Origin of the sequence: Cognatishimia maritima (assembly GCF_900129685.1) — a bacterium.
GTDB classification, from domain to species: Bacteria; Pseudomonadota; Alphaproteobacteria; order Rhodobacterales; family Rhodobacteraceae; genus Cognatishimia; species Cognatishimia maritima.
Genome location: NZ_FQWM01000008.1, coordinates 1 through 56566, shown reverse-complemented (window position 1 = coordinate 56566; position 56566 = coordinate 1). Strand labels below are relative to the sequence as shown.

The 56566-nt window shown below is 56.5% G+C and carries 58 protein-coding genes (1 of these 58 cut by a window edge); 24 read left to right on the top strand and 34 right to left on the bottom strand.

Annotation, left to right across the window (positions count from 1 at the left end; genetic code table 11):
* Positions 1-385, bottom strand: the beginning of a protein-coding gene (locus tag BUA39_RS14650; protein WP_072793965.1) for a SulP family inorganic anion transporter. It extends 1256 nt beyond the left edge of the window; only the first 385 of its 1641 coding nucleotides appear in the window; it begins with the start codon at positions 383-385; its stop codon lies beyond the left edge, outside the window.
* Between the two features lie 193 nt (positions 386-578).
* Here BUA39_RS14650 and BUA39_RS14645 point away from each other — a divergent pair, with 193 nt between their 5' ends.
* Both BUA39_RS14645 and BUA39_RS14640 read left to right on the top strand, forming a co-directional pair.
* Positions 579-1457, top strand: a complete 879-nt coding sequence (locus tag BUA39_RS14645) for an S-methyl-5'-thioadenosine phosphorylase (protein WP_072793964.1) — start codon at positions 579-581, stop codon at positions 1455-1457.
* 28 nt (positions 1458-1485) lie between these two features.
* Positions 1486-2025, top strand: coding sequence for an adenine phosphoribosyltransferase (locus BUA39_RS14640; RefSeq protein WP_072793963.1), 540 nt, complete (start codon positions 1486-1488; stop codon positions 2023-2025).
* Here the strand turns inward: BUA39_RS14640 and BUA39_RS14635 are convergent.
* The 12 genes from BUA39_RS14635 to coxB all read right to left on the bottom strand — a co-directional run bounded on the left by BUA39_RS14635 (position 2022) and on the right by coxB (position 12422).
* Positions 2022-3437 (bottom strand): FAD-binding oxidoreductase, encoded by a 1416-nt coding sequence (locus BUA39_RS14635; RefSeq protein ID WP_072793962.1) that lies wholly within the window; start codon positions 3435-3437, stop codon positions 2022-2024. The two genes, BUA39_RS14640 and BUA39_RS14635, sit on opposite strands and share 4 nt — an antisense overlap.
* Before the next feature lie 18 nt (positions 3438-3455).
* Positions 3456-3992: a DUF1697 domain-containing protein gene (locus BUA39_RS14630; RefSeq protein WP_084605017.1), complete on the bottom strand. Its 537-nt coding sequence runs from the start codon at positions 3990-3992 to the stop codon at positions 3456-3458.
* 39 nt (positions 3993-4031) lie between these two features.
* Positions 4032-4862: an MBL fold metallo-hydrolase gene (locus tag BUA39_RS14625; protein WP_072793961.1), complete on the bottom strand. Its 831-nt coding sequence runs from the start codon at positions 4860-4862 to the stop codon at positions 4032-4034.
* A 47-nt stretch (positions 4863-4909) separates the two neighbouring features.
* Positions 4910-5494: a GNAT family N-acetyltransferase gene (locus BUA39_RS14620; RefSeq protein WP_072793960.1), complete on the bottom strand. Its 585-nt coding sequence runs from the start codon at positions 5492-5494 to the stop codon at positions 4910-4912.
* Entirely contained in the window at positions 5494-6756 is a 1263-nt protein-coding gene (locus tag BUA39_RS14615; RefSeq protein WP_072793959.1) for a M16 family metallopeptidase, read from the bottom strand. Before BUA39_RS14615 ends, BUA39_RS14620 begins: the two co-directional genes overlap by 1 nt.
* Positions 6753-8144 (bottom strand): threonine synthase, encoded by a 1392-nt coding sequence (gene thrC, locus BUA39_RS14610; protein ID WP_072793958.1) that lies wholly within the window; start codon positions 8142-8144, stop codon positions 6753-6755. The genes BUA39_RS14615 and thrC overlap by 4 nt, the downstream gene beginning before the upstream one ends.
* Positions 8145-8149: 5 nt before the next feature.
* Positions 8150-8827, bottom strand: a complete 678-nt coding sequence (locus BUA39_RS14605; protein ID WP_072793957.1) for an SURF1 family protein — start codon at positions 8825-8827, stop codon at positions 8150-8152.
* 98 nt (positions 8828-8925) lie between these two features.
* Positions 8926-9726: a cytochrome c oxidase subunit 3 gene (locus tag BUA39_RS14600; RefSeq protein WP_072793956.1), complete on the bottom strand. Its 801-nt coding sequence runs from the start codon at positions 9724-9726 to the stop codon at positions 8926-8928.
* A 6-nt stretch (positions 9727-9732) separates the two neighbouring features.
* Positions 9733-10329: a cytochrome c oxidase assembly protein gene (locus BUA39_RS14595; protein WP_072793955.1), complete on the bottom strand. Its 597-nt coding sequence runs from the start codon at positions 10327-10329 to the stop codon at positions 9733-9735.
* On the bottom strand, positions 10322-10492 hold the full coding sequence (locus BUA39_RS16850; protein WP_165610533.1) for a hypothetical protein: 171 nt from the start codon (positions 10490-10492) through the stop codon (positions 10322-10324). Before BUA39_RS16850 ends, BUA39_RS14595 begins: the two co-directional genes overlap by 8 nt.
* Before the next feature lie 2 nt (positions 10493-10494).
* Positions 10495-11433, bottom strand: a complete 939-nt coding sequence (gene cyoE, locus BUA39_RS14590) for a heme o synthase (RefSeq protein WP_072794048.1) — start codon at positions 11431-11433, stop codon at positions 10495-10497.
* Positions 11434-11510: 77 nt separating this feature from the next.
* Positions 11511-12422: a cytochrome c oxidase subunit II gene (gene coxB, locus BUA39_RS14585; protein ID WP_072793954.1), complete on the bottom strand. Its 912-nt coding sequence runs from the start codon at positions 12420-12422 to the stop codon at positions 11511-11513.
* Between the two features lie 213 nt (positions 12423-12635).
* Here coxB and tldD point away from each other — a divergent pair, with 213 nt between their 5' ends.
* The 3 genes from tldD to topA all read left to right on the top strand — a co-directional run bounded on the left by tldD (position 12636) and on the right by topA (position 18135).
* The gene (tldD, locus tag BUA39_RS14580) at positions 12636-14054 is read left to right on the top strand and encodes a metalloprotease TldD (RefSeq protein ID WP_072793953.1); all 1419 of its coding nucleotides are present in this window, start codon (positions 12636-12638) and stop codon (positions 14052-14054) included.
* A 63-nt stretch (positions 14055-14117) separates the two neighbouring features.
* Positions 14118-15311, top strand: coding sequence for a DNA-processing protein DprA (gene dprA, locus BUA39_RS14575; protein ID WP_072793952.1), 1194 nt, complete (start codon positions 14118-14120; stop codon positions 15309-15311).
* 154 nt (positions 15312-15465) lie between these two features.
* Positions 15466-18135 carry a type I DNA topoisomerase gene (gene topA / locus BUA39_RS14570; protein ID WP_072793951.1) on the top strand — a complete coding sequence of 890 codons (2670 nt, stop codon included), beginning with the start codon at positions 15466-15468 and terminating at the stop codon, positions 18133-18135.
* A 31-nt stretch (positions 18136-18166) separates the two neighbouring features.
* On the opposite strand, the gene BUA39_RS14565 is transcribed toward topA, so the two are convergent.
* Both BUA39_RS14565 and BUA39_RS14560 read right to left on the bottom strand, forming a co-directional pair.
* Entirely contained in the window at positions 18167-18538 is a 372-nt protein-coding gene (locus tag BUA39_RS14565) for a DUF6768 family protein (RefSeq protein WP_072793950.1), read from the bottom strand.
* Positions 18528-19073, bottom strand: coding sequence for an RNA polymerase sigma factor (locus BUA39_RS14560; RefSeq protein WP_072793949.1), 546 nt, complete (start codon positions 19071-19073; stop codon positions 18528-18530). Before BUA39_RS14560 ends, BUA39_RS14565 begins: the two co-directional genes overlap by 11 nt.
* Before the next feature lie 179 nt (positions 19074-19252).
* Here BUA39_RS14560 and BUA39_RS14555 point away from each other — a divergent pair, with 179 nt between their 5' ends.
* Together BUA39_RS14555 and BUA39_RS14550 are read left to right on the top strand one after the other, a co-directional pair.
* Positions 19253-19957 carry a CoA transferase subunit A gene (locus BUA39_RS14555; protein ID WP_072793948.1) on the top strand — a complete coding sequence of 235 codons (705 nt, stop codon included), beginning with the start codon at positions 19253-19255 and terminating at the stop codon, positions 19955-19957.
* A 2-nt stretch (positions 19958-19959) separates the two neighbouring features.
* Positions 19960-20586 (top strand): CoA transferase subunit B, encoded by a 627-nt coding sequence (locus BUA39_RS14550; RefSeq protein WP_072793947.1) that lies wholly within the window; start codon positions 19960-19962, stop codon positions 20584-20586.
* A 64-nt stretch (positions 20587-20650) separates the two neighbouring features.
* Here the strand turns inward: BUA39_RS14550 and BUA39_RS14545 are convergent, their stop codons facing one another.
* Positions 20651-21256 (bottom strand): M23 family metallopeptidase, encoded by a 606-nt coding sequence (locus BUA39_RS14545; protein WP_072793946.1) that lies wholly within the window; start codon positions 21254-21256, stop codon positions 20651-20653.
* 136 nt (positions 21257-21392) lie between these two features.
* Here BUA39_RS14545 and BUA39_RS14540 point away from each other — a divergent pair, with 136 nt between their 5' ends.
* The 4 genes from BUA39_RS14540 (at position 21393) to aat (ending at position 24588) form a co-directional block, all read left to right on the top strand.
* A complete protein-coding gene (locus BUA39_RS14540) occupies positions 21393-21929 on the top strand; it encodes a LuxR C-terminal-related transcriptional regulator (protein ID WP_072794047.1) in 537 nt (178 codons plus the stop codon).
* A gap of 145 nt (positions 21930-22074) precedes the next feature.
* Positions 22075-22572 carry an acetyl-CoA carboxylase biotin carboxyl carrier protein gene (accB, locus tag BUA39_RS14535; RefSeq protein ID WP_072793945.1) on the top strand — a complete coding sequence of 166 codons (498 nt, stop codon included), beginning with the start codon at positions 22075-22077 and terminating at the stop codon, positions 22570-22572.
* A 9-nt stretch (positions 22573-22581) separates the two neighbouring features.
* Entirely contained in the window at positions 22582-23928 is a 1347-nt protein-coding gene (gene accC, locus BUA39_RS14530; RefSeq protein WP_072793944.1) for an acetyl-CoA carboxylase biotin carboxylase subunit, read from the top strand.
* 42 nt (positions 23929-23970) lie between these two features.
* Positions 23971-24588 carry a leucyl/phenylalanyl-tRNA--protein transferase gene (aat, locus tag BUA39_RS14525; protein ID WP_072793943.1) on the top strand — a complete coding sequence of 206 codons (618 nt, stop codon included), beginning with the start codon at positions 23971-23973 and terminating at the stop codon, positions 24586-24588.
* Here the strand turns inward: aat and BUA39_RS14520 are convergent.
* Genes BUA39_RS14520 through BUA39_RS14510 form a run of 3 tightly spaced genes read right to left on the bottom strand, consistent with a single transcriptional unit; the run spans position 24534 to position 25842 of the window.
* A complete protein-coding gene (locus BUA39_RS14520) occupies positions 24534-24998 on the bottom strand; it encodes a DUF2155 domain-containing protein (protein ID WP_084605015.1) in 465 nt (154 codons plus the stop codon). The genes aat and BUA39_RS14520 overlap by 55 nt on opposite strands.
* Complete coding sequence (gene mlaD, locus BUA39_RS14515) at positions 24995-25441, bottom strand: outer membrane lipid asymmetry maintenance protein MlaD (RefSeq protein ID WP_072793942.1); 447 nt, start codon at positions 25439-25441, stop codon at positions 24995-24997. The genes BUA39_RS14520 and mlaD overlap by 4 nt, the downstream gene beginning before the upstream one ends.
* A 17-nt stretch (positions 25442-25458) precedes the next feature.
* A complete protein-coding gene (locus tag BUA39_RS14510) occupies positions 25459-25842 on the bottom strand; it encodes an NADH:ubiquinone oxidoreductase subunit NDUFA12 (RefSeq protein ID WP_072793941.1) in 384 nt (127 codons plus the stop codon).
* Positions 25843-26025: 183 nt separating this feature from the next.
* On the opposite strand from BUA39_RS14510, the gene BUA39_RS14505 reads away from it, so the two are divergent.
* From BUA39_RS14505 to nadC, 4 genes are all read left to right on the top strand, one after another.
* Positions 26026-27051 (top strand): AbrB family transcriptional regulator, encoded by a 1026-nt coding sequence (locus tag BUA39_RS14505; RefSeq protein WP_072794045.1) that lies wholly within the window; start codon positions 26026-26028, stop codon positions 27049-27051.
* Between the two features lie 188 nt (positions 27052-27239).
* Positions 27240-28289, top strand: coding sequence for a quinolinate synthase NadA (gene nadA, locus BUA39_RS14500; RefSeq protein ID WP_072793940.1), 1050 nt, complete (start codon positions 27240-27242; stop codon positions 28287-28289).
* A 5-nt stretch (positions 28290-28294) separates the two neighbouring features.
* Positions 28295-29857, top strand: coding sequence for an L-aspartate oxidase (locus tag BUA39_RS14495; RefSeq protein WP_072793939.1), 1563 nt, complete (start codon positions 28295-28297; stop codon positions 29855-29857).
* Positions 29854-30702: a carboxylating nicotinate-nucleotide diphosphorylase gene (gene nadC, locus BUA39_RS14490; RefSeq protein WP_072793938.1), complete on the top strand. Its 849-nt coding sequence runs from the start codon at positions 29854-29856 to the stop codon at positions 30700-30702. Before BUA39_RS14495 ends, nadC begins: the two co-directional genes overlap by 4 nt.
* Before the next feature lie 62 nt (positions 30703-30764).
* Here nadC and BUA39_RS14485 read toward each other — a convergent pair whose 3' ends face one another.
* The 5 genes from BUA39_RS14485 to BUA39_RS14465 all read right to left on the bottom strand — a co-directional run bounded on the left by BUA39_RS14485 (position 30765) and on the right by BUA39_RS14465 (position 34405).
* Complete coding sequence (locus tag BUA39_RS14485; RefSeq protein WP_072793937.1) at positions 30765-31412, bottom strand: GDSL-type esterase/lipase family protein; 648 nt, start codon at positions 31410-31412, stop codon at positions 30765-30767.
* 134 nt (positions 31413-31546) lie between these two features.
* Positions 31547-32032, bottom strand: coding sequence for a transcription antitermination factor NusB (gene nusB / locus BUA39_RS14480; protein ID WP_072793936.1), 486 nt, complete (start codon positions 32030-32032; stop codon positions 31547-31549).
* Positions 32029-32580: a 6,7-dimethyl-8-ribityllumazine synthase gene (locus BUA39_RS14475; protein ID WP_072793935.1), complete on the bottom strand. Its 552-nt coding sequence runs from the start codon at positions 32578-32580 to the stop codon at positions 32029-32031. The genes nusB and BUA39_RS14475 overlap by 4 nt, the downstream gene beginning before the upstream one ends.
* A gap of 3 nt (positions 32581-32583) precedes the next feature.
* Entirely contained in the window at positions 32584-33702 is a 1119-nt protein-coding gene (ribB, locus tag BUA39_RS14470) for a 3,4-dihydroxy-2-butanone-4-phosphate synthase (protein ID WP_072793934.1), read from the bottom strand.
* 106 nt (positions 33703-33808) lie between these two features.
* A complete protein-coding gene (locus BUA39_RS14465) occupies positions 33809-34405 on the bottom strand; it encodes a riboflavin synthase (protein ID WP_072793933.1) in 597 nt (198 codons plus the stop codon).
* 160 nt (positions 34406-34565) lie between these two features.
* Between BUA39_RS14465 and BUA39_RS14460 the strand changes: the two genes are divergently transcribed.
* The 3 genes from BUA39_RS14460 (at position 34566) to BUA39_RS14450 (ending at position 39100) form a co-directional block, all read left to right on the top strand.
* Positions 34566-35858, top strand: a complete 1293-nt coding sequence (locus BUA39_RS14460; protein WP_072793932.1) for a capsule biosynthesis protein — start codon at positions 34566-34568, stop codon at positions 35856-35858.
* Between the two features lie 99 nt (positions 35859-35957).
* Complete coding sequence (locus tag BUA39_RS14455; RefSeq protein ID WP_072793931.1) at positions 35958-37094, top strand: polysaccharide biosynthesis/export family protein; 1137 nt, start codon at positions 35958-35960, stop codon at positions 37092-37094.
* Positions 37094-39100, top strand: coding sequence for a capsular polysaccharide biosynthesis protein (locus BUA39_RS14450; RefSeq protein WP_072793930.1), 2007 nt, complete (start codon positions 37094-37096; stop codon positions 39098-39100). The genes BUA39_RS14455 and BUA39_RS14450 overlap by 1 nt, the downstream gene beginning before the upstream one ends.
* Here the strand turns inward: BUA39_RS14450 and ribD are convergent.
* From ribD to BUA39_RS14410, 8 genes are all read right to left on the bottom strand, one after another.
* Positions 39097-40191 (bottom strand): bifunctional diaminohydroxyphosphoribosylaminopyrimidine deaminase/5-amino-6-(5-phosphoribosylamino)uracil reductase RibD, encoded by a 1095-nt coding sequence (gene ribD, locus BUA39_RS14445; protein WP_278246332.1) that lies wholly within the window; start codon positions 40189-40191, stop codon positions 39097-39099. The two genes, BUA39_RS14450 and ribD, sit on opposite strands and share 4 nt — an antisense overlap.
* On the bottom strand, positions 40191-40658 hold the full coding sequence (gene nrdR, locus BUA39_RS14440) for a transcriptional regulator NrdR (protein ID WP_072793929.1): 468 nt from the start codon (positions 40656-40658) through the stop codon (positions 40191-40193). Before nrdR ends, ribD begins: the two co-directional genes overlap by 1 nt.
* 120 nt (positions 40659-40778) lie before the next feature.
* Positions 40779-41201 (bottom strand): secondary thiamine-phosphate synthase enzyme YjbQ, encoded by a 423-nt coding sequence (locus BUA39_RS14435; protein ID WP_072793928.1) that lies wholly within the window; start codon positions 41199-41201, stop codon positions 40779-40781.
* 37 nt (positions 41202-41238) lie between these two features.
* Positions 41239-41505 (bottom strand): HlyU family transcriptional regulator, encoded by a 267-nt coding sequence (locus BUA39_RS14430; RefSeq protein WP_072793927.1) that lies wholly within the window; start codon positions 41503-41505, stop codon positions 41239-41241.
* A gap of 53 nt (positions 41506-41558) precedes the next feature.
* Complete coding sequence (gene rpoD / locus BUA39_RS14425; protein ID WP_072793926.1) at positions 41559-43541, bottom strand: RNA polymerase sigma factor RpoD; 1983 nt, start codon at positions 43539-43541, stop codon at positions 41559-41561.
* A gap of 120 nt (positions 43542-43661) precedes the next feature.
* Entirely contained in the window at positions 43662-45617 is a 1956-nt protein-coding gene (dnaG, locus tag BUA39_RS14420) for a DNA primase (protein WP_072793925.1), read from the bottom strand.
* Positions 45618-45690: 73 nt separating this feature from the next.
* Positions 45691-45996: a hypothetical protein gene (locus BUA39_RS14415; RefSeq protein ID WP_072793924.1), complete on the bottom strand. Its 306-nt coding sequence runs from the start codon at positions 45994-45996 to the stop codon at positions 45691-45693.
* Positions 45997-46097: 101 nt separating this feature from the next.
* The gene (locus BUA39_RS14410; RefSeq protein WP_072793923.1) at positions 46098-47528 is read right to left on the bottom strand and encodes a Glu/Leu/Phe/Val family dehydrogenase; all 1431 of its coding nucleotides are present in this window, start codon (positions 47526-47528) and stop codon (positions 46098-46100) included.
* A gap of 440 nt (positions 47529-47968) precedes the next feature.
* Here BUA39_RS14410 and BUA39_RS14405 point away from each other — a divergent pair, with 440 nt between their 5' ends.
* From BUA39_RS14405 to BUA39_RS14395, 3 genes are read left to right on the top strand one after another with little or no spacing between them, the layout of a single operon-like run.
* Positions 47969-49618, top strand: a complete 1650-nt coding sequence (locus BUA39_RS14405; RefSeq protein WP_084605013.1) for a TadE/TadG family type IV pilus assembly protein — start codon at positions 47969-47971, stop codon at positions 49616-49618.
* Positions 49615-50148 carry a TadE/TadG family type IV pilus assembly protein gene (locus BUA39_RS14400; RefSeq protein WP_072793921.1) on the top strand — a complete coding sequence of 178 codons (534 nt, stop codon included), beginning with the start codon at positions 49615-49617 and terminating at the stop codon, positions 50146-50148. The genes BUA39_RS14405 and BUA39_RS14400 overlap by 4 nt, the downstream gene beginning before the upstream one ends.
* 5 nt (positions 50149-50153) lie before the next feature.
* On the top strand, positions 50154-50738 hold the full coding sequence (locus tag BUA39_RS14395; RefSeq protein WP_072793920.1) for a TadE/TadG family type IV pilus assembly protein: 585 nt from the start codon (positions 50154-50156) through the stop codon (positions 50736-50738).
* On the opposite strand, the gene BUA39_RS14390 is transcribed toward BUA39_RS14395, so the two are convergent.
* On the bottom strand, positions 50735-51208 hold the full coding sequence (locus BUA39_RS14390) for a hypothetical protein (RefSeq protein ID WP_072793919.1): 474 nt from the start codon (positions 51206-51208) through the stop codon (positions 50735-50737). The genes BUA39_RS14395 and BUA39_RS14390 overlap by 4 nt on opposite strands.
* Before the next feature lie 76 nt (positions 51209-51284).
* Positions 51285-52328, bottom strand: a complete 1044-nt coding sequence (locus tag BUA39_RS14385; RefSeq protein WP_072793918.1) for an aldo/keto reductase — start codon at positions 52326-52328, stop codon at positions 51285-51287.
* Between the two features lie 152 nt (positions 52329-52480).
* On the opposite strand from BUA39_RS14385, the gene BUA39_RS14380 reads away from it, so the two are divergent.
* The 3 genes from BUA39_RS14380 (at position 52481) to BUA39_RS14370 (ending at position 56323) form a co-directional block, all read left to right on the top strand.
* Positions 52481-53104 (top strand): ImuA family protein, encoded by a 624-nt coding sequence (locus BUA39_RS14380; protein ID WP_072793917.1) that lies wholly within the window; start codon positions 52481-52483, stop codon positions 53102-53104.
* Positions 53105-53215: 111 nt separating this feature from the next.
* Positions 53216-54928, top strand: coding sequence for a methionine--tRNA ligase (gene metG / locus BUA39_RS14375; protein WP_072793916.1), 1713 nt, complete (start codon positions 53216-53218; stop codon positions 54926-54928).
* A gap of 261 nt (positions 54929-55189) precedes the next feature.
* Positions 55190-56323: a tyrosine-type recombinase/integrase gene (locus BUA39_RS14370; protein ID WP_072793915.1), complete on the top strand. Its 1134-nt coding sequence runs from the start codon at positions 55190-55192 to the stop codon at positions 56321-56323.
* Positions 56324-56566 lie beyond the last annotated feature (243 nt).

Sequence of the window (56566 nt, the reverse complement as noted above, 5' to 3'; positions counted from 1 at the left end):
ATTTGCCCCACTGCATCACTCCAGCGATGACCTGTAGAATGCCCATCAGGACAACGGTGGCAAAAAGGTATTCAACACCGTGTTCTGCCACCAGCGCCACCATCACAACCGCCAAAGCGCCGGTCGCGCCCGAAATCATACCGGGGCGGCCGCCAAAGATGGCCGTGATCAAACCGATCAGAAAGGCCGCATATAGGCCCACCAACGGGTGCACGCCTGCCACAAAGGCAAAAGCCACCGCCTCTGGCACCAACGCAAGCGCAACTGTCAGGCCAGACAGCAACTCGGTGCGTACGCGGTGCACGGACCAGCCTTCATCCTGCATGATTGACAAGTTTGGCGGAGAGATATTCTTGGCGAAATTCGCCAATGCTGCGCGTTTCATCGGACTTCCAATCGGGACATCAATTCGTTGCCCCGCGCCTATCGGAAATCCCCCCTTTCTACAAGGGTACTGCCCGAAGCCTATGCGCTGTCAATCACGTCCGCGTGCCCATCGCACAGATTTGCACCGCATGGGATTGCCATCTGCGCGCACCAAGGACAAGAATGCCGCAAAGTAAATGACAGGAAGTGCAATGACAGAGACAATGATTGCCGTGATTGGCGGGTCGGGCATCTATGACATCGATGGGCTGGAAAACGCTACTTGGACCAAGGTCGACACGCCATGGGGCGATCCATCAGACGAGATCCTGACCGGCATGCTCAACGGGGTGAAAATGGCCTTTCTACCGCGTCATGGACGTGGGCATAAGCATTCGCCAACTACAGTCCCGTACCGCGCGAATATCGACGCCCTAAAGCGGCTTGGCGCGACCGATGTGATCTCTGTATCGGCCTGTGGGTCTTTCCGCGAAGAAATGGCACCGGGTGATTTTGTTGTTGTCGATCAATTCATTGACCGCACCTTTGCACGTGAAAAATCCTTCTTTGGCACGGGGTGCGTGGCCCATGTCAGTGTCGCCCACCCGACCTGCCCGCGCCTTTCGGATGCCTGTGAGACTGCAGGCAAAGCTGCCGGGATCAAGATGCACCGAGGCGGGACTTATCTGGCGATGGAAGGCCCTCAGTTTTCTACATTGGCCGAAAGCAAAATGTACCGCGAAAGCTGGGGCTGTGACGTTATCGGCATGACCAATATGCCCGAAGCGAAACTCGCCCGAGAAGCAGAGCTTTGTTATGCCTCCATCGCCATGATCACCGACTACGACAGCTGGCACCCTGACCACGGCGAAGTGGACGTGACACAGATCATCCAGACCTTGATGGGCAATGCTGACAAAGGACGTGATCTGGTCAAACGCTTGCCTGACCTTTTGGGCGCAGACCGCCAAGATTGCCCACACGGATGCGATAAGGCACTAGAGTATGCAATCCTGACGGCACCGGAGGCACGCGACCCAGCTGTTGTTGCCAAACTAGACGCGGTTGCCGGCCGTGTTCTGAATACCTGACCGATCACTACCGAGATTTGAGGACAAAATGCGCAAATCCGCAGACGTCAAAGACTATATTCGTACCATCGTTGACTTCCCTCACGAGGGCATACTCTTTCGCGATGTGACGACCTTATTCGCGGACCCGCGCGGGTTTCGCATGGCAATCGACCAGATGCTGCATCCCTATGCGGGCGAACGGATCGACAAGGTTGTTGGCCTAGAGGCGCGCGGGTTTATTTTGGGCGGGGCAATTGCTCACCAGCTTAGCGTTGGCTTTGTTCCGATCCGCAAGAAGGGCAAACTGCCCGGCACCACGATCTCGCAAGACTATGAGCTGGAATATGGCGAGGCGATCGTCGAAGTGCACGACGATGCGATCCAACCCGGCGAAAAGATCCTTGTCGTAGATGACCTCTTGGCCACAGGCGGTACGGCAGAGGCCGGGATCAAACTGGTGGAGCGTCTGGGCGGCGAGATCGTGGCCTGCAGCTTTATCATCGATCTGCCAGACCTTGGGGGTCGCAAACGACTTGAGGCCATGGGCATGGACGTGCACGCCCTGTGTGAATTTGAAGGGCTTTAGACCTCAAGCACCGCGCCGGGGTTCATAATCCCATTCGGATCCAACGCCGCCTTGATTGCTTTCATGGCGGCGATTTTGGTTGGGTCCGCGTATTTCAGCAGATCACCAGTCTTAAGCCGACCAACGCCGTGTTCTGCGCTGAACGAGCCACCGAACTGCGCAACAAGGTCGTGCACGGCAGATTTAATTTCCGCGGACAAATGGCTGAATTCGCTTTTGTTTCTTCCTTTTTGGGGAAATGCGTTGAAGTGCAAATTCCCGTCCCCCAGATGCCCAAAGCAGTTCAGGCGCAGCCCGCCAAATCCTTCAACCAGCTTTTGACCCTGTTCAATGAACACCGGCAGGCAGTCGAGTGGCAGAGATACGTCATGGCTGCTGATCGACCCAATTGCGCGGTTCGCCAAGGGAATGGATTCCCGAAGGGTCCAGAAATCTTCTCTCTGCTGACTGGAAGAGGCGATGAACCCATCGCTGACCAGCCCATTTTTCAAAGCAGCCTCAAACAGCGTTTCCATGGCAGCATTACCTGCCTGCGCGCGGCTAAGACCAAAGTCCAGTAGGACAAACCAATCTGGGTGGTTGGTGAAGGGGGAACGAACCTCTGGCATCGTCTCTGCCAGGAAGTCCAATGCTTGACGCGACATCAGTTCAAACGCGCTGACCGCTTCGCCGACCATATCCTGCGCCATCGCCAGCAGGTCCAGCGCGGCCTCTGGTGAGGGCACGACCAAAAGCGCGGTTTCATGCGCGAAAGGCTGGGGAAATAGTTTCAGCGACGCAGCCGTAATCACGCCCAATGTGCCCTCTGCCCCAATCAGAAGGTTGCGCAGGTCATATCCGGTGTTGTCTTTGCGTAACGGCGACAGCCCTTGCCAAATGTCGCCGTTGGGCAGAACAGCTTCTAGCCCCAGACACAGGTCACGCGCATTGCCATAGCGCAGCACATTGACGCCCCCTGCATTGGTCGACAAGTTGCCGCCAATCTGCGCAGAACCTTTGGCTGCTAGCGACAAAGGGAAAAGTCGACCCGCACCCTCTGCTGCAGCGTGGACATCTGCTAGGATGCAGCCCGCATCCACCTCGATCACATTGGATTGCGCATTCACCGACCGGACACGGTTCATCCGTTCGAGTGACATCACCAAAGGTGCAGGCAACGCGTCGCTTAATTGCCCGCCAACCAATCCAGTCCCCCCACCGAATGGGATCAGTGGAACGCCGTGGTCATTGCAGGCTTTCACAATGATGCTGACCTCCTGCACCCTGCGCGGCAAAGCAATCGCGCCAGCCAGCCCTGTTGCACGGCCTCGCGGTTCTTCCAGATAGCGCGGTTCAGGTGCCCTGAGCGTATCCTTTGGAAGGCGCGCAGCCAGCGCCGAGAGGAAATCAGGGTCAGCAGGGTTAAGCGGCATGGGTGTCCTTTGCGGCGCTTAGAAAGACGTGGCCAGCGCCAGTATCTTCTCGCAAGAGTTCAGGTTACGGGCCGTTTTTACGTCTGCAGTCAGATACTTGTCCAGTTTTTCCGCCGCTTTGGAACGGCCAAAGCCATTTGGCGTCGCGAGGTAGAAGACATCACCATCAAGGTGGAAGCTTTCTCCGCTGGTGCAAAACTGTTGCAGCCCATCGCGATCTAGCGTCACGTGACCGTCTAGAAAGACAATGTGCAGAAACTTTTTGTCTGGCACGTCAAACGGCGCCTGCGCGATGGCACTCCCAAGTGCATCAACGGTCAGGGCGATGGCCCCGGGTCGAAAACCAAAATGCGTGTCGATCACATCTTGCACATCGGTTTTGACCGCAACCTTGGCTTTGTCACTTTGCAGCACCACATTGCCTGACTGGATATAGGTTTTTGCCCCTGTATACCCTGCCTCCGCAAGGCGCAGACGCAGGTCGGCCATGGGCAATTTGCCTGCCCCGCCGACATTCACGCCGCGCAGCAAGATGATGTAGGTCTGCACTGTCATGCCCCTGCCCTAGCACGTCTTTGCCACGGGCCGAAGGGCTTATGGCAGGCTCAGGTATTTTGGCTGCAACACAATCACCGTCGGGCGATCCGGCAGCGACGCGATAGACACCTCCAGCGCATGCGCGCCTTCGTCCTGGATGACATAGCTGTCTGACATATCGAATAGGAATTGGTTCAAGGTCCCTGTGCCAAACCAATGCATTGGAATGACGATAGAGGCTTTTAGTCGGGTCAGCACTCGTTTCATCGACGGCAAATCCAAGGTGCGCCCGCCATCGACGGCCGCCATCACCACGTCCAACCGTCCCAGCGCTGCATATTGGGCATCATCGGGTTCGTGATGCAGGTGACCAAGGTGGCCAACACAAAGCCCCGCCGCTTCGAACACAAAGATGGAGTTGCCATTGAGTTCTATCCCAGACCCGCGCCGAATATCGGTGGGCACATTGCGCACCAGAAGGTCTCCGACTGTCAGATGATACTCCGCGCCGGTCACGCCATCCCCCCAGCCTTCCAGTGCATGCGGGATGGCCGGGTCTGGAAAGGGCGTCCAGTGACTTTCGTGGGCGTGGTTCATTGTGACAATGTCGGGCAGAAAGGGTGCCGGACCGATAAACCCGGTAAAGTCGGTCACGGCCGAAACCCCGCCTTCGGTCAGCAGCAGAAAGGCTGCGTGGTTGATATAGCGAATGCGGATACTGTCCTGCGCGACCGGGTCATTGAAAGCCGCTTTGTGGATGAACTGTGCCCCCGGCATTGCGTCTGCAATCGCAATGCAGTGGCTGGGTTGTCGATCTTGGGCCATACTGGGCAAGGCCCAAGTCGCAGCAGAAAGAAAATAGAAGAATAGAACAAGAAACGCGCGCATGGGTGATCCTCCTTGGCGGAGGATAGCACAAAAACCGCGTTTCGGGATCAGCCCGCGTCGGTGCGTCCGCGTCGGTCCTTACGAAGCGAAGCATAAAGAACATGTGTGCGCCAGCGGCCGTTAATTTGAAGATAGCTTTGCGCAACACCTTCGTATTTGAAGCCGGATTTTTCCAGCAATCCCCGGCTGGCCGCGTTTTCAGGCAGGCAGGCGGCCTCAATACGGCTGAGGTCCAGTTGCACAAAGGCATAATGCACCATCGCCTCTATGGCTTCGCGCATATAGCCTTGGCGCGCGTATTTTTCACCGATCCAATAGCCGAGCGTGCCAGACTGCGCGGGGCCACGCCGGATATTGTCCAGCGTGATGGCCCCAAGGAGACAATCCTGCGCGCGATTAACAATGAACAGCGGCACAGCCGTCCCGCTGTTGATCGACCGCTGCGCCCAGTAGACCCGATTGGTGAAATTCTTGCGGCTGAGGTGGTCCTGCGCCCATTTCGGTTCCCACGGGATCAGAAATTCAGCACTGCTGTCGCGCAGCCACGCCCAGTCCCGAAAGTCAGAATGCACCGGCGGCCTGAGGGTCAGGCGCTCTGTCTCGATGCGGACTTTCTTTCGGGTCAGAAGCATTAGGCGGCGCGCCTCTCCTGCAGGCGCTCAAGCGCGGGAGCGGCAGAGACCGGACCATAAAGCGCCAGAGCTGCCGGGGCCGTAACAGCCATATGTTCGGCAAAGGCCCGCACATCGGCATTGGTGACCGCGTCGATCTTGGCAACGGTCTCTTCTAGGCCGGGCACCCTGCCCCAGATCGCAATCATACGAGCCAGACGTTCGGCGCGGCTAGAGGGGCTTTCCAGCCCCATCAGCATACCTGCCTTCATCTGCACACGTGCGCGTTCGATTTCCTTGGCGGACATGTCTTCGGCAGCACGTTTCATCTCATCAATCGTGATCTCGGCCAGATCGGCGATTTGCTCACCAGAGGTGCCCGCATAGATCGTGGTCATACCGCTATCGGCATAGGCCCCGGTAGAGGCGTAGATCGTATAGCAGAGACCCCGCTTTTCGCGCACCTCCTGGAAAAGGCGCGAGGACATACCGCCCCCGAGCGCGACCGAATAGATCTGCGCGGTGTAGATGTCATCGTTGCGATAATCAGGGCTTTCCAAACCAAGCGCGAAATGCGCTTGCTCAAGCGATTTCTCCTGCCGGTATTCCCCGCCCGCAAAATGCGCGGGGCTGTCCACGAAGTCAGCACCGGGTGTCATGTGGCCAAACATCTGCTCGGCCAGTTTCACGATTTGGTCGTGGTCAACGCCACCGGCTGCAGCAAGCACCATACGTTCCGGGCCATAGTGCTGGCCAACGAAAGAACTTAGGTCTTCGCGGCCAAAGGCTTTCACACGTTCTTCCGGGCCAAGGATAGTCCGGCCCATCGGCTGATCCGGGTAAGCGCGTTCTTGCAGCCAGTCAAAGATCACGTCATCGGGTGTATCCAACGCCTGCCCGATCTCTTGCAGGATCACGCCACGCTCAACTTCGATCTCGCGCTGGTCAAAGACCGGGTTCAACAGGATGTCGCCAATCACGTCCATCGCCAGCGGCACGTCGTTCTTCAGAACACGCGCATAATATGCCGTGACCTCGCGGCTTGTGTAGGCGTTGATATAGCCGCCGACATCCTCAATTGCTTCGGCAATCTGCAACGCATTACGCCGCTCGGTACCTTTGAAGGCCATATGCTCCAGAAAGTGGGCAATGCCGTTTTGCTGTGCCAATTCGTGGCGGCCACCGGCGGTGACCCAAATGCCAACAGAAGCGGATTGCAGACCGGGCATATGCTCGGTCACGATGCGGAACCCGTTGGGCAGAGTGTGCAGATTTACAGTCAACGTGCGGCGATCCGGTCTTTGATAATGGTTTCCAAAAGCGCCAGTTGATTTGGCACTTTGCACTGGCGTTCTTCGCGTTCCATCAGGTCGGCCATATGCGGCGGTAGAACAGGGCGCGCGCCCATCGCTTCCTCAACAGCATCCGGGAATTTGGCAGGATGTGCTGTGGCAAGCGTGATCATGGGTGTTTCTGTCGACAGGTTTTCATTCGCAACTTTTACGGCAACGGCGGTATGCGGGCAAAGCACTTCGCCGGTTGTGGCGTATTCCGAAGTGATTGTTGCCTTGGTTTCTTCTTCCGAGGCGCGACCACTGTCAAACTGCTCGCGCAGCCATTCCATCGCTCCTTGGCTGATGGTGAAAGAGCCGTCGGCAAAATCTTCCATCAGCTTCGACACCGCGTCGCCGTCTTTTTCATAGGCAAAGAACAGGGCCCGTTCGAAGTTGGAGCTGACTTGGATGTCCATAGACGGGCTGATCGAGGGTGTAACACCGGCCTTTGTGCAGGCACCGGTTTCCATGGTGCGGTGCAGGATATCGTTCTGGTTGGTTGCGATGACCAGCCGGTCAATCGGCAGGCCCATTTGCTTGGCAATAAAGCCTGCAAAGATGTCACCAAAATTGCCGGTGGGCACTGTAAAGCTGACCTTGCGGTGCGGCGCACCCAGCGAGACGGCGGAGGAGAAATAATAAACCACCTGCGCCAATACGCGCGCCCAGTTGATCGAGTTCACACCCGCCAGCTTCACGCCATCACGGAAGTCAAAATCGTTGAACATATCCTTCAGGCGCGCCTGACAATCGTCAAAATCCCCTTCGAGAGCCAAAGCATGCACGTTGGCGTCATCCGGCGTGGTCATCTGCTTGCGCTGAATGTCAGACACGCGGCCATGTGGGAACAGGATAAAGACATCGACGTTCTCTAGCCCGCGGAAAGCTTCAATCGCGGCAGACCCGGTATCACCCGAAGTTGCCCCAACAATGGTCACGCGCTCTTTGCGGCGTTCCAGTTCAAACTGGAACAGCTGGCCAATCAGCTGCATCGCGAAATCTTTGAAGGCCAGTGTTGGGCCGTGGAACAGTTCCAGCAGGTAGTGGTTTGGCCCCATCTGCACCAAAGGTGCACGTGCCGTGTGGCGGAACCCTTCATAGGCGCGCGCAATGATGCCTTTGAATTCTTCATCCGTGAAACAGTCGCCAATGAAGGGCTTCATCACGTGAAAGGCGATATCTTCGTAAGACTGGCCAGCCAATGCAGCGATGTCATCTTGTGACATTGTCGGGATTTTTTTCGGTACATATAGGCCCCCGTCACGGGCAAGACCGGTCAGCATCGCTTCGGCAAAGCTCAGTTCTGGGGCGTTCCCTCGGGTAGAGATGTATTTCACGGCGTTTAAACCTTTTCTCGTGTGCGCATGCGGCGCAGGTAATACAGCGTCATGCCGATCCAGACCAGAGCCAGTCCGAACCAAGTCACGGCGTATTGCAGGTGATCATTTGGGATGCCGGTCGAGGTGACTGGCATAGGGGTTATTTCAGGGGCAACGTCGATCTTGTCGCGTTGCACGATCAGGATCGGTTCTGTGTTCAGAATGGCAGACATGTCTGCGATGTCGCGGGCGAACCACGTGTTCCCAGATACATCATTTTCCGGCGTGTATTTGTTGCGTTCATTAGGCCACAATAGATTGCCGACAATGGTCGCCGTCACAGGGCTGCGCTCGGCATTCTTGGCTTCGGGTTTTACCCAGCCACGGTCCAACAACAGGCGTCGGCCTTCTGCGGTCTCAAAGGCAGTTACGATCCGGTAGATCGCGCCGGTCTGTTTACTGGAGGCAAGAACGTGTAGTTCCGGTGTTTCGGTCCGCCCTGTTGTCACTACGGGTAAGTATTCGTCACCCTCTTCGGTTGGGGCAGTCGGCACAGCGACAGGCGCGTCCACAATTTTTGCATCGATCCGGGCGAGTTCCGCCTCTTTCCACGCCAGTCGATCCACCTGCCAAAAGCCCAGCTTCAGCAGAATAGCTGTGCCGACAATGCCAAAGAACAGAGGAAGAAAAAGACGACGCACGATGCGGGAGGCCCTTCAAAGACGAAATCGCGGCGAAGGCTTCGCCGCGACTTGCAATATGCTTATCTGGTCAAAAGGTACAAGCCCAAGGCTTGGTCTTACTGACCCCAGATGTAGACAGCCGCAAAGAGGAACAGCCAGACCACGTCAACAAAGTGCCAGTACCAAGCCGCCGCTTCAAAACCCACGTGCTGAGTTGGTGTGAAATGGCCGCGCATCAGGCGCATCAAGCAGACGAAGAGGAAGATCGTACCGATCACAACGTGCGCACCGTGGAAGCCGGTCGCCATAAAGAAGTTCGCAGCATAGATGGACCCAGAGAACCCAAAGGCCGCGTGGCTGTATTCGTAAGCCTGCAGAATGGTGAAGAACACGCCGAGGACGATCGCAATGATCAGGCCCCATTTCATGTCTTTACGGTTGTTTTCATGCGCCAAAGCATGGTGCGCCCAAGTTGCGGCACAGCCAGAGCACAGCAGGATCAGCGTGTTGATCAGCGGCAGGTGCCAAGGGTCAAAGGTTTCGATACCTGCTGGCGGGAACACACCATCAACCATTGGGCTGTCTGGGCCCATTGGGTAGATCGCATGTTTGAAGAAGCTCCAGAACCACGCCGCGAAGAACATGACTTCGGACATCACGAACAGGATAAAGCCGTAGCGCAGACCGATTTGAACCACTTTGGTGTGGTCGCCTGTTTGGCCTTCTTTGGTCACTTCGGACCACCAAGCGAACATGACGTACAGAACGCCAGCCAGGCCAGCCAGGAACATCCAGGACCCCATGTCCTTGAACATAAGAACTGCGCCAAACAGCATAAAGAAGCCGAAAACCGCGCCCAATAAAGGCAGGATCGACGGCGGCAGAATGTGATAATCGTGATTTTTAGCGTGCGCCATGTGGAATTATCCCTCGTTGGAGGTTTCTTTAGTTTCTGTTTCTACAGCCAGTCCCTGTTGGGTCAAGGCCGCTGTGTCTTCGGGGAGATCGATTTCATAGAACGTATAGCTCAAGGTGATTTCCTTGACGAATTTCGCGTCTCGGTCCTCAACGATCTCGGGATCAACAAAGAAGGTGACAGGCATATCAACCCGCTCACCCGGCATCAGCACCTGCTCTGTAAAACAGAAGCAGTCAATTTTCGAAAAGAACCCACCAGCCTCATAGGGGGCGACGTTATAGCTCGCCTGCCCGGCAATTGGACGGTTGGTTGGGTTATAGGCCTCGTAGAACGCCAGACCGGTTTCGCCGATCTTGACTTCCATTTCCAATTGATGCGGTTTGAATTCCCACATCATGTCTTTGTCCTTAGAAGCGTCAAACTTGACCTTGATGGTCTTGTCCAAAATGACGTCCGATCCGGCGTCCGCTTCTTGCGTCACACCGCCAAACCCGGTGACGCGGCAGAACCAGTCGTAAAACGGCACAGAGGCATAGGCCAAGCCGCCCATCACGACGACGACACTTGCCAATTGCAGAACGGTTTTTGCGTTCTTATCCATTCGTCGCCCCCTGCTGAACCGACGCCGGTTCAAAATCACCGCGGGTGACTTTGACGACCGTCAAACCCAAGAGCAAAACAACAAATGCGGCCAGGGCGAGCGCAACCCCAAGGTTGCGGCCAAAACGACGTTTGTGCAGTTCGTGCTGTTCAGGAAAGTTCATCTTTACCAGCCTCCCAGTCCGTAGGGGGCAAGCGCAACTTCGGCGAGGATCGCGCCGAAATGCAGGAAGAGATACAGCAGTGAGAATCCGAAGAAGCTTTTCTCGCGCTTATGGTTGTCCGCTTCGCATTGCGCGTCAGAGCGACGCCAGATTGAAACCGCGCCTGCCACAAAGATCGCGTTCATCACCACGGCCACGGTCAGGTAGATCCAACCACCAATAGAGGTGAAAGCCATGCTGACAGCAATCGCAGCCAAAAGCAGCGTGTAGACAAGAATGTGGTTGCGCGTCACGGCGCGGCCGTGGGTCACGTGCAGCATAGGCACGCCCGCATCCTTGTAGTCAGATTTCATAAACAGGCACAGCGCCCAGAAATGCGGGGGTGTCCACATGAAGATCAGCGTGAACATCAAAACGCTTTCGACAGACACGCCGCCCGTGACAGCCGCCCAGCCCACCATCGGAGGGAAAGCCCCTGCTGCGCCACCGATCACGATGTTCTGCGGTGTCCAGCGCTTTAGCCACATGGTGTAGATCACCACATAGAAGAAAATCGTAAAGGCCAGCAGCCCTGCCGCGAACCAGTTGGTCGCAAGGCCCAGCATCACGACAGACATCACTGAAAGCGTCATTCCAATCGCAAAAGCTTCTTCGCGGGTCACCTTACCGGAGGGGATCGGGCGGGACTTGGTGCGGGACATGACCTGATCAATGTCAGAGTCATACCACATGTTCAGCGCACCAGAGGCGCCGCCGCCGATGGCAATGAACAGGATCGCGCAAAACGCGATGAACGGGTGCACGCCGCCCGGGGCAGCCAAAAGGCCCACCATGGCAGTGAACACCACCAAAGACATCACACGCGGCTTCAAAAGAGCGAAGTAATCCCCAAAAGAGGCCTCGTTCTCTGGCACTTGTGAATGAATGCTGGCGTCGCTCATCATGTGTCCTGTTCAGGTGGAAGGGAGGCCCTTCCGCGCGGGTCAGATCGGGCGCGGCTGACGCGCCCGGTCACTATTTAGTTGGCAGATGCCACTTGGAAAGTTGCTGCAACCGTGCCGTTTACAGCCAGTTCGTCCTGTGCGGACTGAACCCAGGCTGCAAAGGCTTCTTTGCTCACAACTTCAACAGTGATCGGCATATAGGCGTGATCTTTGCCGCAAAGTTCAGAACATTGACCGAAGTACACGCCTTCTTTTTCAGCTTTGAACCACAGCTGTGCCAGACGGCCAGGAACCGCGTCCTGTTTCACGCCAAAGGCTGGGATCGTCCAAGAGTGGATCACGTCATCTGCGGTGACGCCCATAACAACCACAGTATCGATTGGAACAATCACGCGGGTGTCGGTTGCCAGCAGGAATTCGTCTTCCTCATAGCCCGCTTCAACCAGCTTTGCGCGCATCGCATCGTTCAGCTTGAACGCTTCGATATCGTCATCGCCTTCGCCCAAGGTCGCAGGGTGGCCCAGCATATAGCTGTCAAATTCCAGTTCCTGTTCTGGGTATTCGTATGTCCAATACCACTGGTGGCCGGTCACTTTGATGTAAAGCTCGCCCTCTGGGATTTCCTGTTGTTTGAACAGAACAGGCAGAGAGAAGGCACCGATGAACACCAGAACAAGGATCGGACCAACGGTCCAGATGATCTCGATCGGGGTGTGGTGTGTGAATTTTGCAGGGGTCGGGTTTGCGCGCTGGTTAAAGCGCACCATGCAGATCACCAGCAAAATCGCCACAAATGCAACGATGGCAAAGATGATGACGTTGATCATGCTGTCCAGTGATTGAATATCACGAGACAATTCGGTGACTGCCGGCTGAAAGCCCAGTCCTTTGTCGGTTGGCTTGCCGAGATGCTCAGCATCCTGAGCGATGGCGGGTAGAGCGGAGAAAGCTGCCCAGAGGCCCATGAGGGTCGAAAGAATTCGCATGTGTCACCCTGATCGGTTGCGTATTTGGTCGTATCTGCGGGGAGATTCCGCAATGAAAACGGAATCCCGTTGTTTTGTCGGTGCTATGAACCATATTCTGAGGCGCAGATAAAGGAATATGCTTGCGTCAAACAGACGCTTTTTTGATTTATATCAAAATTCCTCCCGATTTTTGTCGGGCCCAGATTGAGAATTCCAAGGCAGGAGCGCCCCATGCAGAGCAAATTCGACCCATTTGAAACAACTCTGGATGAGGGGACAGCCCTTAAATTGCTGCGTGAAGCCACCGCAGGTGCTGAGGACGGCGAAATCTTTTTGGAACGACGCCGCTCTGAGGGGTTGGTGTTTGACGATGGCCGCATCAAGACAGCCAGCTACGACGCCTCCGAAGGATTCGGCCTTCGCGCGGTCAACGGCGAAGTCGCAGGCTATGCCCATTCCAGCGAAATCTCCGAGGCCGCATTGAAACGCGCCGTGGCAACAGCGCGGCTGGCGGTCGGCGATGGCGGCGGTTTATATGCCGACAGCCCGCAGCGCACCAATCGCAAGCTTTACACCGACGAAGACCCGATTGCAGGCGCGCCCTTCCCTGTCAAAATCGAAACCCTACGCGAAATCGATGCTTTTGTGCGCGATTTGGATTCGCGGGTTGTGCAAGTCAGTGCCTCGATGGCGGCTTCGATCCAAGAGCTGGTGATCCTGCGTCCGGATGGCACTCGGATTATGGACACACGTCCGATGACACGCCTGAACGTGTCGGTGATTGTCGAAAAAGACGGTCGCCGTGAAAGTGGCAGCGCTGGCGGTGGCGGGCGTCTAGGCCTTGACGGTTTGATTGACCCGAAAGACTGGCAAGCCAAAGCGCGCGAAGCGCTGCGGGTTGCGACCGTCAACCTCGACGCCATCCCTGCCCCCGCCGGTCAGATGGAAGTGGTGCTTGGCCCCGGCTGGCCCGGCATTTTGCTGCATGAGGCCGTCGGTCATGGCTTGGAAGGCGATTTCAATCGCAAAGGCAGTTCGAATTTCTCTGGCCGCGTCGGCGAGCAGGTCGCCTCAAAAGGGGTGACGGTGGTCGATGATGGCACCATCCCCGACCGTCGCGGGTCTTTGACGGTGGATGATGAAGGCACGCCGTCTGGCAAAAACGTCCTGATCGAGGACGGAATTTTGAAAGGCTATATGCAAGACCGCCAGAACGCCCGCCTGATGGGTGTCACGCCGACAGGAAACGGACGGCGTCAAAGCTATGCCCACGCCCCTATGCCGCGCATGACCAATACCTATATGGCGGGTGGCGACAGTGATCCGGCCGATCTGGTCGCGTCTTTGAAAGATGGCATCTATGCGGTCGGCTTTGGCGGCGGTCAGGTCGACATCACCAACGGTAAATTCGTCTTTTCCTGCACCGAGGCCTATCACGTGAAAAACGGCAAGGTTGGCGCGCCGGTCAAAGGCGCGACTCTGATCGGAGACGGTGCCACTGCGATGATGCAGATCAAAGCCTTGGGCAATGACATGGCGCTTGATCCGGGCATGGGCAACTGCGGCAAAGCAGGACAATGGGTGCCAGTGGGCGTGGGGCAACCTACTGTTTTGATGGGTGGTCTGACCGTGGGTGGGTCGGCAACCTAACGTCCTTTACGGCCCATTAACCAACGCGACCCATAGTGGCTCTGCACTCTGGCGGAGCCACCTATGACGGACATTCCTTTTTCGACGGACCACCCCCAACTTGCGCCCAAGTCGGACGAGGACAAGCTGTTGTGGCTCCGCCTATTGCGGTCGCGTCGGGTGGGGCCAACGACGTTCTTTCGGCTGCTAAGCGAACACGGGTCAATCGCTGCGGCCTTTGCTGCTTTGCCCCAGATCGCGGCAGAGGCAGGCGTGAAGGACTATCAGCCTTGCACTGCAAGTGACGCGCAAACAGAAATGACCAATGCGCTGCGAGCTGGGGCAAAGCCCCTGTTCTATGGCGCACCCAACTTTCCCAAACCGCTTTATGATCTTGCAGACCCGCCGCCCCTGCTTTGGGCAAAAGGAAACCTTAAACTTTTGTCCAAACCTCAGATAGCGCTTGTTGGCGCGCGCAATGCGTCATCACTCGGCATGCGGATGTCACGCGACTTGGCGGTTGGCTTAGGCAGCGCAGGACATGTGGTGGTCAGCGGGTTGGCACGCGGCGTGGACACGGCAGCGCATCAAGCAGCCCTAAAAACCGGGACAATTGCCGTCTTTGCGGGCGGCGTCGATGTCACCTACCCGGCTGAAAACAACGCGCTGGCCGCGCAAATCGCCGACTGCGGCGTGATCTTGTCAGAACAACCGATGGGCATGCCCCCACGATCCCGCCATTTCCCGGCCCGTAACCGGATCATATCAGGCCTTGCGCGTGCTGTGGTAGTTGTTGAAGCGGCAGTGAAGTCAGGCTCTATGCTGACTGCGCGCGACGCATTGGATCAGGGACGAGAGGTCTTTGCCGTGCCCGGTCACCCAATTGATGCCCGTGCCTCTGGCTGCAATCTTTTGATCCGCGACGGGGCCACCCTAGTGCGCTGTGCGAAGGATATCTTGGATGCACTTGCACCCCTTTCAGACAGCGACGCGGCCCAGACACAACAATCATTCAATCTGCAACCCACCGGCCCTGTCTCAGAAGCCGCAATGGAGCCGCCGCCTGTCAAACCAATCCGCAAAAAAGCCGCTGCTGGGCAGGATACATCAAACACACAAACCCTGATCTTAGAGCGGATCGCCGACGCCCCAACTGACGAAGACCGTTTGATTCGCGATTTGCGCATCCCAGCGCATCAAATGACCGCTGCCTTGGTCGATCTGGAACTGGCGGGGCAAATTTCTCGGTCGGCGGGCGGAATGCTAAGCCGTCGATAACAGCCCTACGGGCTCTCGCAATAACTTTGATGAAGAATGCAGCCGCGCCACCCCGTATCGCAGTGCAGTTTTTCCTAATCATTGACATTCCCCTCTTTCGCCCCACATCTTTGCCCGCCATAAGGCCGACCGAATTGAGTCGAGAGGAAATTGTATGCCAGTTGTTGTTGTAGAGTCCCCGGCGAAGGCCAAAACCATCAATAAATACTTGGGACCTGACTACACTGTGCTGGCCTCTTACGGCCATATCCGAGACCTACCGTCCAAAGATGGATCAGTGGATACGGAAAACGATTTTGCCATGACGTGGGAGGTCGACACAAAATCTCGACCCCACGTCAAAGCCATCGCCGACGCTTTGAAAGACGACAACGCATTGATCCTCGCGACCGACCCTGATCGCGAAGGAGAAGCCATTTCTTGGCACCTCGAAGAAGCGCTGCGCAAACGTCGTGCCATTAAAAAAGACACGCCTGTGTCTCGCGTTGTTTTCAATGCGATCACCAAGTCCGCCGTGACCGAAGCCATGAAAAATCCGCGTCAGGTGGATGAGCCGCTGGTCGAGGCATATCTGGCCCGCCGCGCTTTGGACTATTTGGTGGGGTTCAAACTTTCCCCGGTTCTGTGGCGCAAGCTGCCCGGCGCACGTTCTGCGGGACGTGTGCAATCTGTCTGTCTGCGCCTGATCGTTGAACGCGAGATGGAGATCGAAGCCTTCAACGCGCAGGAATATTGGTCCGTGAAAGCCCTGCTGCAGACTCCGCGCGGCAAGGATTTTGAGGCCCGCCTGACGGTTCTGGGCGGCGACAAGCTTGATAAGATGTCGCTGAAAGACAGCACCGCCGCGGAACTTGCAGTTCAGGCGGTAACCTCTCGTAATCTTTCAGTGAAATCGGTTGAGGCAAAGCCCGCCAACCGCAATCCTTCTGCACCCTTTATGACATCCACTTTGCAGCAGGAAGCCAGCCGGAAATTCGGCATGGGCGCGCGGCAATGTATGAACGCGGCGCAGCGCCTCTATGAGGCGGGGTATATCACCTACATGCGGACCGACGGCATCGACATGGCACCCGAGGCTGTAACTGCGGCGCGCGACGCGATCAAAGACCGCTATGGCGCGGAATACGTGCCGGCCCAGCCGCGCATCTACAAAAACAAAGCCAAGAACGCACAAGAGGCACACGAGTGTATCCGCCCGACGGAAATGACCCGTGATGCCAGCCAGTTGAAGGTGTCCGAAGACGATCAGCGCAAACTTTATGATCTGATCTGGAAACGGACCCTCGCCTGCCAAATGGAAGGCGCACGGTTGGAACGCACAACGGTTGATATCGCCAGCCAGGACGGCCAAGTCGTGCTGCGTGCAAACGGTCAAGTGGTGCTGTTTGACGGCTTCATGCGCGTCTACGAAGAAGGCCGCGATGATGTTGCCCGCGACGATGATGACGAAGATGGCAACCGCCTGCCCCAGATCATGCAAGGAGAGGCGATCAGCTTTGCCGCGACGGGCCTCATGGATCAATTCGCCAAGGCGACAGGCCAAGAGAACGTAATTGATCAAGGTATGCTGCGCGACGCGAAGGCGATCCTATCTGAGAACGCAGGCGTTTTGGCCCTGCAGCACCACACCCAGCCACCTCCACGCTACACCGAGGCGACGCTGGTCAAACGGATGGAAGAACTGGGCATCGGTCGCCCGTCGACCTACGCGTCGGTGATCACCACGATCCAAGATCGCGAATATGTCCGCAAGGAACAGAACCGCCTGTTCCCCGAAGAGAAAGGTCGGATTGTTACGATCTTTTTGATGAATTTCTTCCGCAAATATGTGGGCTATGAATTCACAGCAGAGTTGGAAAACAGCCTTGATGACGTGTCTGCTGGCGACCTTGACTACAAGCAGGTGCTGAATGATTTCTGGCGCGACTTCTCTGCCGCGATTGCGGAAACCAGCGATCTGCGCGTGGCCGAAGTTTTGACAATTCTGGACACTGCGCTTGCGCCACAGCTTTACCCGCCCCGCGAAGATGGCACAGACCCGCGTATCTGCCCAAAATGCGGCACCGGGCAGTTGCACTTGAAAACTTCGCGTACCGGCGGATTTGTCGGTTGCGGCAACTACCCCGAATGTAACTACACCCGCACCATCGCTGGCTCTGAAGGTGATGACAAATTGTTGGGCAGCGACGAAGGCGATGAAATCTGGCTGAAAGACGGGCGCTATGGCGCTTATGTTCAGCGCGGTGAGGTCACGCCGGAAAACAAAAAACCGAAACGCTCGTCCCTCCCGCTGCCCCGTCATGGTGGCTGGCCCAAGGATCAGACAACCCTGGAACAGGCGGTGCAACTGCTCTCGCTGCCGCGCAATATCGGCGATCACCCAGAGGGGGGCCGGATCAGCGCGAACCTTGGCCGCTTTGGGCCCTACATCATGCATAAGCTGCCGGGTGACGAGAAACCCGTTTACGTCAGCCTCAAGAACTACATGGAAATGTTTGAAGTCGGCATGAACCACGCGGTGGAGTTGCTGGCGGAAAAACGCGCCAATCCAGGTCGCGGACGCGGCGCAGCCGCTAAGGCCCTGCGCGAGATGGGAGACCACCCCGATGGGGGCGCGATGAGCATCATGGAAGGCCGCTATGGGCCTTATGTGAAATGGGAAAAGGTCAACGCGACACTGCCGAAAGAGATCGATCCCAAAGATCTGACCGTCGAAAAGGCCATTGAATTGGTGAACGAAAAGGCGGCGGCGAAAGGTGTGAAGAAAAAGAAGGCACCGGCCAAAAAGAAAACTGCAGCGAAAAAGAAGACCGCTGCGAAGTAATGAAAAGGCCGGGCTGACCCGGCCTTTTCTTTTAGGTCCCGTGACTTGCGATCAAAAGCTGCAATCGCTTCACCTCTCGGATCACGCGATCTGCCTGCATTTGTGGCATCAGGCTCATTTTGATCTGGGTCGCCATAAGCAAGAGTACAGCTGATCCAATTCCGTTTTTCACAGCTGGCAAAAGCTCTGATGCATTCAGGAACTTGATCCCGAAATAGGCGCCAGCGATGAACATGGTGGTTTGCACTACCATCAACACCCAAGTGACCCAACCGAGCTTTCCTGAGAACTGTTTGAGCCCCAAGGCAAACCAGCCAAGCTCTTCTGTTCCCTCAAGAATCTCCCTGTCCTGACCTGTGAGGGCTGCTTTGATCATCTTTTCCAAGTCGTCATTATTGGTCATCAAACGCTCCTTTCAAATGCGCTTTCAACCGCTCTCGCGCGAGCGAAAGCCTTGATTTTACCGTGCCAACCGGCACGTCCAGCGCCACTGCCACTTCGGCAAGGCTCATGTCTTCGAGGTAAAAGAGCGCGACCGTCGCAGCTTGCTGGGGTGGCAGGCTGGCAATCGCCTCTTGAACAAGTTGCACGTCATCGGAGTTTTCCGTCGCTGCTGTTTCGGTCAGGGGGGCCAGTTCCCGCGCGATGGCGCGGGTGCGTTGATTGCCCGCGATGATCCGCGCGCAACGGCGGGTCACGATGCGAGTCGCCCATGCTGCGAAGGCGGCATCACTGCGCAACTGCCTGAGCGCACGGAATATTTCGATCCAAGCGTCCTGAACAGCATCCTGCGCTTCGTCGCGATTTCCCAGCAGCCGCGTCGCATGCACCAACAGCCGCGGCCCGCGCAGTTGTACCAAAGCGGCCATCGCCTCTGCGTCATTCAAACGCGCGCTGGCGACCAGAAACTCCTCATATGCGCGCTCTTTGTTGACCATGCCTCGTTCACCTGTGTTTGCACAGTATAGTGCAGGTGGCAGGCGAAAAGGTTCACGTCGTAGCGCAATTTTCTACGCCGCACCACTGACCGTAGAACTACAGGGCGCACACGCGCTGAGTTGACTTAGCACACCCCTGCCCCCTACCTAGCGTCAGAGAATTTCTTAGGGAGAGGACGATGCAAAAAGTCTATGCAAATGCAAACGAAGCGCTAGACGGCCTTCTGCATGACGGCATGCTGATCGCGTCTGGTGGTTTTGGTCTCTGCGGTATTCCAGAGCTTTTGCTGCAGGCCATTAAAGACGCGGGCACAAAAGATTTGACCTTCGCGTCCAACAACGCGGGTGTGGATGACTTCGGGATCGGCATTCTGTTGCAGACCAAACAGGTCAAAAAGATGATGTCGTCTTACGTGGGCGAAAACGCGGAATTCATGCGTCAGTACCTGTCAGGTGAGCTGGAGCTGGAATTTAACCCACAGGGCACATTGGCAGAGCGTATGCGCGCAGGTGGTGCGGGTATTCCTGGCTTCTACACCCAGACCGGCGTTGGTACCGTGATCGCCGAAGGTAAGGACGTGAAATCCTGGAACGGCAAGGACTATATTCTCGAAGAAGGCATCTTTGCAGACCTCGCCATTGTGAAAGCTTGGAAAGCAGACGAAACCGGTAACGCGATCTTCCGTAAGACTGCGCGCAATTTCAACGTGCCAGCTGCGACCTGTGGCAAAGTCTGTGTCCTTGAGGTCGAGGAAATCGTGCCAGCAGGCTCTCTGGACCCCGACGCAATTCACCTGCCGGGCATCTACGTTCACCGCATCGTTCAGGGTGAGCACGAAAAGCGCATCGAACAGCGCACCACCCGCAAGCGCGAGGAGGCATAATCATGGCTTGGGATCGTAACCAAATGGCTGAACGTGCCGCTCAGGAACTTGAGGACGGCATGTATGTAAACCTCGGCATCGGTATTCCGACGCTGGTGGCGAACTATGTGGGTGACAAAGACATCACGCTGCAATCTGAAAACGGCATGCTGGGCATGGGCCCCTTCCCGTTTGAAGGCGATGAAGACCCTGATCTGATCAACGCAGGCAAACAGACCATCACCGAACTGCGTCGCACCGCATATTTTGACAGCGCGACGTCCTTTGCGATGATCCGTGGCGGTAAGATCGCTGCGGCGATTCTGGGCGCGATGGAAGTGGCCGAAAACGGCGACCTTGCAAACTGGATGATCCCCGGCAAGCTGGTCAAAGGCATGGGCGGCGCGATGGATCTGGTGGCCGGTGTGGGCCGCGTGATCGTTGTGATGGACCACGCCAACAAGCACGGCGAATCCAAACTGCTGAAAGAATGCACTCTGCCTCTGACTGGTAAGGGCGTTGTCGATCGCATCATCACCAATCTTGGCGTGATGGATGTGGTCGAAGGTGGTTTGAAGATCGTCGAAGTGGCCGAAGGTGTCACCGAAGAGGAACTGCGCGCCGCGACTGAGGCGACCATCGTCAATTGATGGCAACGACATTCAAACGAAGAACCCGGCCCTTGTGCCGGGTTTTTTCTTTTTTGTCAGATATTTATTGGCAGCGCACCGGATAGGTCAGCAAGAACGTCTCTGTCTCAAGCTGATCATATTTCGGATCATAGCAAGTGATCTTTCCTTTGCCGTCGGCCCAGTACAGGTTCGCATCGCTTGCGCTGTGAATAATGCTGGTGCCCCGATAAAGCGTTTCAAAATGCAGATGTGGAAAGCCGCTGGACAGAAATCCTGTCACGCCCAGAGTCGCAATCTGTTCGCCGCGCGCGACCTGTGTGCCGACATCAACCATACGCGTCTGCAGGTGTACATACCGCGTGCGCGACGTTTTCCCGGATGAGTCCGCCGGATGCAGGATTTCGATCTGATTGCCATAGGCCGGTCCGAAGAAAGATTTGATGACTTCACCGCCCGCAGCCGCCAAAACAGGCGTGCCGATGGGGGCGTGAATATCGATCCCATAATGCTCATTATCTTCAATCCGACGGAACTGCTGCGTGATCGAGGGCGCGTTTGTCGGCATCTCAAGAACGACAGATTCCGGGTAAGACCGGCCATACCCCGCCGCCTGTCCAGTGGCTTTTTCTTCGGAAAGGCAACCACCTAACGTCAGCGCTGCCAGACAAATCAATAGGGTTCGACGCATTTCTATCCCCGGTTTATGTCGGGCAAGACCCTCACGTCATTTTTTGTGCTGGTCAATGGTCAATCACGAAGCTGCCAAAATCTGCATAGCTAGGCTTGGCATTTGCCGCGTTGCCGGGCATTCATGGACTATGTCGATATCCGATCTCGCCTTTCAGCATGCACCGATTGGCATTTGCCTTTTGGAAAACCGCATCGTTCGGTCGCCGAATGACGCGTTTGCAGCCATGTTCGGGAAAACTATCGACGAATGCCGTGGCGCAAGCATCGCTGATTTTTACGCCTCGCTCGAAGATTACGAATCCATTGGTGCAAAGGTCCGCGAAGCACTTGAGGCGCAAGGAACATATACCGATGAACGTATCATGCGCCGCAAGGATGGCACGCTGTTCTGGTGTCGCGTGCGGGGCAAATCCCTGACGCCAGAGAACCCATTTCATTGCGGAGTCTGGACCTTTGCCGATCTTTCCGATGAGCGCCCCGTCGTCAGCCTGACCCAAAGAGAGCGCGAAATCGCGATCCTAACCTGCCGTGGTATGACATCCAAAGAGATCGGGCTGGACCTGAAAATCAGCTATCGCACGGTTGAAGAGTACCGCGCGCGGCTGCTTAAGAAATTCGGCGCACGAAAGCTTGCAGAATTGGTCGCAAAACTCTCTGGCATGCCTCTTTGACAAGACCTTCCGAGATGGGTGCGCGGTGGTCTCATTTCCTTTCCAAAGGCAGCGATGGGCTGCTTTTCCTCGCACAAAATATAGCCTATAAGCAGCCAATAGGGGAAACACACACAGCGCGCAAAATGCGCGGCAGAGGACAAACATGAGCAAAAAACCCACCGACTCTGATGTCGCCTTCATTCAGGCCTTGGCAGAACTGTTGCAAACCAACGAATTGACTGAAATCGAAGTCATGCGCGAATATGGCGAAGACGACAGTATCAACGTGCGTGTCAGCCGCCAAAAAGAGGTGGTTGCTGCGATGCAGGCACCGATGGCCGCCCCCGTTCCAGCCGCGCCTGCAACACCGGCAACACCTGCTGCGCCAGCGGCACCAGCCGCAGCAAACGAAGATCCTGCGAGCCATCCGGGCGCGGTGACCTCTCCGATGGTGGGCACGGTATATATGCAGGCAGAACCTGGCGCGCCGGCGTTTATCTCTGTTGGTGCATCCGTGGCTGAAGGCGATACGCTGATGATCGTCGAAGCCATGAAAACCATGAACCACATCCCGGCACCTCGCGCTGGCACAGTGAAACGTATCCTGGTCGAAGATGGGGCCACGATTGAATATGGCGCACCTTTGGTCATCATCGAGTAAGGTGCTGACATGTTTGATAAAATCCTAATTGCCAACCGTGGGGAGATCGCGCTTCGCGTGATCCGCGCCTGCCGTGAAATGGGCATCAAATCCGTTGCTGTCCATTCCACCGCTGACTCCGACGCGATGCACGTGCGGATGGCTGACGAAGCCATCTGTATCGGCCCGGCACCGGGCACGGACAGTTACCTGAACATGGCGTCGATCATCGCCGCCTGCGAAGTCACAGGCGCACAGGCAATTCATCCGGGCTACGGTTTTCTGTCGGAAAACGCCAAATTCGTTCAGATCGTCGAAGACCACGATCTGACGTTCATTGGCCCGACGGCGGAACACATCCGTGTCATGGGCGATAAGATCACCGCCAAGGACACAATGAAAGACCTTGGTGTGCCCTGCGTTCCCGGCTCTGACGGCGGCGTGCCCGATCTTGAAACCGCCAAGAAGATTGGCGAAGAGATCGGCTATCCGGTGATTATCAAGGCGACTGCCGGTGGCGGTGGCCGTGGCATGAAGGTTGCCAAGACCGCCAAGGATATGGAATCCGCTTTCCGCACCGCACGTGCAGAAGGCAAAGCCGCCTTTGGCAACGACGAAGTCTATATCGAGAAATACCTGACCACACCGCGTCACATCGAGATTCAGGTCTTTGGTGATGGCAAGGGCAAGGCGGTGCACCTCGGGGAACGTGATTGTTCTCTCCAGCGCCGCCACCAGAAGGTTTTCGAAGAGGCCCCCGGCCCCTGCATTACGCCGGAAGAGCGCGCCAAGATCGGTAAGATCTGTGCGGATGCGGTTGCCAAGATCAACTATATTGGCGCGGGCACCATCGAATTCCTTTATGAAAATGGTGAGTTCTATTTCATCGAGATGAACACGCGTCTGCAGGTGGAACACCCGGTGACGGAATCCATTTTCGGCGTTGATCTGGTGCGCGAACAGATTCGTGTGGCCGAAGGTCTGGACATGTCCTTCACACAGGACGATCTGCAAATCAACGGCCACTCCATTGAGGTACGCCTGAATGCAGAGCGTCTGCCGAACTTCTCCCCTTGCCCCGGCAAAATCACGCAGTTCCATGCGCCGGGTGGGCTGGGCGTACGGATGGATTCGGCGTTGTATGATGGCTATTCCATCCCGCCTTACTACGACAGCTTGATTGGCAAGCTGATCGTGCACGGACGCGACCGGCCAGAGGCCTTGGCGCGCCTGAACCGCGCCTTGGGTGAGTTGATCATTGACGGCATCGACACCACCGTGCCGCTGTTCCATCAGCTGTTGGCAGAAGAAGCCATCCAGACAGGTGAATACAATATTCACTGGCTGGAAAAATGGCTTGAGGCCACCTACGCGTGATGCCTAACGGCGCGCAATAACGTGGGGCAGATCACGCCTCAAATGTTGATGCGCGCCTACGCAATGGGTGTTTTTCCCATGTCAGAACATCGGGACGATCCAGAGATTTTCTGGGTCGACCCAAAACGCCGCGGCATCCTGCCGCTTGATGCTTTCCACATCTCTCGCAGCCTTGCGCGCCGTATCTCTCGCGGCGGCTTCGCCGTGACATTGGACAATGATTTTGCTGGTGTCTTGGATGGTTGTGCCGACAGAGAAGACACCTGGATCAACGACGAAATACATCGCCTTTACAACGCATTGCATCGCAATGCTCAGGCGCATTCTCTAGAAGTCTGGACCCCAGACGGTGACTTGATCGGCGGCGTTTACGGTGTCGTTCTGGGAAGTGCGTTTTTTGGGGAAAGCATGTTCTCGCGTCAGACAGACGCCAGCAAGATCGCGCTCGCATACCTGACGACGCATCTTGATCAATGCGGGTTCACTCTTTTTGATACGCAGTTCCTAACACCGCATTTGAAATCACTCGGCGGTGTGGAAATTTCGCGCCAAGCCTACCACGCGTTGCTTGAGACCGCCTTGGGGCAAAGCGCTGACATCTACGCTTATTCGCTGCCTTCTTCCGGCGCGGTTGTGCAACGCAGAACCCAAATATCATAGCGCGCATGATCCATCGCGTTCAGCGCCGGAGATGAGGCAATCATCCACCCCTGAAACGCGGGCTCACCCACCGCAGGGCCATCAAAAATCGTCAAGAAGGCATAGGCCTCACCCGTTGCATTATCATCCGGGTGACGACATTCGGCGAGATCAATCCGAAGCTGGCCAAAGCCCACACTAAAGCCGTTTTGCAGTTCAAAGTCTTCGACATGGCCGCTGAGTTTATCCAGCCCGCGCAAAACCGCACCGGTGCCCGGTACTGCTGTGACTTCTTCAACCACATCTTCAAAGATCGGGCTTTGGGACAGGGAAATCCCATCTTCCAAACCATTCAACTCTTCAATGATGATCTCTTGCGCGCTGACATTCGCACAGCAAAAGCAAAGTGCAATGCCCGCAAGCCACTTCATTCGCCACTACCAGAGACAAATTTAAGCAAGAGAGAGATCAGGCTAACCGCGCCTTGTGTGTCGATGATCTCTCCGCCATCTTCCAAATTGAAGGGCGAGCCACCGGGCAGAATTTCAACAAAATTACCACCCAAGAGACCCTCGGAGGAAATCACAACCGCCGTGTCATCCGGCAGCAAGACTTCGTCCTGCACCGTGAACCGCGCGTCGGCGCGGAAGGTTTCTGGGTTCAACGCGATATCTGTGACAGTGCCAATCTTAACCCCGGCCAGTCGCACGTCGGTGCCAACGGTCACGCCCTCGATAGAGCGGAAAGAAGCTGTCAGATCATAGCCCGAAGACCGGTCAGCAAACCCGGCAACTTGGCCCATATAGATGCCAAAGCCCAAAGCGGCCGCAAGGACAAGACCACCAACTGCCACTTCTGTGTTCTGCGCTGCCATGATGAAAACCTATGCTGTTATTCTGGCTGCCAAGCTTCGTAGTCAGACCGCTCGACCGGCGCGCCAGCCCGGATCGACCCAGCGGGCGCATAGGCCAAAGCGGTGCCAGTCAGGTTTTCTTGGTGCGGTTTTTCCCACGCTTTGTGCTTCAACGGCTTTTCCGAAGGGACTTCATCGTAGGTACGATGCAACCAGCCGTGCCAATCAGGCCCAACGCGGCTTGCCTCAGCTTCGCCGTTGTAAATCACCCAGCGCTTGCTGTCGTCCGCATTGCGGTAATAGCTGTTGCCCTGATCATCCTCGCCGACTTTTTCGCCCTTCCGCCAGGTGAAGAACTGCGTGTTCAAAGTCTGCCCGTTCCACCAAGTGACTGCGCGCAAAAGAGAGTTGAGAATGCCCATGTGTGCCTCCGCGAATTCCGTTTCTCTATGCCCCATTCATTTGCAAAGGTCCAGCCTCGGTACGAATGTGAAGCGGCGAAGCATCGCGTATCGCAGGGCATTCTGCGACCGGCAAAAAGCAAAGACGATTTGCGCTTTCTTTTTGCGGCGTTTTCAGACAGTCAGAAGACAGAAAGAACACACATGCAAACCCAATGGATTCAGCTGAAAACCTATTCGCTCGGCGCTATCGGCGCCGTGCTGTGGTGGTTGATTGGGTTGCCGCTCCCGTTCTTGATGGGCCCGCTTGCGATCTGTCTTGCAGTGGCCTTGTTGGGCGTCGACCTTCGAATGAACAAGCCGTTGAACTTTGGCTTCCGCACTGTGCTTGGTGTCGCGATTGGTGCTTCCATTACTCCAGATGTCCTGACAGAGGCACCACGCATGGCACTGTCACTGGTCATGGTGCCGCTTTTTATAGCCCTTGTCGCCGTCACATCGTACCCGCTTTTGCGATGGGCATTTAAGCTCGACAAAGTGACAGCTTACTACGGTGCAATGCCCGGCGGACTACAGGATCTGCTGATCTTTGGCGAAGCCGCGGGCGGCAATCTGCGGGCGCTCAGCCTGATCCATGCAACGCGTGTGTTGCTGATCATTGGCCTCGCGCCGATTGTGATCTCATTGTTTTGGGATGTCGATCTATTGGCGCGCCCAGGTATTGCAGCAAGGGAGACGCCAGCGCTGCAGATGGCATGGATGGTGTTTGCTGGGCTGGGCGGCTGGTGGCTCGGCGTGAAATTGAAACTGCTTGGAGCGACCATCATCGGACCCTTGATTCTAGCGACGGTCCTGAGTCTATGCGGCGTCATTACTCAGCGACCGCCTGCAGAATTGATTTGGGCCAGCCAATTCTTCATCGCGATTGGTGTCGGCGTAAAATATGTCGGCCTGACGCTGAAAGAATTCCGTCGCTATGTTCTGGCGGGACTGGTCAATGGGTTGCAGTTGGCCGCACTGTCCGCGCTTTTTATCGAAGTCATCATTCATTTGGGTCTCGCACCCGGCTTGGATGCCTTTCTCGCTTTTTTGCCAGGCGGGCAGTCCGAGATGGTTGTACTCGCGATTATTGCAGGCGGAGACCTCACTTACGTCGTGCTGCACCATATTCTGAGAATCGTAATTATTGTCAGCTTCGCCCCCGTGCTGTTCCGCATCTTTAGGCGCTAACATATTCCATCGGCACAACAATCTTGTCCGTGCAGTCAAAAAACTACGGATTTACGCACCGAATCCTGCGCGATTCTGCTGTTTTCGGGAAAATCACCGCCGCTTAGTGCCTTTTTCCCCTATTTCCCTAGCCTATATTGTAACAGGCGTGTAAATCCGCCTTAACGAAGCTGACAGGGAACTGACCGTTGCTCGATCTAACCAACGTGCGCTCCACACTTTCCGACCATTATGACCTTGCTCCGAACCCCGATTTGGCGGCGTCGATGCAGGATGTTTACAGCAAGATGGACCGGGTGATCTCTCCGGCGGATTGGGCGATCTATGCGCCTTATGTCAAAGCCATCCAAGAGATGAAGGCCAAGCGCAATGCCGTGATCCTAGGCCACAACTACATGACGCCGGAAATCTTCCATGGCGTCAGCGATTTTGTCGGCGACAGCCTGCAACTGGCGATGGAAGCCACCGAGGTCGAGGCCGATGTGATCGTACAGGCCGGTGTGCATTTCATGGCCGAAACGTCTAAAATTCTTAGCCCAGACAAAATTGTCTTGATGCCAGACATGGGCGCGGGCTGCTCTTTGGCAGAATCCATCACCGCTGAGGGTATCGAAGATATGCGCGCCAAATATCCCGGCGCGCCGGTGGTGTCGTATGTCAACACCACGGCAGAAGTCAAAGCCGCGTCAGATATCTGTTGTACGTCGTCAAATGCGGTTCAAATCGTGGACGCGATGGAAAGCGACACCGTGATTATGACGCCGGATCAGTTCCTTGCGCAAAACGTGGCGAACCAGTCCAAGAAGAAAGTTGTCTTCTGGGAAGGGTCCTGCATCGTGCACGAACTTTACACAGCGGACGACCTGCGCGCCTATCGCGAGTTGGACCCAGAAGTTAAAATCATCGCACACCCGGAATGCACCCCGGACGTTGTGGCGGAATCCGATTTCACCGGCTCGACCAGCGGCATCATCAAGTGGGTGCACGACAACAAACCCGCCAAAGCGATGCTGGTCACGGAATGTTCGATGGCGTCGAACATCGCTGACGAACTGCCCGAAGTTGAATTCGCCAAGCCCTGCAACATGTGCCCCTATATGAAGAAAATCTCCTTGGAAAAGATCCTTTATGTGCTGCACACTATGGAAAATCAGGTCGAGGTGGATGCGGCGATCGCCGAAAAAGCGCGCCAGTCTGTTCAGGCGATGATCGACTTGTCTAAAAAGCTCGGCCTTTAAGCCCGATGCAAGAGATCGCCACCGACCGGATCGTCATCGTCGGCGCAGGGATGGGCGCGCTTTATGCCGCGCTGAAACTTGCGCCGCGCCCGGTTGTTGTGATCTCCCCTGAACCGCTTGGCAAGGGCGCGAGTTCGGCTTGGGCACAGGGCGGCGTCGCTGCCGCGATGGACGAAAGCGATAGTCCCGAAAGCCATGCGCATGACACGTTGAACGCTGGTGCGGGCACCGTGGACGCCGATGTGGCCAGCATGGTCACACAGGAAGCAAGAGAGCATATTCTTGATCTGACCAAACTCGGAACGCCCTTTGACCGGACCGAAGATGGCAAGTACGTCCTCAGCCGCGAGGCAGCGCATAGTTTTGCCCGTGTCGTGCGCGTCAAAGGCGATCAGGCCGGGGCGCAGATCATGGCCGCCTTGATCGAAGAAGCGCGCCAGACACCTTCGATCCAAGTGCTGGAAGGCACCATGGCGGTGGAGTTGGACGTCCAAGACGGCAAGGTCACCGGCGTCGCCATCCAAGAAAGCGATGAAACGCGGTCCGAGCCGGTCATGTTACGCGGATCCGCCTATTTGCTGGCTGGCGGTGGCTCTGGCGGGCTTTACGCGATCACCACCAACCCGCCGCGTATTCGCGGTCAGGTGATCGGTATGGCCGCGCGCGCCGGCGCGCAGATTGCGGATGCGGAATTCGTCCAATTCCACCCGACAGCCATGGACGTCGGCGAAGACCCTGCCCCGCTGGCCACCGAAGCCCTGCGGGGTGAAGGTGCCATTCTGATAAACAAACACGGTGAGCGGTTTATGCAAGCCGTACACCCAGACGCCGAACTCGCCCCACGCGATGTTGTTGCGCGGGCCATTTTTGCACAGCATCAGGCGGGCAATCGCCCAATGTTGGACACCCGCGCGGCGCTTGGTGCGTCGATCACAACCAACTTCCCTTCGGTCGCAGAATACTGCGCGCGCAATGGCATCGACCCTGTGAAAGAGCCGATCCCCGTGGCCCCGGCGGCCCATTACCACATGGGCGGCATTGCTACGGATCGAGCAGGCCGCGCCTCGCTGAAAAACCTATGGGTTTGCGGAGAGGCCTCTTCGACGGGACTGCACGGCGCGAACCGCTTGGCCTCCAACGGTTTGCTCGAAGCGCTGGTCTATGCCCGCATTTGCGCCGACGGAATTGCTTCACAGACCAATATCAGCGACGCCGCTCCTGTTGAAATCACCTTTGATGGCATTGGCTTTCCACCAGACCGGCAGGGTATTGCAGCGCTCCGGCGCACGATGACGGATCTGGTCGGCGTTGTGCGCAGTGGCGAAGGCCTGAAACAAGCGTTGTTTAACATCGCATCGCTTGAAGCCCGCGACCCCTCGCCCAGCTTTCAGAATATGTGTGCGACGGCCACGTTGATTGCCGCTGCAGCGCTTTTGCGCGAGGAAAGCCGCGGGGCGCACGAACGATCCGATTTCCCGAACACCTTGCCCGGCGCTGGCACGCGCTCCAAGATGACCTTTGCAGAGGCCAAGGCCCTGCGCGATCAACTTTCAGAGGAACCCGCATGAGTTTTGCCGCTGTCCCCGATTTGATCCTAGAGCCGATGGTGCGCAATGCCCTGATGGAAGACCTCGGCAGCTATGGCGATGTGACAACGCGTGCTGTGATCCCGGCGGAGACGACCTATGACGCCCGCATCAATGCGCGCGAGGATGCCGTTGTGTCCGGCATGCAGGTGGCCGCGCTGGCGTTTCGGTTGGTGGACCCAGAGCTGGAGGTGAAAACTCTGATCGCCGATGGGCAGCCCTGTAAAAAGGGCGACACGCTGATGGAGATCAGCGGTAAGGCTGCCTCGATCCTGTCTGGCGAACGTGTGGCCCTAAACTATGCCGGTCGCCTGACCGGCATCGCCACCATGACAGCCAGTTTCGTGGCCGAGACCAAAGGCACCAAAACCCGCGTGACTTGTACGCGCAAAACAACTCCGAACATGCGGTTGGTTGAAAAGTTGGCCGTGCTGCATGGCGGTGGGCACAATCACCGCTACTCGCTGTCAGATGCGATCCTGATCAAAGACAACCACATCGCCGCCGCCGGTGGTGTGCGGCAGGTGCTGCAGGCCACAAAGGCCCATGCAAGCCACATGATGACAGTTGAGATCGAAGTCGACACTTTGGCGCAACTCAAAGAAGTGCTCGACGTTGGCGGTGCGTCCGTCGTGCTTTTGGACAATATGGACAATGACACGCTGCGCGAAGCCGTGCAGATGGTCGATGGCCGAATGGTCACCGAAGCATCCGGTAACGTCCGCCTTGACCGGATTGCGTCGATTTCGGCGACCGGGGTGGATTACATTTCCTCCGGCGCGCTGACCCATTCGGCACGGACAGTGGATTTGGGGTTGGATTTCTGAAAGTCACATATTGCCGGGCTGCACCCGCCCGCGGTCAGGCGATGCCCTCAGCCCGCCAAAAATCAATTCTTCAACTGCGACGCAACTAACTCAGCAAACGCAATGTGGGTTTCTGCATCCCAGTGAATCGCATCCACCTCGCTCGCCTGCAGCGTGGCATTTGGATCGAGGAATGCACATCCCTTTTCCTCAGCAAGCAGCGCGAGTCGGCTTGGTAAACGTTCTGAAATGCCGACGGCATCACTGAACTCGAGGCGGCGACGATCACGTTGATCTGGATCTAGCGCACCATCAAGGCGAATAGACAATGGCGCGACCAGAATAAGCCGTGATGCGTCATCTCCAACCACTTCGTCAGATTTCAGAACCAGATCAATCAGATGGGCCAAACCCGCAGCGATGTCGAACTCTGACAATCCAAACCTGCGTTTGAAATCGTTGGTGCCCAGCATCAAGACAACATGATCAATCGGCTTATGCGACCGCAGTGCAACTGAAAGGTCGTCATACGCACTGTTGAGCCGCATAACTGGATCAAGCCCAGTGGCGGTGCGGCCACTTAGCCCCTCTGAAACGACGTCCCACTCTTCGCCAAGAACTTGCCCCAGGCGGCTGACCCATCGTACGCCGCGCGGATGCCTTTTTCCCGTCGCTGGGATTGATCCCCAAGTATTGGAATCCCCAAAACACAGAACGCGCTTTTCAGTCATTTTCGGTTGCTCCTCTGCCAGACTTGGCTTGGCAAAACAGAACTTAGTTAGGAATGGGCACGATGGCCAGCGCCTTGGACCGGGATCAACACGTTTGAAATAAAACAAAAAAGCCGGGCTAAAGCCCGGCCTACTTAGAATTCTTCTGGTTTGGCTTCGCGGGCCATGTGATCGAGCACCGCGTTCACGAATTTGCCTTCCTTCCCTTCCGGGAAAAAGGCCTGCGCGACCTGAACAAATTCGACAATCACAACCTTCGCCGGCGTATCGCCTTGCGTCAGTTCCGCCCCCGCTGCGCGGAACAAGGCGCGTAGGGTGCTGTCGATCCGGCCTAGTGGCCATTTCGCCACCAAGGCGCGGTTGGTCATCTGGTCGATCAACGCCTGATGGTTCACCGCCTCTTTCAGCAACATCGAGAACAACTCGACATCGCCTTCCAGCATGTCGTAGCCATCGAACGCTTCACCAAAGCGGTGATCCAGAAACTCGACCCGCACCTGGTCAAAGGACAGGCTGGAATGTTCCATCTGATAAAGCGCCTGCACCGCAAAAAAGCGGGCGGCGGATTTCATCTTGCGTTTCTGGTTGCCGGACAGGCCGGCTTTGGCCTCGGAAGTCATGCGGTTGGGCTACCCTTGCTGTCGCCCGCGATTTTCAATTCATCCGATGACGGAAGGAATCCGACACCTTTACGCGGGCCGCCCCATTTGCGCGAAAGCGCGACGAGATGCAAGGCCGCAGCCGCTGCCCCACCGCCTTTATTTTGATCTTTCGGATCAGCGCGCACTTCGGCCTGCTTGCGATTTTCAACCGTCAGGATGCCATTGCCGATGCACAGCCCCTGCAGGCCCAGCAACTGAATGGCGCGACTGCTGTCGTTGCAGACGGTATCGTAGTGCGTTGTCTCGCCCCGGATCACGCAGCCGAGCGCAACATAGCCATCAAAGTTCGACATCCGCTCCGCAATGCCAATCGCGGTTGGAATCTCCAAGGCGCCCGGCATTTCGACAATCTCATGCGTCGCACCGCAGGCCTCGATTTCAGCAATCGCACCGGCGACCAAATTGTCTGCGATATCTTTGTAATAAGGCGAAACAACGATCAGAATTTTGACTGGTTTGTCGAACTCTGGACGGGGCAGAATGTAATGCTGTTCAGCTGTGGCCATGGTTCACTCCACTTCGATAGGACGCGTGCCGACGATTTCGAGGCCATAGGCCTGCAGGCCCAGATAAACCGCCTGCGGAGAGTTCGTCAGCAAGATCAGGCGGCTCAGGCCAAGTTTGCTGAGGATTTGCGCCCCGATGCCGATCTGTTTGACCGTCCGGGGGCCAGCATCATCCTCTTGAAACAGCCGGTTCTTTGGTGAGCGGAACAGACACACCACACCGCGGCCTTCGCGGTCGACCGCCTCCATCGCAGAGCGCATTTCATCGGCGCGTTTTGCGCCCAGTCCCAGCATGTCTTTTTCGACTTTCAAGGCATGGGTCCGCACCAGCACAGGCTCATCCGTGGTAATGTCACCTTTGATCAACGCCACATGTTCCACGCCATGGGTCTGGTCCGTGAAGATGCGCATGTCCCAGCGGCCACCAAATTCAGAATCCACCATGCGCTGCGCGGTTTGCACCACCAGATTGTCGTTGCGAGAGCGGTAGCTGATCAGATCGCTGATCGTCCCGATCTTAAGGTCATGGGTCTTGGCAAAGTCCACCAGATCCGGCAGGCGCGCCATGGTGCCGTCTTCGTTCATAATCTCACAAATCACGGATGACGGATAATGCCCCGCCAAGCGGCTGACGTCACAGCCCGCTTCGGTATGGCCCGCGCGCACCAGCACACCACCCTTGCGCGCCCGCAGCGGGAAGACATGCCCCGGCGTCGCAATATCGGCTGCTGTGCATTTCGGGTTGATAGCCGTCGCAACCGTTAGCGCGCGATCGGCGGCGGAAATCCCTGTCGACACTCCTTCTCGCGCTTCGATCGAGACGGTGAAGGCCGTTTCGTGACGCGAGCTATTGTGCATCGCCATCATCGGCAGGCCCAGATCATCGATGCGCTCTGCTGGCAGCGTCAGGCAGATCAGGCCACGACCATGCGTGGCCATGAAATTGATCGCTTTGGCGTCTGCAAACGCCGCCGGAATCACCAGATCACCTTCGTTTTCGCGGTCTTCGTGATCGACAAGGATATACATGCGCCCCTGACGCGCGTCTTCGATGATCTCCTCAATCGGGCTGATCGCGTCGCGGAGGGCCTTTTCGACAGGACCCGGAGTTTCAAAGCTCATGGTGTGCCTTTCACAGCGGAATTTGCCAGTGCAATATCCGATCCCACCCGAGAAGACTAGTGGATCAATCTGCAAAACGCCGCTGCGTTTCTTAACATATCGAATGTCAGCGCTGCGCTGTCATCTCGGCCAAACGGGCGACATAACGGGCCATTGTGTCGATCTCTAGGTTGACCATATCTCCGACCTTGGCATTACCCCAAGTGGTAACCTGCTGCGTATGCGGGATCACGTTGATGCCAAACTCATTGCCCTCAACGTCATTCACCGTCAGAGACGTTCCGTTCAAAGTGACAGACCCTTTTTCGGCGATGAATTTCGCGAGGTCCTGCGGCGCACGGAAGGAAATCCGGGTGCTGTCGCCCTCATCTTCCATCTTGATGATCTCGGCGATGCCATCCACATGACCAGACACAATATGCCCACCCAGTTCATCGCCCACCTTCAACGCGCGTTCAAGGTTGACTTTCTTGCCCACGGACCAAGTATCAAGGTTTGTTTTGGATACGGTTTCCGCAGAGATTTCAACGTCATACCAATCGTCCCCCAGGGAAATCACCGTCAGGCATACGCCGTCCGACGCGATTGACGCGCCAAGATCGATCCCATCCGTGTCATAGGCCGTCTTGATCCGCGCCCGCAGATCGCCGCGCTGTTCCAACTCAATGATTTCGCCAATATCCGTGATGATCCCTGTGAACATGGTCGGCTCCGTCTGACACCTGTCTGCATTTCGTGTTCCACAGGTAACGCCCCGCCCCAAATTAGACAAGCCGCCTTACTTTGGCCCCGCGACTGGATTAACGTCGTTGAAAAGGCAGCATGATAAGCTGCCATATCGAGCAAAAACGACAGGCATACAAATGGCGCAGGTCAACAGCGACAACCGCGTGTTTCTTTTCTTGCAAGGTCCGCATGGCCCCTTCTTTCAGCGCCTTGCGGATATGCTGTGTCAATCCGGCGCGACCTGCTGGCGGGTGGGGTTTAATGCGGGTGATGCCTTCTTTTGGAAAGACCCAGCTTGCTTTATCCCATTTCAGGACGCGCCAGAGGAGTGGGAGCAAACCTACGAAGCGCTGCTGACAGAGAGAAACGTCACAGACATTGTGCTTTATGGCGACACCCGTGCGCACCACCGGGTCGCGGTCAAAATCGCCAAGGCGCGTGGGCTGACGGTGCATATCTTTGAAGAAGGCTACCTGCGTCCCTTCTGGGTGACCTATGAACGCGATGGCTCAAACGGCAATTCGCGTCTGATGGATATGACGATCCCGCAGATGACACTTGCCCTAGAAGGGTCAGACCTTGATCCACCGATGCCGCCTGCACATTGGGGCGACATGCGGCATCACGTTTTTTATGGCGCGCTTTACCATTGGTTTGTGATGTTCCGAAACCAAGGCTTTCGCAATTTCCGCCCGCATCGCGCCTTATCGGTCCAACAGGAATTTCGCCTCTATCTCCGCCGCCTGCTGCGTATGCCGTTCCATGCAATTGAACGCTGGCTGGCCACGCGACGCGTGACGCATGGGGGCTTCCCCTATCACGTTGCGCTCTTGCAGCTTGAACATGACAGTAGTTTTCAAGACCATTCCCCGTTTAGCTCCATGTCCGAATTCATTGAATTGGTGACAGAAAACTTTGCTGCCGGTGCACCAAAGCATCATCACCTAGTGTTCAAAGCCCACCCGCTGGAAGACGGCCGTGTGCCCGTCCGACAAACCATCGCGACTTGCGCCAAAAACCACGGCATTGCCGACCGCGTGCACTTTGTGCGCGGCGGAAAACTGGCGAAGCTTTTGAAAGAAGTGCGCAGCGCGGTGACCGTGAATTCAACCGCAGCACAGCAGGTGCTGTGGCGCGGTATTCCGCTGAAGATATTTGGCAAGGCTGTTTATGATCAGCCAGAGTTCATCTCTGACCAATCCCTGCGCGAATTTTTTGGCGGGGCGTTGCGCCCGGATATGGCGGCCTATCGCGACTACCGCCGCTATTTGCTGGAAACCAGCCAAGTTGCTGGAGGGTTCTATTCGCACAGAGGGCGCCAGCAACTTTTGCGCCAAGTGGTCGACATGATGCTTGCGCCAGAGGACCCGTATGATGCGTTGACATCCGGGACAGCGGCCCCACGGCAACAGTTGCGGGCCGTCAACTAGCGCGCGCCGCGCGTAAAGCTGGATTTTACCTCGCCTTTCAGGTAAGTTAGCAGCAAAATAAACCGAGGCAGAATAATAACAGGTCGAGGAGACCGAGCAGTGAAACCCCAAACTTCCCGCTGGGCGAAGGGTGTTGCCCTTATCGCGGCTTTGGCCGTTGTTGCATCTTGCGGCTTGCCACGACCCGGCCCCAACAAACGCGAAATCTATGCAGGCTCTGTCCAACAGAAAGGCGACGCCTTTGTTGTTTCCGTGAATGACCGCGTCACGCGCGCAACCGCTGTGGCCCCTGCACTTGGCTTTTCCGAATCTTTCAAAAGCGCTGGCACCCTTGGGTCTGATACCATCCGGCCGGGCGATGTGCTGTCGCTGACGATCTGGGAAAACGTCGACAAGCCCCTGCTTGGTCCGGAAGGTCAGGTCGCTGCCATTCTTGAAGAGGTCCAAGTGGATGGCGCAGGCTACATTTTTGTTCCCTACGCGGGCCGTATTCGCGCAGCGGGCAATACACCCGAAGCAATCCGCCGCGTGATCAAAGGCAAACTCGAAGATCAAACGCCTGATCCGCAGGTTGAAGTCCGCCGTGCTGCGGGCGACGGAGCAACGGTTTCCGTCGTTGGTGCAGTCGGCGCGCAAGGCGTTTACCCGATTGAACGCCCCACCCGCACGCTGGCGGCGATGCTGGCGAAATCTGGCGGCGTCACGATTGAACCTGAAATTGCGCAGGTCACAGTGCTGCGTCAGGGCTCGACCGGCAAAGTCTGGTTCCAAGACCTCTATGACAATCCACGGCTAGACATCGCATTGCGCGGTGGCGACCGCATTCTGGTCGAGGCCGACACCCGTGCCTTCACCGCCTTGGGCGCGACCGGCACCCAGAGCCGCGTGACTTTTGAATCGCAAAACCTCTCTGCCATCGAAGCGATCGCGCAGGTGGGCGGATTGAACTCTGCGGCTGCTGATCCCAAGGGCGTTTTTGTCTTCCGCAATGAGCCGGGCGAGATCGCCAACCAAGTGCTGGGGCGTGACGATCTGATCGGCGCACAGCGCATGGTTTATGTGCTTGATTTGACCGAACCCAACGGCATGTTCCACGCCCGCGACTTTGTGGTGCGCGATGGCGACACGCTTTACGTGACCGAAGCACCGTTCACAACTTGGGATAAGACCATTTCGTCCATCACCGGGTCGGCAACCTCTGTCAGCTCCTTGCAGACGCTTGGCACAGGCGGGTAATGCACCCCGCGACTGATGACATCACGATTGCCGCCGGAACCGATGGGTCCCGGCGGCTTTTTGTCTACAACGGCGGCTTTCTGACCCAAAAACGCGTGCGGCGTATTTTGGCGCTGTCTGGCTATCAAGTCAGCCTCGGCCTGCCCGGCCCCGATGATCTGATTGGCATCTGGGGCAAAAGCCCAACAGCCCATCGCGGCGAAAAGATCGCTGAACAACGCAATGTGGATATCCTAAGGGTCGAAGATGCCCCCCTGCGCAGCCTCTTTCCCGGCAAAATGGGCGAACCACCTGTTGGCCTGTTTCTGGATCGCAAGGGCGTGCATTTTGACCCAAGCCAACCGTCAGACCTTGAAACACTGCTGGCGACGCACCCTTTGGATGATACCGCGCTTTTGGACCGCGCGCGGGAATGCATCGCGCGGATACAAGACGCCCACCTCACCAAATACGCTGCCGTGCCCTTGGACACGTCTCTACCAGAACCGGGCTATGTGCTGGTCATCGATCAAACCCGTGGCGATGCTGCGGTTGCAGCCAGTAAAGCAGGCGACGCACATTTCCAAGAAATGCTTGTCATGGCGCAAGAGGAAAACCCCGGCGCGCCCATCCTGATCAAGACCCACCCGGAAACCCAGCAGGGCTTGCGCAGCGGCTATTTCTCGGAAAAAGACTGCAACGAGCGAATTTCCCTTTGGGACAGCCCCGTCAGCCCTTGGAAGCTGTTTGAAGGGGCAGTTGGTGTTTATACCCTCTCCTCGCAAATGGGATTCGAGGCGATTTTTGCCGGTCATAAGCCACGTGTTTTTGGCCAGCCTTTTTACGCAGGTTGGGGTCTGACAAACGATGAACGCCCGCCACCCCGCCGCCACCGGCACCTCACCCGCGCGCAGCTCTTTGCAGGCGCCATGTTGCTATATGCGAAATGGTACGACCCCTATCGCGATCAACTTTGCCCGCTTGAAACCGTGATCGGCCAGCTAGAGGCGCAGGCCCGCGCCTGGCGTGAAGATCACCAAGGTTGGAATGGGCACGGCATTCGCCTGTGGAAGCGCAAGCATTTCCAACGCTTTTTTGGCCAGCACAAACGTATGACCTTTCAGAAGCTTGAAAGCGACGAGGTGCGCTCAATGACATGGGGCACGCAAGACGGCCCAACGGGTAGCGCCCGCGTCGAGGACGGCTTTTTAAGGTCAAGAGGTCTGGGCGCTGAACTTGTGCCGCCGCTGTCGTTGATTGTGGATCACAGCGGTATTTACTACGACCCAGCGCGCCCCAGCGATCTGGAAAACCTGATTGCTGCGCGCGCCGACATGCGGCCGGATCAAAGACTGCGCGCTGTCAAATTGATCGAAAAGCTGAATGCGCTTGGGGTGAGCAAATATAACCTCGGAGGAACACAGCCAAAGCTGCCACAAGGCCGATTGATCTTTGTGCCCGGACAAGTCGAGGACGACGCGTCAATCCTGCGTGGCACGGATGAGATTTCAACCAACCGCGCGCTTCTGCTGGCCACGCGCGCCGCTCATCCAGAGGCGACGATCGTTTATAAGCCGCACCCCGATGTTGCGGCTGGCCTGCGCGAAGGCCATGTTGCCGATGCTGATCTGATCGCCGATCAGGTGCTTGAAGATGTCGATATGGGGTGGCTTTTGCAGCAAGTCGATGAGGTCTCAACCATGACCTCTTTGGCTGGCTTTGAGGCCCTGATCCGTGGTTGTCAGGTCACCACCTACGGCGCGCCTTTCTATGCAGGATGGGGGCTGACCCAAGACATGGGTAAAACACCGCTGCGCCGCCAAGCCCGCGTGGAACTGCCCGGTCTGGTCCATGCTGTCCTGATTGATGCGCCGCGCTACCTTGATCCTGTCACGCGCCTGCCTTGCCCTGTGGAAGTCGCTGTAGAGCGGTTGGCAGCGGGAGACATTCCGCACCCCGGATTGGTCAATCGCCTGCTGTCAAAAACGCAGGGAGTGTTTGCCAGTCGATCAGGGTTGTGGCGTTAGGTCGGACGCCGCCAAGTGCTCAGGACGTCCGCGCCAACCCTGCGCAGGTCTGCCAGTTCAAATCCCGGTGCATCTGCTAAACGTTCTACGCCCATCGCGCCAACACCGGGATAGCCCTCGGCCCCGATGACACGCCCGGCACCGAACACAAGCAATTCGTCCACCAGATCTGCCGCCAAAAGCGACGCAGCCAAAGCGCCCCCGCCTTCACAGAACACACGTGTCAAACCAGCAGCCCCCAAAGCCTGCAAGACCGAGGATGGCGCAAGATGCACGCCCTCAAGGTCACAGGGCAAAAGTCGCGCGCCAACCCCTTCCCATGCTCGGACCAGCTCGGCATCGGCATCTGCCCCATGGGCCAGCCACACAGGAACGTCTTTTGCAGTGCGTGCCAGATTGCCCATCAAGGGCAGGTCCAGCCGACGCGATACCACGACCCGCGCGGGCTGGCGTTCAATCCCAAGCCCACGAACAGTCAATGAAGGATCGTCGGCCCGCGCTGTGCCTCCCCCAACCATCACCGCATCATGGCGCGCGCGCATCATATGCACCGCACGGCGTGCTTCCGGTCCGGTGATCCACTGGCTTTCGCCCGTGGCCGTGGCAATGCGGCCATCCAAAGTTGTCGCCAGTTTCAGCGTCACAAAAGGGCGGCCTTGTTCGGTTTTCAGGAAGAACCCCTGCAAATCACGTGCGGCTTCTGCGGCAAGCACGCCTTGCGAAACCTCGATCCCCGCATCACGCAGCATCTGAAACCCTTTGCCCGACACACGCCCGTCACTGTCTTTGACGGCAACCACGACCCGCGCGACCTGCGCGTCGATCAAAGCCTGCGCACAGGGGGGAGTTTTTCCATGATGGGCACAGGGTTCAAGCGTGACATAGGCGGTTGCGCCTTTGGCTGCGGCCCCCGCCTGTGCGAGCGCTTCGGTCTCGGCATGAGGTCGCCCGCTAGGCTGGGTCCATCCGCGGCCAACAATGCGACCGTTGTTGACGATCACACAGCCGACTGCTGGATTGGGCCATGTCCGCCCCTGACCCCGCCGCCCCAATTCAAGGGCAAGCGCCATGTAGCGTTCGTCTGTCTGGATCACTCTTCCGTCTTCACGTTCGGTCGCAGTTCGGACACGAATTTATCAAAGTCATCTGCGGCTTGGAAGTTCTTGTAAACACTGGCAAATCGCACATAGGCCACGGTGTCGATCCGGGCCAAGGCCTCCATCACGATCTCACCGATTTGCTTTGACTGTATATCCGTCTCGCCCATGCTTTCCAGACGTCTGACGATACCTGAAATCATCTGATCAATGCGTTCTGGCTCAACCGGGCGTTTCTGCATGGAAATGCGGATCGACCGCTCCAACTTGTCGCGATCAAAGTCCTCTCGACGGCCATTTGATTTCACGACGACCAGATCGCGCAGCTGCACGCGTTCGTAGGTGGTGAAACGTCCACCGCAGGCCGGGCAGAAACGCCGCCGCCGGATCGAAACGTGATCCTCCGCAGGGCGCGAGTCTTTTACCTGAGTATCGATATTTCCGCAAAACGGGCAGCGCATGACGGTCCCCCACAGTTCTAAAGCCGCGTGCCTTTGGGCTGATGCCAAAGTTATCCACAGCCACTATAGGGGGATCGCTAGGGTTTGGGTAGTGGGGAAATGCAGCCCCTAAATCATGCGTTAACTGGGCGTCAGATGTGCCACAACCTGCCGATGGTGTGGCGCATTGCGATGTTCAAACAGGTAAATCCCCTGCCAGGTGCCCAGCACAGGCCGGCCATCGGCAACCGGGATCGACAAACTGACGGGCATCATCGCCGCCTTGATATGGGCGGGCATATCGTCCGGGCCTTCATACGTATGCGTCAGATAGGACATCGACAGGTCCGTCGTTGGCGGCACCAAACGATGAAAGAAATTGCGCAGGTCCGTCTGCACCTCTGGATCGGCGTTTTCCTGTATGAGCAAAGAACAGGACGTGTGGCGCACAAAGAGCGTCAGCAGCCCCTGTTCCACACCCTGATCGGCGACCCAACGCACAACATCACGCGTGAATTCATAGAGACCTTGACCGGAGGTTGAGAGGTCAAACCGAGTCTGCATCACTGCTCTCTCCTCTCAGCGTCTTGCCAGTCGGCCCTCAGAACAGCCGCTCGCCCATCTGATCGATCAGCGTCTTTGCCTTGCGCACGGCAGCTTCGTTGGCGGCGTCGACCGTTTGGAAGGTATCTGCACGGATCATGTGGTGTGTCTTAAGCGCGCCGCCGATTTCTTTCTCGATCCGCGCGCCAAGGCGGTAGTTGCTGCCTTCGGCCTGTGAATCCGGGAAAATCAGGAACCCCTTGTGCGTTTCCGGTTCGGGCGCTTTGGGGGCGGAACTGCCGAAGAGTTTTTTCAACAGGGACATCGTTTTCTCCTCAAAAGCAAACCGCCCCCGATGAGATCGGAGGCGGCAAGGTCTTATTGATCCAAGAAACTGCGCAGTTTGCGGCTGCGGCTTGGGTGTTTCAGCTTCCGCAAGGCTTTCGCTTCGATTTGGCGGATACGTTCGCGGGTCACGCTGAACTGCTGACCAACCTCTTCCAATGTGTGGTCGGTGTTCATCCCGATGCCAAAACGCATCCGCAGAACGCGTTCCTCGCGTGGTGTCAGAGAGGCCAGAACGCGGGTCGTGGTTTCCTTCAGGTTTTCCTGAATGGCAGAATCCAGTGGCAGAACCGCGTTTTTGTCTTCGATGAAATCACCGAGTTGACTGTCTTCCTCATCCCCGATTGGGGTCTCCAAGGAAATCGGCTCTTTGGCGATTTTCATCACCTTGCGCACTTTCTCAAGCGGCATCTGCAGCTTTTCGGCCAATTCTTCTGGCGTCGGTTCGCGACCGATTTCATGCAACATCTGACGGCCTGTCCGAACCAGTTTGTTGATCGTTTCGATCATGTGAACCGGGATACGGATGGTGCGCGCTTGGTCCGCAATCGACCGGGTGATTGCCTGACGGATCCACCATGTTGCATAGGTCGAGAATTTATAGCCACGGCGGTATTCGAACTTATCGACCGCCTTCATCAGGCCAATGTTACCTTCCTGAATAAGATCAAGGAATTGCAGGCCACGGTTCGTGTACTTTTTGGCGATGGAAATCACGAGACGCAGGTTCGCCTCAACCATTTCTTTTTTGGCCTGACGGGCTTCTTTCTCACCCTTCTGAACCTGCTGTACGATGCGGCGGAATTCAGAGATATCAAGGCCAACGTATGTACCGACCTGCGCCATGTCAGCACGCAGTTCTTCGACCTTGTCGACAGAGCGTTCCATGAACATCTGCCAGCCACGCCCCGGTTTCTGAGACATGTCTTCAAGCCAATTCGGATCAAGCTCACGACCGCGATAGGCTTCGATAAACTCACGGCGGTTGATCCGGGCTTGGTCGGCCAGCTTTACCATCGCGCTGTCAATCGACATGACGCGGCGGTTGATGCCGTAAAGCTGGTCGATCAGCGCTTCGATCCGGTTGTTGTGCAGGTGCAGTTCGTTCACCAGCAACACGATTTCGGAGCGCAGTTTTTGATAGCTATCTTCCTGCGAGGTCGAAAAGCTATTGTCTTCGTTCAGGGTTGCCGAGATCCGGCTATCCTGCATTTCCGACAATTTTTCATAATCGTCTGCAATGCGATCCAAAGTTTCTAGCACACGTGGCTTCAGGGCCGCTTCCATCGCGGCCAGCGACATATTCGCCTGATCGTCATCATCGTCGTCGTCATCATTGGCAATCGGATTGCCATCAGCGTCGAGTTCCTGCGCCTTTTCTTTCTTCTCGGTCTTCGTGTCGCCTGCTGCATCCACGACGGTCTCTTCGTCATCTTCGTCTCCCATCTGGTCACCAAAGGTGGTTTCCAGATCGATGACGTCGCGCAGCAGAATGTCTTCGGTCAGAAGTTCGTCACGCCAGATGGTGATCGCTTGGAAGGTCAGCGGGCTTTCACAAAGCCCCGCAATCATCGTATTGCGGCCAGCCTCGATGCGCTTTGCAATCGCGATTTCGCCTTCACGAGAAAGCAGCTCAACAGAGCCCATCTCGCGCAGGTACATGCGTACCGGATCGTCGGTACGATCCAGTTTTTCCTGATTACCAGAGCCCAGCGCCACTTCACGGCTTGCTGATGAGGTATCGACCAGCGCGGTGGATTTCTGCTCTTCTTCCTCGACTTCCTCGTCTTCGATAATGTTGATGCCCATTTCAGACAGCATCGACATCACGTCTTCGATTTGTTCGGAATTGACTTGATCAGGCGGCAGAACGGCATTCAGACGGTCGTAGGTGATATACCCCTTCTCCCGAGCCTCAGCGATCATCTTTTTGACGGCCGTCTGGCTCATGTCCATGGAAACGTCGTCGTCCTGATCATCATCGGGCTTGCGGTCGTCGTTGTCTTTTGCGGCCATTCGCTGCTCCTGCAAAGTAGGGCGTAAGTGATTCGGTTTGCCGAATCATGTAGCGCGATTCACTGATTCGCAAACTGTTTACCCTGATTCTCTTCTGAATTCCTCACCAAAGCGCATTGTTTAGCCATCGCGCTTGGTAAATCCGATTCTCTCCATCAGCGCGTCCAATGCCGCGCGTTCTTCTTTGTCGATGGTCGCACCGTTGTCGCCCACCTCATATTCTGTCGAATCTTCCTGTAGGCTGCGCAACGCCCTGTTACGCGCTTCGGCGGCTTGGCTCAGCCGCCAAGTCACAGCCTCATCAGAAGCGGTTCGAATGTCTTCCTCGGCTTCGGCAAGTTCCGCCTGCCATCCGGCATCAGCGGCCAGTTTGTGCAATTCTTCGGCGACGGTCTGACGAGCCAATTCTATATCCCCCGGCCGGCGCACCGGCGGGGCAATACGCACATGTGGATGCGCCATCAGGAAATCAAGGGCTTCTGGCCCCATCGCGTCTTCGATCACGCCACGCAGATCAAACACCCCGCGATGCACCTGGCGCAGAAGCAGATCACGCAAAAAGCGATGATCACTATCCTCGCAGCTCAGCCGCTCCAACCCTTCTTCGAATTCATCCAAAATGGCAGGCGTCACAATAATCGCAGCGAGGATCACCGCTTCGCGCAGATGCCGGCGACGCGCTTCGTCAGCCGACACGACGAGCGAGGCCTTTGTTGTGCCCTTTGCACCGCTTGGGGCCCATTTGCCTTTGCCTTGCCGCGCGCCACGACGCCCTGAGAATCCGCCGCCACCCTGTGTGCGGAACAGCTGCCAGCGCAGGTCTTTGATGGCTTGCCCATAGTGCGCGCGGATGGACGGGTCTTTGATCAGTTTGATCTTATCGCGCAACGTGCGGTCCAGTGCCGCTTTGCGTTCGGGGCTGTCAAAGACCTTGCCTTCGATCTCCCGCTCCCAAAGCAGATCAACCATGGGCCGCGCCTGATCCAGCACAGCCTGTACGGCCTTTGGACCTTTTGCTTTGATCAAATCATCGGGGTCTTTGCCGTCGGGCATCAGGGCAAAGCGCAGTCCCTGCCCCGCCTCCATCAGCGGCAGCGCCAGATCAATCAGCCGCAGCGCCGCACGGATACCTGCCTTGTCGCCATCCAATGCAATGATCGGTTCAGGTGAAATGCGCCACAGCAATTGCAATTGGTTTTCGGTGATCGCCGTGCCCAGCGGTGCAACTGCGCCGCCAAAGCCTGCCTCTACCAACGCAATCACATCCATATAACCTTCGGCCACGATCAAGGACTGCCCCTTGCCGACGGCTTCCCGAGCGGGGCCGTGGTTGTAAAGGCTGCGTCCCTTGTCAAACAGCGTGGTCTCCGGGCCGTTCAGATATTTGGCGCGTGCATTGGGATCAAGCGCTCGCCCACCCATCGAGATACAGCGTCCGCGGGCATCGCGGATCGGAAAGGTGATGCGCCCCCGAAACCGATCATAGGGCGCGCGGCCATCATCGGGCACCGCAGCCAGCCCCGAGTCGATCACCAACTTGGGATCAATCCCCTTGCCGGTCAGATGTTTGAAAAGCTGATTGCCCTCTGGCGCATAGCCGATGTCAAAGCGGTCTTGGGTGGCTTGGCTCATGCCACGCCGCTCCAGATAACCCCGCGCTTCGGCCCCTGCGCCCGTTTTCAACGACATGCGGAAAAACTGAACGGCCTGCTCCATCACCTCGGTCAGGGTGGCGCGCTTGTCCGCTTTGGCCTGCGCGCGCGGATCACGATCTGGCAACGCAAGCCCAGCTTCGTCGGCGAGGATTTTCACAGCCTCAATGAAGCTGACGTTTTCGCTTTCCTGCACAAAGTTGATGGCATCGCCTTTGGCGTGGCAACCGAAGCAGTAGTAAAAGCCTTTTTGGTCATCCACATGAAAAGACGCGGTTTTTTCGTGATGGAAGGGGCATGGCGCCCACATATCGCCCTTGCCTTGATTGGATTTTCTATTGTCCCACATGACCTTGCGACCAATCACCTGCACAAGGCTGGTGCGGCTGCGCAATTCATCGAGAAAGGCGGGAGTCAGGCTCATGGGCTACTATATGGATGGGACTGGCGACATGTCCAGCGCGGGTCTTGGTTAATGGAGCAGATCGACGCGGCGGCTACTGCGCAAGGCAGGCTTCGGTGTATTTCGGGCCCGGCTCATAGGTCAGTTCTTCGTCTGTCAGGGAATAGATCCACCCCGAAAGGAATTGCACCACCGGCTGATACTGTTCGTCCACAGCCGATTTGCCTTTGGTCAGGGTGCGGATGGCACGGGCCTCGCGTTTGCCGTCCTGCCGCAGCGCGACCAGTTGCGTGACAATTGCCCCAAGGTCCGCGCATTGCTGCGCCTTCTTATCGGCCACTTCATCGGCAGTTGCTCCGCCAGCAGAGAAGAACAGAACCAAAGTCAGAATGTAACGCATGCACACCTCCTGTTGCCGATCCAAGATGCCTTTGCACGCCAACGGCTGCAACTGAAAAAGCCCGCCGAAGCGGGCTTTGACATAGATATTTGAGGCCGAGCCTAAAGCCCTTTGGCGCGGTAGCTGGCGGCAACTTTTTCAATGGAAACCAGATAGGCCGCTGTCCGAAGGTCAGTGACTTTATCATCCCCATGCCAGCGCTCTCGCATAGACTGATATGCCGTGCGCATGGTGTCATCCAGACCGGACCGCACCAATTCCAACTCGCCAGCACCCTGCAGGTACTTTTGTTTGAAGTTCGGCGACATCGACCAAGCATCCCCGAGGTAGTCATCTAAGCGCTGAAGTTCATCAATGACCAACTGGTGGCGTGCCTCTTCTTGACGGCGTTGCATGCGGCCAAAGCGAATGTGACTTAGGTTTTTGACCCATTCAAAATAGGACACGGTCACACCACCCGCGTTGGCATACATATCCGGAATGATCACGGTGCCCTTATCACGCAAGATTTCATCCGCGCCAGCCGTCACCGGACCATTCGCGGCCTCGATGATCAGCGGTGCCTTGATCCGGTCTGCATTCGAAAGGTTAATAACCCCCTCAAGCGCCGCAGGAATGAGGATATCACAGTCTTCCTCAAGCACGCTGACGCCGTTTTCGACGTAAGTCGCACCGGGGAATCCTTTGACGCCGCCGTGTTTCACGATCCAGTCACGCACCGCATCGACATCAATGCTTTTCTCGCTAACCAGCGCGCCATCCCGTTCGATAATACCGACGATCTGAGAGCCATCTTCTTCAGATAAGAACTTGGCCGCGTGGTAGCCCACGTTACCAAGACCCTGCACGATCACACGTTTACCATCGAGTGTGCCGCTCATCCCGGCCTTGTCGATGTCACGTTTGTCGCGGAAGAATTCCTGCAGCGCGTATTGCACGCCGCGACCGGTCGCTTCGACGCGTCCAGAGATACCACCGGCATTTAGCGGCTTACCTGTGACGCAGGCCTTCGCGTTGATGTCCGTTGTATTCATGCGCGAATATTGATCGGCAATCCACGCCATCTCGCGCTCTCCGGTGCCCATGTCGGGCGCAGGCACGTTCTGAGACGGGTGGATCAAGTCGCGCTTGGCAAGCTCATAAGCAAAACGACGTGTGATCAATTCCAGTTCATGTTCTTCATATTCACGTGGATCAATGCGCAAGCCACCTTTTGACCCCCCAAAAGGTGCTTCAACCAGGGCGCACTTATAGGTCATCAGCGCAGCAAGCGCTTCGACCTCGTCCTGATTGACCCCCATGGAGTAGCGGATACCGCCCTTCACAGGTTCCATATGTTCCGAATGCACGGATCGATATCCGGTGAATGTATGAATGCTTCCCCGCAGCCGCACCCCAAAACGGACTGTGTAGGTTGCATTACAGACCCGGATCTTTTCCTCTAGTCCCGGCGGCAAGTCCATCAGGGCAACTGCCCGGTTGAACATGAGGTCGACACTTTCGCGGAAACTGGGCTCGTTCTTAACGCTCATCTTTTTCCTCCCGACAAGCTTGTTGGCGACTCGAGGTCGCATGACCAAAGGTAACCGGGTTTTAAGGAGAGAAGCGAGGGGCGGCTGCCTATTTTTTAGTCAATTTGAAAACTTTTTCGATCACGTCTGCGGGAATTATTTGCGGAAATTGAAAGACGAGACGCTTGCCTTTGGCCGCAAAGCAACCTTCCAAAACGCGTTTTGAATTGTGTCAATGTTACGCCGCCCGGGCCAAAATGTCCTGAAAACCCCTCATTTCGCCAAATTTCAGCCCGAATCCTTTGCAACACATAATTCCGAGAGAGAGTGCCCAGAGTCTGCGCAAGCAGGCTTTGCGGTGAAATTATTGAGGGATCGTGATGGATAGAACGTCACTACAAAGCCGAGGGGCTATATGCACCCGACGCCTTCGCCGCTTTCAGTGCGAAGAGTCGGGGAGCATGGTCTATCTGAGCATCGTGATCTTCCTGATCATCCTTATGGTCGCGGGTATTGGCGTCGACGCCATGATGGCCGAAATGCGCCGCACCAAGATGCAGGATACGCTTGACCATGCGGTGATCGCTGCCGCTGCACTTGAACAAGACCTCGACCCGGCATCCGTTGTAAGCGACTATTTCGACAAGGCCGATCTGGAGGACCACCTCCGGGATATCCAAGTGACTGAAGGTACCGGCTATCGCACTGTATTTGCAGAGGCTGACACCACTTTTGCCACGCAATTCATGCACTTGTCAGGTGTGGATGAACTGACAGTCAACGCCAAGGCCGGTGCCGAAGAGCGCATTGGCGGTGTCGAGATTTCAATGATCCTGGATGTGTCCGGGTCCATGAATTCAAACAATCGCCTTCCAAACCTCAAGGTTGCGGCTAAAGACTTTGTCGATACGCTGACCAGCACGACCGAAGATGGTAAACTTTCCATTTCCATAGTGCCTTATGCAACGCAGGTGTCGGCACCAGAGTCCTTTATCAGTCATTTCAACCTGTCTCAGGAACACAGTTATTCCAACTGCGTGAACTTCGCGGCAACGGATTACGCGACCACGTCGCTTGATCTTGGCACGCCTCTGACACGCACCATGCATTTCGATCCTTGGTCCACCAGCGATGCACGCGATGACAGCCCGATGGGCTTGGTGCCTCGCCCAGTTTGCGTGGACGCAAGCGACAATAGCCGCGAAATGGTAATCCTTGAAAATGACGCAACGCGCCTGAAGTCCTTCATCGACGCAATGTGGGGTGGTGGGAACACCTCGATTGATGTCGGCATGAAATGGGGCACTGCCCTGCTGGACGCCAGCATTCAGCCTGCGATCAACCAAATGATTGCGGATGGTGAGGTCAATCCAGCCTTTTTGGGCCGCCCCTACGCATACACAGAGGCGCAAACCCTGAAGGTCATTGTTCTGATGACCGATGGGCAAAACACCTCGCAATATTTCATCAATGACGCCTACCGTTCTGGAAACTCAAACATCTGGTGGAACCCGACTTCGGAAGTTTATTCTATCTACACCGGACAAGACACAGCTGACGCTGATGGCGACGGGATCACGGACGAGGCCATGTTCTACTGGCCGCATGCCAATCTGTGGCGTGACCACGCCTATGGCAATGGCGTTTATGCTCAAACGCAGGATAGCTATGGCTGCCAGTCTTTTGACGTCGATGGCTCCTGCAGCGCCTACCGGACGATTGCAGGAACCGCTGCTGGCGATGAGCCGGGACAGGCCGTCAATCTGACCTATGCGGACCTTTGGGCGCAGACGTCTCTGCGTCAGAACCGCAATGCCAACTATTACCCCTGGATGGACGACAACCAAGCCAACCGCGACTGGTACAACCGCGTTCGCAATTTTGTCGGCCACTCCACCAAGAATGCACGGACACAAGCGATTTGTGACTCTGCAAAAGCCGAAGGCATAATTGTCTTCACCATCGGATTTGAAGCGCCCGAGGCAGGACAGGCCGTCCTGCAAAACTGCGCGAGCTCTGCCAACCATTACTTTGATGTTCAAGGTCTGGAAATCGCAGATGCTTTCGCCGCCATCGCCGCTTCGATCCGCCAGCTGAGGTTGACTCAATGAAACAGCGCATCACACAAAAACTACGAAACTTTCGCCTAAAAGAAGACGGGAACGCTGCGGTCGAATTCGTCATTATGGCGCCCCTCTTGCTGATCTTGATGCTTGCAAGCGTCGAAATCGGCATGATGACAATCCGCAATTCGCTCTTGGAGCGCGCCATGGACGACACAGTCCGCTGGGTGCGCCTCAACACAGGTGCCGCCCCCACGCATGCGGAACTGAAGACCATGATCTGCGAATATAATGTCGTGCCCGATTGCGAGACAAACCTGCAATTGGAAATGCTGGTGCGCGATCTGCGCAGCTGGGAGGTCCTGCCGGCCAGCTATACATGCACCGACCGCGCCGAGGAAATTCTGCCAATGTCAGAGTTCAGCCTCGGAGAAGACAACGAACTGGTGGTACTGCGCGCCTGCGCGAAGTTTGAACCGCTGTTCCCAAATGCCCTTTTCGCTTCTGTCCTAAGCAAGGATGGCGCGGGTGACGCGGCATTGACTTACACAACCGCCTTTGTACAGGAGCCTCGGTAATCGCCATGCGTAAATTGCTGACACATATCAAAAATTTCGCACGCAACACCAATGGGACCGTTGCAATCGAAGTTGTCGTAATCCTGCCGATCCTGCTTTGGGCGATCGCGGCCATGGCCATCTTCTTTGATGTCTTCCGCACCAAGTCCACAGCGGAAAAAGCGGCCTTTACCATCAGCGACCTGCTGAGCCGCGAGACAAACGCGATCACCCCGACGTTTGTGACCAACACGCGGGTGCTGTTTGACGATATCGTTGGATTGACCACACCTGCGGACGGTGAAGTCGAGATGTCTGATGACTCCTCGATGCGCATTTCAGTGATCAAATGGGACGAGGATACCTTGGCCTATGAATTGCAATGGTCCGAAGTCCGTGGCGCTGCCTTCCTAGGCTATGAAGAAGCGGACATGACCGATCTGGCGGACTCACTGCCCACGATGGCCGATCAAGACACGGTTATTCTGGTTGAGACGCACTTTACCTACAGCCCGAACCTAAACGTCGGACTGGGGGATCGTGACATCGAAACCTTTGTGTTCACCCGCCCGCGCTATGCGCCGCAGTTGGTGTTTGACAGCACAAGCTAACCGCGTTCGGCAACGATCGCTTCGATGATCTGAGCCGCAGGTTTTGATTGCGCGCCTGCGGTGACACCTCCGATCCCGACCCGATTGCCAAACCGCCACCAAAGGCCCGGACGCCAACGCGCCGGGCCCTTTTTTGTGCCCAGCACCAAGGTGAACCCGTTAGAGGGTTTCAATGCAAAGGTGCCGCGTGACACCGCCTGCACATCGTCCAGCTTTGCCAGAACCTCTCCGGTTGAATCCCGCAACTCTTCGCGCGTCAACTCTAGACGCAGGGAGGTAGCTGCATGCATGCGGATTGCCAGAAATATCCATGCCGCGCCAAGCAGCAGCAGGAAGACCTGCCAGCCAAAGGCACCTGGCATCGCCAGAGCGATATAGACCAGCAATGCACCCAGCCCCATTTGCATCGCAATCGCCAGCCAGCGACGCGGCGCGGATGCCTCGATATAAGCGAGAACTTCGTCTGACATAATACCCTCCCCCGGTTCTGTCCCGGCCTAACGCAAATGCGTCGCCGGGACGACCCCCAGAAGTGGGTATTTTAGATCAGTATGGGAAAGGAATTTGGCGATTGATCTGGTCAATGGCGTGGTTGACCTCGTCTGACAGAACCAATTCCTGCCCTTCGATGATCAATGCCAATTGATCCACCGTCGTTGCACCAATGATCGCCGATGTCATAAATGGGCGGCGTTTTGCCCAAGCAAGCGCCATATGCACCGGGTGCAACCCGTGTTTGGCTGCAAGGTCCAGATAGGCCTGCGTCGCTTCAAACGCGCGTTCGGTCTTACGTCCACCCAGCCCGCTACCGATGGTCACACGCGAACCTTCAGGTTCTGCACCATTTTGGTATTTGCCGGTCAGGATGCCAGTCGCCAAAGGCGAATAGGCCAGCAGGCCAACCCCTTCATGGGCCGTCATCTCTGCCATATCCGTGTCATACATCCGATAGAGCAGTGAGTATTCATTCTGCACGCTTTGCATGCGCGGCAGTCCATGTTCTTCGGCCAGCCGCAGCCATTTCAAAGTGCCCCAAGCGGTTTCGTTGGACAGGCCGACGGCGCGGATCGTGCCACGATCCACCTCGGCTTTCAGCGCCTCAAGCACCTCACACATATTGTCGGTGACGGCGTCGGTATCCTGCCCCGAGGGATCATAGGACCAGTTCTGGCGGAAGTGATAGCCGCCGCGATTGGGCCAATGCAGTTGATAAAGATCGATGCAGTCGGTTTGCAGGCGTTTCAAAGAGCCCTCGACCGCGTCTCGCACGGTTTCGCCGATGATCGGTTTACCGTCGCGCACGTATTTGAACCCGGTGCCCACATGTTTCGTCGCAATCACGGTTTCATTGCGACGCCCGGTTTTGGCGTACCATGTGCCGATGATCTCTTCGGTTCGCCCGTAGGTCGCTTCGGTGAGTGGCGTGACCGGATAGATCTCTGCCGTGTCCCAAAAGAACATGCCCGCATCCATCGCCATGTCCATCTGTGTATGCGCATCCGCCTCGGACGTCTGTGTCCCGAAGGTCATTGTACCAAGGCTGAGTTCGGTGACCTCAATGCCTGTATTGCCAAGTTTGTTGAGTTTCATCGCCGGTCCCCCTGCTCTCGCGTTAGCGCAAACCTAATAACCTGAGTGAGAACTACAAGTCCTGATCTTTTTCACAGGTGAAACTATCTTTTTCAGTACAGATACGGCGGATGATATTGAGAACAAAAAGGGAACATGATACCTTGCGTCTCATGTCGCCCCCTGTTCTCAAACGCGCGCACGACCGCCCTGCCCCGCAGTTGACTCTGGCCGAAGGGCTGTCTTTGCGCCTTGGCCGCCTGCATGAGGCCTGCGGCAGCGCGCGGCGCAGTTTTGCGCTGTGGCTGGCGGCGCGGACCGAGGGGCCGGTGTTCTGGGTCTGCCCGCCTTGGATGCCTGACCAGCTAAACCCCAATGGCGTTGCAGAGTTTGCCGACCCAAGCCGCTTTACCCTTGTGGCCCCGCGCCGGGCCGAAGATGTGCTCTGGGCGCTTGAGGAAATTCTTGTGACCGGTGCCGTGCCTTTGGTTGTTGGCGACCTCAGCGGTTTTCCTGCGCTAACCCCGGTGCGGCGTCTGCATCTGGCGGCAGAGAGCGGCGGGGCATCCTCGGGTCGGGCACCGCTGGGGCTGATCCTGACCCCGGACCTTGGCGGGGCACCGGGGGTCGAAAGCCGCTGGCACATGGTGCCACGTTTGGCCGATCACGGGCGGTCGTGGCACCTCACCCGCCTGCGCGCCCGCACCGCGCCGCCCAAAAGCTGGGAGGTCGGGTTTGGCAGCACGGGTTTTACCCCCAAGAAGGAAATAGCAACCGACCTAAAGCCCTTTCGCTGACCCATATGGTGGCCCTGTATCAGCGGCCTCTGCCCGCATGCATCCCCCTCTGGAACTGTCTGCCACTTTGGTCTAGGGAAGGCGTAACGACGGACAAGGGAATAACCATCCATGGCACGCCATCTCATCACTTCGGCCATTCCATATATCAACGGCATCAAACACCTGGGCAACCTCGTGGGCAGCCAACTGCCAGCCGACCTATTTGCCCGCTATCAACGCGCGCGCGGCCACGAAGTGATGTTTCTTTGCGCCACCGACGAACACGGCACACCAGCGGAACTGGCTGCGGCCAAAGCAGGCAAGCCGGTTGCGGAATACTGCGCTGAAATGCATGAAGTTCAGGCCAAGATCGCCGAAGGCTTCCGCCTGTCGTTTGATCACTTTGGCCGCAGCTCTTCTGCGCAGAACCACAAGCTGACGCAGCATTTTGCAGGCCGTTTGGCCGACGCGGGTCTGATCCGCGAAGTCTCTGAAACACAGATGTATTCTCATGCGGACGGACGTTTCCTGCCGGATCGCTACATCGAAGGCACCTGCCCCAATTGCGGCTTTGAAAGCGCGCGCGGCGACCAGTGTGACAACTGCACCAAGCAGCTGGACCCAACAGACCTGATCAACCCCTACTCGACCATCTCTGGTTCTACCGAGTTGGAAGAGCGCGAGACCAAGCACCTTTACCTGCGCCAGTCCGAAATGCGTGAGAAACTCGCAGAGTGGATCGACGGCAAAACCGATTGGCCGATCCTTACGACGTCGATTGCCAAGAAATGGCTGAACGACGGCGATGGCCTTCAGGATCGCGGCATCACCCGTGATCTGGACTGGGGCGTGCCGGTGATGAAAGGCGATGAGCCTTGGCCCGGTATGGAAGGCAAAGTCTTCTACGTCTGGTTTGACGCGCCAATCGAATATATCGCTGCTTCACAAGAATGGGTCGACGCGGGCAAAGGCACCGATTGGGAACGCTGGTGGCGCACCGACAAAGGTGCCGACGACGTGACCTACACCCAATTCATGGGCAAAGATAACGTGCCCTTCCACACCCTTTCCTTCCCGGTCACGATTTTTGGGTCGGGCGAACCTTGGAAGCTGGTCGATTACATCAAGTCTTTCAACTACTTGAACTATGATGGCGGCCAATTCTCGACCTCGCGCGGGCGCGGTGTCTTTATGGACCAAGCGCTGGAAATCCTGCCAGCCGACTACTGGCGTTGGTGGCTTCTCAGCCATGCGCCAGAAAGCTCGGACGCGGAATTCACTTGGGAAAACTTCCAAGGCTCTGTGAACAAAGATCTTGCTGACGTTCTGGGCAACTTCGTCTCTCGCGTCACCAAATTCTGCCGTTCCAAATTCTCCGAAGCGGTGCCAGAAGGCGGCGCCTACGGCCCCGAAGAATTGGCTCTGATCGAAGACATCACCAAACGCGTGCGCGCTTATGAAAAGCACATGGCCGACATGGAAGTGCGTAAGTCCGCGCAGGAACTGCGTGCGATTTGGGTGGCAGGCAATGAATACCTGCAAACCGTCGCGCCTTGGTCGACTTTCAAAGAAGACCCCGCGAAAGCTGCCGTTCAAATCCGCCTCGCCCTGAACCTGATCCCGCTTTACGCGGTCTTGTCAGCCCCGTTCATTCCTGACGCTTCTGCCTCGCTGCTCGCGTCGATGAACGCCGAAGACACCGCATGGCCCGATGATGTCACAGCCGCGCTCAGCCAACTTCCTGTCGGCCACGCCTTTACTGTGCCCGAAGTCACCTTCCGCAAGATCACAGACGACGAGCGCGAGGAATGGCAAGAGCGCTTTGCAGGGACGCGCGACTAACTGTCTGACCACAAAAAGAAAAGGCGGCCCAATCGGAGCCGCCTTTTTCATTGGTACCCTCGGCCGGACTCGAACCGGCACGGCCTATACGGCCTAGAGATTTTAAGTAACTGAAAAATAGACATTTTATTGCATAATGCGGCCTAATAAGGGTCCGCGAGGGCAATAAAACAAGACACAATCGCCTTATACCACCTCCTGAGATTTATCAGGACTTAATCAGAACATGGCCTGTGGTATGGCATAAAAAGGCGATCAAATATGACCACTAAATTGACCCAAGTAGTCGTGGGTAAACTGGCTGAACAACATGATGCAGGAACCCAGATCTATGACAAGGATGCCAAAGGGCTTCGGCTTGTCGTTGGCAAACGAAGCATCTCCTACAAACATGTAGGACGGATTAATGACGGAACGAACCGATATGTTACCGTCATGATTGGCCGGACAGATGAAGTCTCGTTGAAATCTGCCCGTGAACGTTCAGCAGAGTTGCGCCTCGCATTACGGCGAGGTGAAGACCCACGTGTTAAGAAGGTATCTGTCCCAACCTTGGAACAAGCGATGGAGCGCTATCTTAACGGAAGAAAGGACCTGACACCCAACACTGTCGACTCATATAGGCGAAAGATGAACGGGCCGTTGCGTAGCCTCCTTAAATTGCCCGCAGACAGGATCGACCGTGAGGTCGTTCGGTCGCTTCACGAACGTCTGACCAAGAAATCAGGTCCGTATGCTGCAAACGGAGCCATGCGCGTTCTTAAGCTGCTTCTTAACGATGTAGCGCGTACACATGACCTTGGCCCAAACCCGGTGTCTCGCGGCGTTCGCATGAACAAAGAGAAAGCTCGTGATTGGGCTGTTGGACCCAAAGAGATGGCTGAACTCTGGCGGCGTTTAGATGAGATGGATCACCCCCTTCGACGCGCATGCTGGCTCTTGATGCTAACGACTGGTCTGCGTTCCACGAATGCACGTTCAGTTAAGTGGGAGCACCTTGAAGACGATGGTGTGCTATTTGTTCCCCGAGCCAAATCAGGGCGCAGTTTCCATCTTCCCTTGCCTCGCTTGGTTTTGCAGGAGTTGTCCAGAGTCAAAGATCTGACTCGGCCATTGGAAAGCCCATTCATGTTTCCTTCCTCAACTTCCAAGTCAGGGCACATAGAGCAGATGTCACGCATTCGCTCATGGCCCTATGCGCCTCACCAGATGCGCCATACCTATCGAACTCATGCAATGGAAGCTGGCGTCGATTTTCAGTCGGTCACAATGTTGATGGATCACGCCAACACCCATGTTTCATTCAACTACGTGACCCGCGCCCATCTGACAGGTCACCTAAGGGAATGTCAGGAGCGAATTTGTGATCGACTTTTGTCCTATCGAGGCACTTAGACCTAAATAGGTCTTGTTAGGTCAAACAATGGTCTACAGAGCAAAACCAGTTGTCCAAAATACTTACAAAGCAAATGCTGTTGGAGTGGACAATGGACGACATCAAAGATCAACTCGGGCGCATCGAAGACATGTTAATCACAATGAATGTGGACCTGTCACGGTTTGATGCCGCTCCTTTGATAGCATTTACTGCAGCAAAGGAGACGAACTATGGGACTGAAACGGACGGACGAATTCCGC

Excerpts from the sequence above, each read along its gene's own strand:
- BUA39_RS14635 (WP_072793962.1), bottom strand. The coding sequence starts at position 3,437 with ATGCCGCTTAACCCTGCTGACCCTGATTTCCTCTCGGCGCTGGCTGCG.
- cyoE (WP_072794048.1), bottom strand. The coding sequence starts at position 11,433 with ATGAGCGACGCCAGCATTCATTCACAAGTGCCAGAGAACGAGGCCTCT.
- BUA39_RS14475 (WP_072793935.1), bottom strand. The coding sequence starts at position 32,580 with ATGGCCACAGCTGAACAGCATTACATTCTGCCCCGTCCAGAGTTCGAC.
- BUA39_RS14385 (WP_072793918.1), bottom strand. The coding sequence starts at position 52,328 with ATGAAACTCAACAAACTTGGCAATACAGGCATTGAGGTCACCGAACTC.
- BUA39_RS14550 (WP_072793947.1), top strand. The coding sequence starts at position 19,960 with ATGGCTTGGGATCGTAACCAAATGGCTGAACGTGCCGCTCAGGAACTT.
- BUA39_RS14460 (WP_072793932.1), top strand. The coding sequence starts at position 34,566 with ATGGCGCAGGTCAACAGCGACAACCGCGTGTTTCTTTTCTTGCAAGGT.
- BUA39_RS14555 (WP_072793948.1), top strand. The coding sequence starts at position 19,253 with ATGCAAAAAGTCTATGCAAATGCAAACGAAGCGCTAGACGGCCTTCTG.
- nrdR (WP_072793929.1), bottom strand. The coding sequence starts at position 40,658 with ATGCGCTGCCCGTTTTGCGGAAATATCGATACTCAGGTAAAAGACTCG.
- dnaG (WP_072793925.1), bottom strand. The coding sequence starts at position 45,617 with ATGAGCCTGACTCCCGCCTTTCTCGATGAATTGCGCAGCCGCACCAGC.
- BUA39_RS14495 (WP_072793939.1), top strand. The coding sequence starts at position 28,295 with ATGCAAGAGATCGCCACCGACCGGATCGTCATCGTCGGCGCAGGGATG.
- accB (WP_072793945.1), top strand. The coding sequence starts at position 22,075 with ATGAGCAAAAAACCCACCGACTCTGATGTCGCCTTCATTCAGGCCTTG.
- nusB (WP_072793936.1), bottom strand. The coding sequence starts at position 32,032 with ATGACTTCCGAGGCCAAAGCCGGCCTGTCCGGCAACCAGAAACGCAAG.
- BUA39_RS14390 (WP_072793919.1), bottom strand. The coding sequence starts at position 51,208 with ATGTCAGACGAAGTTCTCGCTTATATCGAGGCATCCGCGCCGCGTCGC.
- aat (WP_072793943.1), top strand. The coding sequence starts at position 23,971 with ATGTTGATGCGCGCCTACGCAATGGGTGTTTTTCCCATGTCAGAACAT.
- BUA39_RS14395 (WP_072793920.1), top strand. The coding sequence starts at position 50,154 with ATGCGTAAATTGCTGACACATATCAAAAATTTCGCACGCAACACCAAT.
- BUA39_RS14620 (WP_072793960.1), bottom strand. The coding sequence starts at position 5,494 with ATGCTTCTGACCCGAAAGAAAGTCCGCATCGAGACAGAGCGCCTGACC.
- BUA39_RS14400 (WP_072793921.1), top strand. The coding sequence starts at position 49,615 with ATGAAACAGCGCATCACACAAAAACTACGAAACTTTCGCCTAAAAGAA.
- nadC (WP_072793938.1), top strand. The coding sequence starts at position 29,854 with ATGAGTTTTGCCGCTGTCCCCGATTTGATCCTAGAGCCGATGGTGCGC.
- BUA39_RS14545 (WP_072793946.1), bottom strand. The coding sequence starts at position 21,256 with ATGCGTCGAACCCTATTGATTTGTCTGGCAGCGCTGACGTTAGGTGGT.
- BUA39_RS14630 (WP_084605017.1), bottom strand. The coding sequence starts at position 3,992 with ATGACAGTGCAGACCTACATCATCTTGCTGCGCGGCGTGAATGTCGGC.
- rpoD (WP_072793926.1), bottom strand. The coding sequence starts at position 43,541 with ATGGCCGCAAAAGACAACGACGACCGCAAGCCCGATGATGATCAGGAC.
- BUA39_RS14435 (WP_072793928.1), bottom strand. The coding sequence starts at position 41,201 with ATGCAGACTCGGTTTGACCTCTCAACCTCCGGTCAAGGTCTCTATGAA.
- BUA39_RS14465 (WP_072793933.1), bottom strand. The coding sequence starts at position 34,405 with ATGTTCACAGGGATCATCACGGATATTGGCGAAATCATTGAGTTGGAA.
- accC (WP_072793944.1), top strand. The coding sequence starts at position 22,582 with ATGTTTGATAAAATCCTAATTGCCAACCGTGGGGAGATCGCGCTTCGC.
- topA (WP_072793951.1), top strand. The coding sequence starts at position 15,466 with ATGCCAGTTGTTGTTGTAGAGTCCCCGGCGAAGGCCAAAACCATCAAT.
- BUA39_RS14450 (WP_072793930.1), top strand. The coding sequence starts at position 37,094 with ATGCACCCCGCGACTGATGACATCACGATTGCCGCCGGAACCGATGGG.
- BUA39_RS14645 (WP_072793964.1), top strand. The coding sequence starts at position 579 with ATGACAGAGACAATGATTGCCGTGATTGGCGGGTCGGGCATCTATGAC.
- BUA39_RS16850 (WP_165610533.1), bottom strand. The coding sequence starts at position 10,492 with ATGAACTTTCCTGAACAGCACGAACTGCACAAACGTCGTTTTGGCCGC.
- coxB (WP_072793954.1), bottom strand. The coding sequence starts at position 12,422 with ATGCGAATTCTTTCGACCCTCATGGGCCTCTGGGCAGCTTTCTCCGCT.
- BUA39_RS14600 (WP_072793956.1), bottom strand. The coding sequence starts at position 9,726 with ATGGCGCACGCTAAAAATCACGATTATCACATTCTGCCGCCGTCGATC.
- dprA (WP_072793952.1), top strand. The coding sequence starts at position 14,118 with ATGACGGACATTCCTTTTTCGACGGACCACCCCCAACTTGCGCCCAAG.
- metG (WP_072793916.1), top strand. The coding sequence starts at position 53,216 with ATGGCACGCCATCTCATCACTTCGGCCATTCCATATATCAACGGCATC.
- BUA39_RS14410 (WP_072793923.1), bottom strand. The coding sequence starts at position 47,528 with ATGAGCGTTAAGAACGAGCCCAGTTTCCGCGAAAGTGTCGACCTCATG.
- BUA39_RS14565 (WP_072793950.1), bottom strand. The coding sequence starts at position 18,538 with ATGACCAATAATGACGACTTGGAAAAGATGATCAAAGCAGCCCTCACA.
- BUA39_RS14405 (WP_084605013.1), top strand. The coding sequence starts at position 47,969 with ATGGTCTATCTGAGCATCGTGATCTTCCTGATCATCCTTATGGTCGCG.
- BUA39_RS14640 (WP_072793963.1), top strand. The coding sequence starts at position 1,486 with ATGCGCAAATCCGCAGACGTCAAAGACTATATTCGTACCATCGTTGAC.
- BUA39_RS14485 (WP_072793937.1), bottom strand. The coding sequence starts at position 31,412 with ATGACTGAAAAGCGCGTTCTGTGTTTTGGGGATTCCAATACTTGGGGA.
- BUA39_RS14560 (WP_072793949.1), bottom strand. The coding sequence starts at position 19,073 with ATGGTCAACAAAGAGCGCGCATATGAGGAGTTTCTGGTCGCCAGCGCG.
- BUA39_RS14510 (WP_072793941.1), bottom strand. The coding sequence starts at position 25,842 with ATGGGCATTCTCAACTCTCTTTTGCGCGCAGTCACTTGGTGGAACGGG.
- mlaD (WP_072793942.1), bottom strand. The coding sequence starts at position 25,441 with ATGGCAGCGCAGAACACAGAAGTGGCAGTTGGTGGTCTTGTCCTTGCG.
- BUA39_RS14505 (WP_072794045.1), top strand. The coding sequence starts at position 26,026 with ATGCAAACCCAATGGATTCAGCTGAAAACCTATTCGCTCGGCGCTATC.
- BUA39_RS14520 (WP_084605015.1), bottom strand. The coding sequence starts at position 24,998 with ATGAAGTGGCTTGCGGGCATTGCACTTTGCTTTTGCTGTGCGAATGTC.
- BUA39_RS14430 (WP_072793927.1), bottom strand. The coding sequence starts at position 41,505 with ATGTCCCTGTTGAAAAAACTCTTCGGCAGTTCCGCCCCCAAAGCGCCC.
- tldD (WP_072793953.1), top strand. The coding sequence starts at position 12,636 with ATGCAGAGCAAATTCGACCCATTTGAAACAACTCTGGATGAGGGGACA.
- BUA39_RS14380 (WP_072793917.1), top strand. The coding sequence starts at position 52,481 with ATGTCGCCCCCTGTTCTCAAACGCGCGCACGACCGCCCTGCCCCGCAG.
- ribB (WP_072793934.1), bottom strand. The coding sequence starts at position 33,702 with ATGAGCTTTGAAACTCCGGGTCCTGTCGAAAAGGCCCTCCGCGACGCG.
- BUA39_RS14595 (WP_072793955.1), bottom strand. The coding sequence starts at position 10,329 with ATGGATAAGAACGCAAAAACCGTTCTGCAATTGGCAAGTGTCGTCGTC.
- BUA39_RS14415 (WP_072793924.1), bottom strand. The coding sequence starts at position 45,996 with ATGCGTTACATTCTGACTTTGGTTCTGTTCTTCTCTGCTGGCGGAGCA.
- BUA39_RS14370 (WP_072793915.1), top strand. The coding sequence starts at position 55,190 with ATGACCACTAAATTGACCCAAGTAGTCGTGGGTAAACTGGCTGAACAA.
- BUA39_RS14625 (WP_072793961.1), bottom strand. The coding sequence starts at position 4,862 with ATGCGCGCGTTTCTTGTTCTATTCTTCTATTTTCTTTCTGCTGCGACT.